51 protein-coding genes (1 of these 51 running past the window's edge) are annotated in these 57,671 nt (G+C 60.8%); 30 read left to right on the forward strand and 21 right to left on the reverse strand.

The window, feature by feature from the left end:
* From P3T25_RS34355 to P3T25_RS34395, 9 genes are all read left to right on the forward strand, one after another.
* The coding region (locus P3T25_RS34355) for an ABC transporter permease (protein ID WP_429361464.1) at positions 1–508 on the forward strand (508 nt) is incomplete at its 5' end.
* Between the two features lie 4 nt (positions 509–512).
* The gene (locus P3T25_RS34360; protein WP_154557860.1) at positions 513–1,559 is read left to right on the forward strand and encodes an ABC transporter ATP-binding protein; all 1,047 of its coding nucleotides are present in this window, start codon (positions 513–515) and stop codon (positions 1,557–1,559) included.
* Positions 1,560–1,585: 26 nt separating this feature from the next.
* Positions 1,586–2,686 (forward strand): extracellular solute-binding protein, encoded by a 1,101-nt coding sequence (locus P3T25_RS34365; RefSeq protein ID WP_154557859.1) that lies wholly within the window; start codon positions 1,586–1,588, stop codon positions 2,684–2,686.
* 10 nt (positions 2,687–2,696) lie between these two features.
* Entirely contained in the window at positions 2,697–3,527 is an 831-nt protein-coding gene (locus tag P3T25_RS34370) for an ABC transporter permease (RefSeq protein ID WP_429361467.1), read from the forward strand.
* Positions 3,528–3,585: 58 nt separating this feature from the next.
* Positions 3,586–4,074: a TIGR00725 family protein gene (locus P3T25_RS34375; protein WP_154558016.1), complete on the forward strand. Its 489-nt coding sequence runs from the start codon at positions 3,586–3,588 to the stop codon at positions 4,072–4,074.
* 106 nt (positions 4,075–4,180) lie between these two features.
* Positions 4,181–5,380 (forward strand): porin, encoded by a 1,200-nt coding sequence (locus tag P3T25_RS34380; protein ID WP_429361531.1) that lies wholly within the window; start codon positions 4,181–4,183, stop codon positions 5,378–5,380.
* Positions 5,381–5,659: 279 nt separating this feature from the next.
* A complete protein-coding gene (locus tag P3T25_RS34385) occupies positions 5,660–7,126 on the forward strand; it encodes a trypsin-like peptidase domain-containing protein (protein ID WP_168435510.1) in 1,467 nt (488 codons plus the stop codon).
* A gap of 168 nt (positions 7,127–7,294) precedes the next feature.
* Complete coding sequence (locus tag P3T25_RS34390; RefSeq protein WP_154557857.1) at positions 7,295–8,752, forward strand: NCS1 family nucleobase:cation symporter-1; 1,458 nt, start codon at positions 7,295–7,297, stop codon at positions 8,750–8,752.
* A gap of 129 nt (positions 8,753–8,881) precedes the next feature.
* Positions 8,882–9,265 carry a hypothetical protein gene (locus P3T25_RS34395; protein WP_154557856.1) on the forward strand — a complete coding sequence of 128 codons (384 nt, stop codon included), beginning with the start codon at positions 8,882–8,884 and terminating at the stop codon, positions 9,263–9,265.
* Positions 9,266–9,401: 136 nt separating this feature from the next.
* On the opposite strand, the gene P3T25_RS34400 is transcribed toward P3T25_RS34395, so the two are convergent.
* Both P3T25_RS34400 and P3T25_RS34405 read right to left on the reverse strand, forming a co-directional pair.
* Positions 9,402–9,860 (reverse strand): hypothetical protein, encoded by a 459-nt coding sequence (locus P3T25_RS34400; RefSeq protein WP_154557855.1) that lies wholly within the window; start codon positions 9,858–9,860, stop codon positions 9,402–9,404.
* 149 nt (positions 9,861–10,009) lie between these two features.
* Entirely contained in the window at positions 10,010–11,023 is a 1,014-nt protein-coding gene (locus P3T25_RS34405) for a questin oxidase family protein (protein ID WP_154557854.1), read from the reverse strand.
* An 83-nt stretch (positions 11,024–11,106) separates the two neighbouring features.
* Between P3T25_RS34405 and soxR the strand changes: the two genes are divergently transcribed.
* A complete protein-coding gene (soxR, locus tag P3T25_RS34410; protein WP_154557853.1) occupies positions 11,107–11,595 on the forward strand; it encodes a redox-sensitive transcriptional activator SoxR in 489 nt (162 codons plus the stop codon).
* 90 nt (positions 11,596–11,685) lie between these two features.
* Here soxR and P3T25_RS34415 read toward each other — a convergent pair whose 3' ends face one another.
* Complete coding sequence (locus P3T25_RS34415; RefSeq protein ID WP_429361471.1) at positions 11,686–12,162, reverse strand: MarR family winged helix-turn-helix transcriptional regulator; 477 nt, start codon at positions 12,160–12,162, stop codon at positions 11,686–11,688.
* Positions 12,163–12,257: 95 nt separating this feature from the next.
* Here P3T25_RS34415 and P3T25_RS34420 point away from each other — a divergent pair, with 95 nt between their 5' ends.
* From P3T25_RS34420 to P3T25_RS34430, 3 genes are all read left to right on the forward strand, one after another.
* Positions 12,258–12,626, forward strand: a complete 369-nt coding sequence (locus P3T25_RS34420) for an antibiotic biosynthesis monooxygenase family protein (protein WP_154557851.1) — start codon at positions 12,258–12,260, stop codon at positions 12,624–12,626.
* A gap of 132 nt (positions 12,627–12,758) precedes the next feature.
* A complete protein-coding gene (locus tag P3T25_RS34425; protein WP_154557850.1) occupies positions 12,759–13,190 on the forward strand; it encodes a hypothetical protein in 432 nt (143 codons plus the stop codon).
* 203 nt (positions 13,191–13,393) lie between these two features.
* Entirely contained in the window at positions 13,394–13,696 is a 303-nt protein-coding gene (locus P3T25_RS34430; RefSeq protein ID WP_154558014.1) for a VF_A0006 family four-cysteine protein, read from the forward strand.
* Positions 13,697–13,742: 46 nt separating this feature from the next.
* Here P3T25_RS34430 and P3T25_RS34435 read toward each other — a convergent pair whose 3' ends face one another.
* Positions 13,743–14,354: a TetR/AcrR family transcriptional regulator gene (locus P3T25_RS34435; RefSeq protein ID WP_154557849.1), complete on the reverse strand. Its 612-nt coding sequence runs from the start codon at positions 14,352–14,354 to the stop codon at positions 13,743–13,745.
* Positions 14,355–14,534: 180 nt separating this feature from the next.
* On the opposite strand from P3T25_RS34435, the gene P3T25_RS34440 reads away from it, so the two are divergent.
* Entirely contained in the window at positions 14,535–15,569 is a 1,035-nt protein-coding gene (locus tag P3T25_RS34440; RefSeq protein WP_154557848.1) for a saccharopine dehydrogenase family protein, read from the forward strand.
* 23 nt (positions 15,570–15,592) lie between these two features.
* Here the strand turns inward: P3T25_RS34440 and P3T25_RS34445 are convergent, their stop codons facing one another.
* The 5 genes from P3T25_RS34445 to mug form a co-directional block, all read right to left on the reverse strand.
* Positions 15,593–17,074: an efflux transporter outer membrane subunit gene (locus P3T25_RS34445; protein ID WP_154557847.1), complete on the reverse strand. Its 1,482-nt coding sequence runs from the start codon at positions 17,072–17,074 to the stop codon at positions 15,593–15,595.
* On the reverse strand, positions 17,071–20,382 hold the full coding sequence (locus tag P3T25_RS34450; RefSeq protein WP_154557846.1) for an efflux RND transporter permease subunit: 3,312 nt from the start codon (positions 20,380–20,382) through the stop codon (positions 17,071–17,073). Before P3T25_RS34450 ends, P3T25_RS34445 begins: the two co-directional genes overlap by 4 nt.
* Complete coding sequence (locus P3T25_RS34455; protein ID WP_154557845.1) at positions 20,379–23,510, reverse strand: efflux RND transporter permease subunit; 3,132 nt, start codon at positions 23,508–23,510, stop codon at positions 20,379–20,381. The genes P3T25_RS34450 and P3T25_RS34455 overlap by 4 nt, the downstream gene beginning before the upstream one ends.
* Positions 23,511–23,525: 15 nt before the next feature.
* The gene (locus P3T25_RS34460) at positions 23,526–24,779 is read right to left on the reverse strand and encodes an efflux RND transporter periplasmic adaptor subunit (RefSeq protein WP_154557844.1); all 1,254 of its coding nucleotides are present in this window, start codon (positions 24,777–24,779) and stop codon (positions 23,526–23,528) included.
* Between the two features lie 557 nt (positions 24,780–25,336).
* Positions 25,337–25,918: a G/U mismatch-specific DNA glycosylase gene (mug, locus tag P3T25_RS34465; protein WP_233464696.1), complete on the reverse strand. Its 582-nt coding sequence runs from the start codon at positions 25,916–25,918 to the stop codon at positions 25,337–25,339.
* Positions 25,919–26,774: 856 nt separating this feature from the next.
* Here mug and P3T25_RS34470 point away from each other — a divergent pair.
* Positions 26,775–28,262 carry a catalase gene (locus P3T25_RS34470; protein WP_154558012.1) on the forward strand — a complete coding sequence of 496 codons (1,488 nt, stop codon included), beginning with the start codon at positions 26,775–26,777 and terminating at the stop codon, positions 28,260–28,262.
* Positions 28,263–28,333: 71 nt separating this feature from the next.
* Entirely contained in the window at positions 28,334–28,948 is a 615-nt protein-coding gene (locus tag P3T25_RS34475; protein WP_154557843.1) for an ankyrin repeat domain-containing protein, read from the forward strand.
* A gap of 201 nt (positions 28,949–29,149) precedes the next feature.
* On the opposite strand, the gene P3T25_RS34480 is transcribed toward P3T25_RS34475, so the two are convergent.
* Positions 29,150–30,148 (reverse strand): aldo/keto reductase, encoded by a 999-nt coding sequence (locus P3T25_RS34480; protein WP_154557842.1) that lies wholly within the window; start codon positions 30,146–30,148, stop codon positions 29,150–29,152.
* 157 nt (positions 30,149–30,305) lie between these two features.
* On the opposite strand from P3T25_RS34480, the gene P3T25_RS34485 reads away from it, so the two are divergent.
* The 6 genes from P3T25_RS34485 (at position 30,306) to P3T25_RS34510 (ending at position 35,963) form a co-directional block, all read left to right on the forward strand.
* Positions 30,306–30,740 (forward strand): winged helix-turn-helix transcriptional regulator, encoded by a 435-nt coding sequence (locus P3T25_RS34485; RefSeq protein ID WP_154557841.1) that lies wholly within the window; start codon positions 30,306–30,308, stop codon positions 30,738–30,740.
* A 113-nt stretch (positions 30,741–30,853) separates the two neighbouring features.
* Positions 30,854–32,071 carry an MFS transporter gene (locus P3T25_RS34490; protein ID WP_154557840.1) on the forward strand — a complete coding sequence of 406 codons (1,218 nt, stop codon included), beginning with the start codon at positions 30,854–30,856 and terminating at the stop codon, positions 32,069–32,071.
* A gap of 74 nt (positions 32,072–32,145) precedes the next feature.
* Complete coding sequence (locus P3T25_RS34495; RefSeq protein WP_154557839.1) at positions 32,146–32,961, forward strand: helix-turn-helix transcriptional regulator; 816 nt, start codon at positions 32,146–32,148, stop codon at positions 32,959–32,961.
* A 153-nt stretch (positions 32,962–33,114) separates the two neighbouring features.
* Complete coding sequence (locus P3T25_RS34500; protein WP_429361479.1) at positions 33,115–34,197, forward strand: threonine aldolase family protein; 1,083 nt, start codon at positions 33,115–33,117, stop codon at positions 34,195–34,197.
* Positions 34,198–34,323: 126 nt separating this feature from the next.
* Positions 34,324–34,695, forward strand: coding sequence for a YciI family protein (locus P3T25_RS34505; RefSeq protein WP_154557837.1), 372 nt, complete (start codon positions 34,324–34,326; stop codon positions 34,693–34,695).
* A complete protein-coding gene (locus tag P3T25_RS34510; protein ID WP_429361481.1) occupies positions 34,692–35,963 on the forward strand; it encodes an RNA polymerase sigma factor in 1,272 nt (423 codons plus the stop codon). The genes P3T25_RS34505 and P3T25_RS34510 overlap by 4 nt, the downstream gene beginning before the upstream one ends.
* Before the next feature lie 56 nt (positions 35,964–36,019).
* Here P3T25_RS34510 and P3T25_RS34515 read toward each other — a convergent pair whose 3' ends face one another.
* The 5 genes from P3T25_RS34515 to P3T25_RS34535 all read right to left on the reverse strand — a co-directional run bounded on the left by P3T25_RS34515 (position 36,020) and on the right by P3T25_RS34535 (position 41,361).
* Complete coding sequence (locus P3T25_RS34515) at positions 36,020–36,874, reverse strand: urea carboxylase-associated family protein (RefSeq protein WP_054040108.1); 855 nt, start codon at positions 36,872–36,874, stop codon at positions 36,020–36,022.
* Between the two features lie 111 nt (positions 36,875–36,985).
* On the reverse strand, positions 36,986–37,660 hold the full coding sequence (locus P3T25_RS34520) for a GntR family transcriptional regulator (RefSeq protein ID WP_429361484.1): 675 nt from the start codon (positions 37,658–37,660) through the stop codon (positions 36,986–36,988).
* Between the two features lie 8 nt (positions 37,661–37,668).
* Positions 37,669–39,195 (reverse strand): amino acid ABC transporter permease/ATP-binding protein, encoded by a 1,527-nt coding sequence (locus P3T25_RS34525; RefSeq protein ID WP_171925842.1) that lies wholly within the window; start codon positions 39,193–39,195, stop codon positions 37,669–37,671.
* Positions 39,196–39,270: 75 nt separating this feature from the next.
* Positions 39,271–40,140 carry a transporter substrate-binding domain-containing protein gene (locus P3T25_RS34530; protein WP_093635087.1) on the reverse strand — a complete coding sequence of 290 codons (870 nt, stop codon included), beginning with the start codon at positions 40,138–40,140 and terminating at the stop codon, positions 39,271–39,273.
* Positions 40,141–40,431: 291 nt separating this feature from the next.
* On the reverse strand, positions 40,432–41,361 hold the full coding sequence (locus P3T25_RS34535) for a LysR family transcriptional regulator (protein WP_171925843.1): 930 nt from the start codon (positions 41,359–41,361) through the stop codon (positions 40,432–40,434).
* Positions 41,362–41,528: 167 nt separating this feature from the next.
* On the opposite strand from P3T25_RS34535, the gene P3T25_RS34540 reads away from it, so the two are divergent.
* Complete coding sequence (locus P3T25_RS34540; protein ID WP_171925844.1) at positions 41,529–42,131, forward strand: NADPH-dependent F420 reductase; 603 nt, start codon at positions 41,529–41,531, stop codon at positions 42,129–42,131.
* Between the two features lie 29 nt (positions 42,132–42,160).
* Here P3T25_RS34540 and P3T25_RS34545 read toward each other — a convergent pair whose 3' ends face one another.
* Positions 42,161–44,404, reverse strand: a complete 2,244-nt coding sequence (locus P3T25_RS34545; protein WP_233468751.1) for a N,N-dimethylformamidase beta subunit family domain-containing protein — start codon at positions 44,402–44,404, stop codon at positions 42,161–42,163.
* Between the two features lie 144 nt (positions 44,405–44,548).
* On the opposite strand from P3T25_RS34545, the gene P3T25_RS34550 reads away from it, so the two are divergent.
* From P3T25_RS34550 to P3T25_RS34565, 4 genes are all read left to right on the forward strand, one after another.
* Positions 44,549–45,670 carry a branched-chain amino acid ABC transporter substrate-binding protein gene (locus tag P3T25_RS34550; RefSeq protein WP_171925845.1) on the forward strand — a complete coding sequence of 374 codons (1,122 nt, stop codon included), beginning with the start codon at positions 44,549–44,551 and terminating at the stop codon, positions 45,668–45,670.
* A gap of 36 nt (positions 45,671–45,706) precedes the next feature.
* Complete coding sequence (gene lhpH, locus P3T25_RS34555) at positions 45,707–46,714, forward strand: trans-3-hydroxy-L-proline dehydratase (protein WP_154557828.1); 1,008 nt, start codon at positions 45,707–45,709, stop codon at positions 46,712–46,714.
* Between the two features lie 257 nt (positions 46,715–46,971).
* Positions 46,972–47,712 (forward strand): FadR/GntR family transcriptional regulator, encoded by a 741-nt coding sequence (locus P3T25_RS34560; RefSeq protein WP_154558010.1) that lies wholly within the window; start codon positions 46,972–46,974, stop codon positions 47,710–47,712.
* Between the two features lie 154 nt (positions 47,713–47,866).
* Positions 47,867–48,877: an Ldh family oxidoreductase gene (locus P3T25_RS34565; protein ID WP_171925846.1), complete on the forward strand. Its 1,011-nt coding sequence runs from the start codon at positions 47,867–47,869 to the stop codon at positions 48,875–48,877.
* Positions 48,878–49,289: 412 nt separating this feature from the next.
* Here the strand turns inward: P3T25_RS34565 and P3T25_RS34570 are convergent, their stop codons facing one another.
* The 5 genes from P3T25_RS34570 to P3T25_RS34590 all read right to left on the reverse strand — a co-directional run bounded on the left by P3T25_RS34570 (position 49,290) and on the right by P3T25_RS34590 (position 54,471).
* The gene (locus tag P3T25_RS34570) at positions 49,290–49,652 is read right to left on the reverse strand and encodes a cupin domain-containing protein (RefSeq protein ID WP_171925847.1); all 363 of its coding nucleotides are present in this window, start codon (positions 49,650–49,652) and stop codon (positions 49,290–49,292) included.
* A 127-nt stretch (positions 49,653–49,779) separates the two neighbouring features.
* Positions 49,780–50,856, reverse strand: coding sequence for a polyamine ABC transporter substrate-binding protein (locus P3T25_RS34575; RefSeq protein WP_233464703.1), 1,077 nt, complete (start codon positions 50,854–50,856; stop codon positions 49,780–49,782).
* A gap of 793 nt (positions 50,857–51,649) precedes the next feature.
* Complete coding sequence (locus tag P3T25_RS34580; protein ID WP_154557824.1) at positions 51,650–51,961, reverse strand: DUF4148 domain-containing protein; 312 nt, start codon at positions 51,959–51,961, stop codon at positions 51,650–51,652.
* Positions 51,962–52,134: 173 nt separating this feature from the next.
* A complete protein-coding gene (locus P3T25_RS34585) occupies positions 52,135–53,220 on the reverse strand; it encodes an aldose epimerase family protein (RefSeq protein ID WP_171925848.1) in 1,086 nt (361 codons plus the stop codon).
* Positions 53,221–53,253: 33 nt separating this feature from the next.
* On the reverse strand, positions 53,254–54,471 hold the full coding sequence (locus P3T25_RS34590) for a XylR family transcriptional regulator (RefSeq protein ID WP_171925885.1): 1,218 nt from the start codon (positions 54,469–54,471) through the stop codon (positions 53,254–53,256).
* 274 nt (positions 54,472–54,745) lie between these two features.
* Between P3T25_RS34590 and xylA the strand changes: the two genes are divergently transcribed.
* The 3 genes from xylA to xylG all read left to right on the forward strand — a co-directional run.
* Positions 54,746–56,068 (forward strand): xylose isomerase, encoded by a 1,323-nt coding sequence (gene xylA / locus P3T25_RS34595; RefSeq protein ID WP_429361490.1) that lies wholly within the window; start codon positions 54,746–54,748, stop codon positions 56,066–56,068.
* A gap of 175 nt (positions 56,069–56,243) precedes the next feature.
* Positions 56,244–57,272 carry a D-xylose ABC transporter substrate-binding protein gene (gene xylF / locus P3T25_RS34600; RefSeq protein WP_054040132.1) on the forward strand — a complete coding sequence of 343 codons (1,029 nt, stop codon included), beginning with the start codon at positions 56,244–56,246 and terminating at the stop codon, positions 57,270–57,272.
* An 88-nt stretch (positions 57,273–57,360) separates the two neighbouring features.
* Positions 57,361–57,671, forward strand: the start of a protein-coding gene (gene xylG, locus P3T25_RS34605; RefSeq protein ID WP_154557821.1) for a D-xylose ABC transporter ATP-binding protein. Its footprint extends 1,258 nt past the window's final position; only the first 311 of its 1,569 coding nucleotides appear in the window; its start codon is at positions 57,361–57,363; its stop codon lies off the right edge, out of view.

Raw genomic sequence — 57,671 nt, forward strand, 5'->3', positions numbered from 1 at the left:
CGGGCGCGGCATGACCGCGCGGCTGGTCGCGTTGCTGCCGGTCGGGGTGCCCGCGCTCACGCTGGGTTTCGGTTACATCGCCATCTTCAGCGGCGACACGCTGCCCTGGCTCGGATCGTTGCCGTTGCTGATTGCCGCCCATACGGTGCTGACCTTGCCCTACCTCACGCAAACGCTGCTTAGCGACTTGCGCCACCTCGGCATCGCGCGCCTCGAAGCGTGTGCTGCGACGCTTGGCGCCACGCCGCTTCGGCAGTTCTTCACGATCGTTTTGCCCAACCTCCGGCAGAGCCTGTTCTCGGGACTCGTCATGGTGGCCGCACTGTCGATCGGGGAATTTCAGGTGTCCAACCTGATCGCCGGCTTTCGCTACCGGAACTATCCGGTCGTGCTGTTGCAGGCGTTTTACGGCGCGACCGGCATGGCGTGTGCCGCCACCGTGGTCCTGCTTTGCCTCGCGGTGATCGCGACCCTGGTATCGATCAACACTGTTCAACGACTGAAGTAAAACGATGAGCCTCCAGTTCGACAACGTGAGCTTTACTTATCCCGGCGCGCAACACGGTATCGAAGCCGTCACGCTGTCGGTCACGCCGGGCGAACTGCTCGCCGTGATGGGCCGCAGCGGTTCCGGCAAGTCGACGATCCTGCGGCTGACTGCGGGTCTGCTGGACGGCTATCGAGGACGGATCGCGATCGACGGGCGCGACGTGGCGGGTGTTCCGGTGTGGCGCCGCGAGGTCGGCATGGTGTTCCAACAATACGCACTTTTTCCGCATCTGAACGTGCTGGACAACGTGGCCTACGGGCTGCGGATGCGCGGCATCGATGCCGCGAAACGCCGGGCTCGCGCGCTCGACATGCTCGAACGGGTCGGTCTTGCCGAGCATGCCGGGCGGCGTACGACCTTGCTGTCGGGCGGGCAACAGCAACGCGTCGCGCTGGCTCGCGCGCTGGCGTTCGAGCCGAAGGTGCTGCTGCTCGACGAACCGCTTGCCGCGCTCGACGCAGGCATTCGTCAGCAGCTACGCGACGAGATTCGCACGCTGCAGCGCGCATGCGGCGCCACTACCCTGCTGGTCACGCACGATCAGGACGAAGCGTTGAGTCTTGCGGACCGCGTGGCCGTGGTCGACGGCGGGCGTGTCTTGCAGGTGGATACGCCTGAACGTCTCTACGAGCAGCCGGTATCGACCCAGGTCGCGCGCTTCGTCGGTCATTCGAGCGTGATGCCGGGGCGCGTGATTGCGAACGGCACGGTCGACGTTTCCTTTGCGCTGCTGTCCGCCGATACCCGTGCTTTCCGCCCTGGCGATCAGGTGGAGGTCCTGCTTCGTCCCGAGCACGTGCAGCCCGATCCGCCGGCGAACGCGGTTAACCGGCTCGCCGGTCGCCGCGCCGAGGTGCGCTACTTCGGGGCGACGTGCCGCTATGACTTCGTTCCGGATTCCACGCAAAAACCGCTTCTGTGCGAAGGACGCCGTCTTGCCGAACACGCCATCGCCATCGACCCCGAACACTTGCGCGTGCTGCCCGCGCCGACCGGTCAATTTTGCTAATTCACCTTGTTTGACGGAGAACCAGAATGTTTGCAGGGCTTAGTCTTTTGTCGCGAGTCCGCCGTATCGCCGGAGTCGTTTGTGCATTGTCGATACTGACCGCCGCGTCTGGCGCACATGCCGCGCCGGCCGCGCCGCTTTACCCCGGAGAAGACGCGTTGTACGCGAAGGCCGCGGATGAAGGACTCGTCGTGTCGTTCGACACCGGTCCCGAATGGGCCAACTGGAAGGCGCTGTTCGCCGAGTTCAGAAAGCGCTATCCGAAGGTCGAGATTACGTACAACGATATCGGCTCGGCCGCGACGGTGGTGGCGCTCGACAAGTCGCGCCGACGTCCGCAGGCCGACACTGCGTACTACTTTGCAGCCTCCGCACTGGACGCCGTCAACAAGGACGTGGTGGCGCCGTTCAAGCCGCTCAATTTCGACAAGCTGCCGCCGGTGTTTCGCGAGCGCGACGGCCGCTGGTTTACGGTCCATTCGCTGAACATCGCCCTGCTGGTCAACCGGAAACTGATCAAGGACGTCCCGCAGGGTTGGGCCGATCTGCTCAAGCCCGAGTACCGTAACTCGGTGGTCTATCTGGATCCGCGTTCGACCGGACAGGGACAGGTCGCGGTCTTCGCTGCGGCTTATGCGTTCGGCGGCAGCGTCGACAATCCGAAGCCGGGTGCCGACTTTTTCGGCAAGTTGCGCGAAGCGGGCAACGTGATGCGCGTCGAAGGCACCACTCCGTACGCGAAGTTCGTCAAGGGCGAGATTCCGATCCTGATCGGCTACGAAAACGACGGCCTCAAGGCGAAGTACGCCGACGGCATGGGCGACGCCGTCGAGGTCGTGATCCCGAAGGAAGCGACGGTGTCCGCACCGTACGCCATCAGCCTCGTGAAGGACGGCCCGAATCCGAACGCGGCGCGTCTGTGGTTGAACCTGGTTATGAGCGACGTCGGCCAGGCGCTGTTCGCGCAAGGCTACGTGCGTCCCGCGGTGCCTGACGTGCAGCTCTCGGCGGACATCCGCGCGAAGATGCCCGACGTGCCGCAGATGCATCCGCTCGACGTGGTCAAGGCCGCGGCGAAGAAAGCGGAAGTCGACCAGTTGTGGGCGCAGGCAGCGCTCGCGAAATAAGGGGCGGCAGATGGGAACTTCCTCGATGAACGAAGGGCTCGCGCGGCGTTTCGGCGCGGTTCCGGCGGGCCTCCTTCTCGCCCTGTTCTTTGCGCTGCCGCTCGGCGCATTGCTGGTTTCGGCGGCTGAGGGGAACGGCGAGGCCTTCGTGCGCCTCGCTCATGATCCGCTGGTGGTCAGTGCGCTCGGTCACTCGCTCGCGCTGGCGCTCGCCGCCGGCACCGTGTCGCTGGCGGTGGGGCTGCCGCTTGCGATGGTGCTGGCCGGACAGCCGCCGCAGCGGCGCGGCTGGTTGCTCGCGTTGCTCGGCGTGCCGTTGGCGTTTTCCGGCCTGGTGATTGCGTACGGGTTCATTCTCACCTTCGGCCGCGCCGGCTTCGTGACGAGCGTCCTCGCCCGCCTCGGCGCCGACCCGGCCACGGTCGGGGCGCTGATCTATACGACCGCGGGTCTGGTCGCGGCCTACGCGTACTACCTGATTCCACGCGTGGCGCTGATGCTCTATCCGGCGATTGCCAACCTGGACCGCCGTCCGATCGAGGCCGCGCTGACACTGGGCGCGTCACCTCTGCGAGCGCTCTTTGACGTGGCGTTGCGGGAACTGTGGCCATCGGTCGCCGCGGCCTGGTGTCTCGTCACATCGATTGCACTGGGAACCTACGGTACCGCACTCGCGCTCGCCGGGACGCAGATCAATATCGTGCCGCTACTGATGTACCTGAAACTTTCAGACGGACAGACGGATTTTCCGCAGGCAGCCGCGCTTTCGCTGGTGTTGATGGCGGTCTGTACGTGCGTTCTGGCACTAGGAGAATGCCTTGCACGGCAACGACGACACTGAATGGTCCAACGCAGCGTACCTGGCGCTGCAGAGATTGGCAGTTCACCAGACGGGGCCAATGCGGCATGCGATGCCGGTCGGATTGATCGGTCCTAGGGAGGCCACACTGGAACAACTGCAGGCGGCGAGAAACCTGAGCTACGCGTTAGCGGGCACCGGCATGACGATTCTCTGCGGCGGCAAAGGCGGGGTGATGGAAGCGGCCGCGTTCGGCGCAAAACGCGCGGGCGGCATCGTGATCGGCCTGCTGCCCGAGGACGATGCGAACGAGGCTAACCCGTTTCTTACGGTGGCGCTGCCAACCGGATTGGGCATCACAAGAAATGCGTTGATTGCGCGCGCTTCGCTCTGCCTCATCGCGATAGGAGGCGGGTTGGGCACGTTGTCGGAGATGGCGCTTGGCCTGCAGTGGAACAAGCCCGTCTTCACGCTGCTAGGTGCACCTTTGGTACGGGGGGCCGAGGTGTTCGACGATGTTGATACGCTCGTCGTCAGCGTGGCGAACTGGCTTGTAACCGCGAGACAGACGCAAACAGCCAAAGAGTGAAACGGAATGCGGGCGCGAGTCACCGACTCGCGTCCGAGGCTCTGATGTAACAGGTATTCAAATCAGTTTAATCACTTCTCTCTAATAAATAGGCATCCTTATCATGATGAAAAAAACCGCCGTGACATTGCTCGCGATGAGCAGCCTGTCGCTCACCGCACACGCACAGAGCAGCGTGACCCTGTACGGGATTGTCGACGCAGGTCTTGGCTATACGAGCGGCCAACGCGTCTTGCAGATCAAGGGCGCGGCAGGCAAGCCGGCCGTCTACAGTAACGGATCGAGCTATGGGTTTGCGAGCGGCACCTGGTCAGGCGATCGCTGGGGGCTGAAGGGCAACGAAGACCTGGGTGACGGCCTGTCGGCGGTGTTCCAGTTGGAGAACGGCTTTAACATCGGTACGGGGCAGCTCGGTCAGGGCGGCCGCGAGTTCGGTCGTCAGGCATGGATGGGATTGTCGAGCACGAAACTCGGCAAGCTCACGCTGGGTCGCCAGTACGATCCGATCGTCGACTTCGTCGGCAGCATCAGCGCGGGGACCTTTCTGACGGGCATGGGCGCGCACCCCGGCGATCTGGATAACATCGACAATCAGGCGCGCGAGAGCAACTCGATCAAGTACACGAGCCCGGTATTTTCGGGGCTTCAGTTCGGCGCACTGTACGGTTTCGGCGGTCAGGCGGGCAGCGTCAAGAATCAGAGCACGTGGAGTTTGGGCGGCCAATATACCCGCGGTCCGTTCGCCATCGGCGCGGCCTACATGCAGGCGACCAACGCTTACGGGGCCAATGGCGGCGCCTGGACCAGCGCGTATGACGGCACATTCGCTTCGTCGATCAACGAAGGCTTTGCGTCGGCAAAGAACCAGCAGATCATTGCCGCTGCAAGCACGTATCAGATCGGCTCGGTGACGCTCGGTGTGTCGTACAGCAATACGCAATACCAGGCCGGCAGCTTCTCGTTGTTCTCCGGCAAAGAGACGTTCAACTCGGCGGGCGCGACGGTGTCCTGGCAGGCGACGTCGGCGCTGCGCATCGCCGCGGGTTACGACTACACGCAGGGCAGTTCTATCAAAGGCGAGTCGGCGCCGAAGTACAACCAGTTCAACCTCGCCTCGTATTATTTCCTGTCCAAGCGCACGGCACTTTACGGACTGGTCGGTTACCAGAAGGCGAGCGGCAAGACGCTCGACGCATTCGGCAATACGGTCAACGCGACGGCCTCGGTCGGCGACGTGGGGAACGGAATTTCGTCGGCGAACAATGTGCAAACACTCGTTCGAGTGGGTATCCGGCAGACGTTCTAAGGCGCGGGCGGCGCACCTCGCCGCCTCACCGATATCCGTCACGTGAACTGGATAGCCGACACGCGCAAAACGCTGGATCGCGGCGCTGCCGCGACTCGCTGTGCCGGCCGTGACCGTACCCCAGGATTAGCACTCCCTTTAATTTCCCCGCCTCTCCGCTATAAATCATAGTAGGGGAGGGCTGCGTATTGTCGTACCGGCACGGTCGATGCATTCATGTATCGACCGGCCTGTGATCGCGCGCCTGTCCCTGGCATCACACCGCCATGGAGGTGCACTGTGTTTGCCCCGACTCTTGCGCGCACGTTGCTCCAAGCTGCCCTGATAGCGGCGTTTCTCTCCGGCTATCTGTGCCTGCCTCCGGCGGCGAATGCCGCGACCGTCGCTCCGCCGCCTGCCAAGGAGAAGCGGGTTCCACCGGCCAGCGCTTCAGCATCGGTCGACTTCCCTACCATCGTGGAGCGATATGGGCCCGCCGTCGTGAATATCAGCGCGACGGCGTCTGAGCAGTCATCGTCGATACCCGCTCCCGCAGCAATCGATGCGGACGATCCCATTCTTGCCTTCGTCAAGCATGTGACGCCGAAATCGCAGGCGTCTCAGGACGGTTCAGCACGCGCCATGACGGGTATGGGCTCCGGTTTTATCGTCAGCCCCGACGGCCTCATTCTGACCACCGCCCACGTGGTGGATCAAGCCGACGAAGTGACGGTCAGACTCACCGATCGACGCGAGTTCAAGGCGAAGGTCTTGGCGGTCGACGCCCAGAGCGATGTCGCGTTGATTCAGATCGATGCCACGAAGCTTCCGACCGTCAAACTTGGCGACTCGTCACGGGTGCGCGTCGGCGAATCGGTCCTGGCGATCGGCTCGCCCGACAGCTTCGCGAATACCGTTGCAGCCGGCATTGTCAGTGCCACGTCTCGCACGCTCCAGGACGGGAGCAGTTTTCCCTTTTTCCAAACCGATATCGCTGCCAATCCGGACAATTCGGGCGGCCCACTGTTTAACCGTGCCGGCGAGGTGGTCGGCATCGATGTGCAGATTTACGCGGACTCGGACAGGTCCCCCAGCCTGGCCTTTGCCATTCCGATCAACATGGCGGCCAAGGTGCGATCGCAGGTGCAAGCCGCGAAAGCGACCTCTCCTGGCGGTCTTGGCGTGGAGGTGCAGGACGTCGGCCCTGGACTCGCCGTGGCCTTTGGCCTGCCGCGACCGGCAGGTGCGCTGGTCAATTCCGTCGCGCCCGGCACAACGGCCGCCGCGAGCGGCCTCAAGCCAGGCGACGTGATCGTCCGGATCGGCGACAAGCCGATTGATCGCTCGACCGAACTCGGCGAGGATGCAGCCGCTTTGCCGCCCGGGACGAAAACCACACTCAAGCTGATCCGCAATCGAAGGCCGATGACACTCACAGTCATGGTCGGCGCGTCCGCGGAAAGCCCCAAAGCTCGACCAGTCGAAGGCGGCTCAGGTTCAGGGGATCGCCTGGGTTTGAGCATGCATCCGCTGACTGAAGACGAGCGGCGCGCGAGCGACCTGGCCGTTGGTCTGATGGTGGACGGCGTTGATGGGCCGGCGGCAAGCGCCGGCATCCAGCCTGGCGATATCGTCCTGTCGCTCAATGACACGCTGGTCGAAACGCAGGCGGACGTGGCCGCGCTGGAAGCAAAGGCAGGGAAACAGGTCGCCGTGCTGATCCAGCGCAATCACGCCCGCAGTTTCGTTTCGGTCGCGGTTAGATGATCAGCAGGCTTGCGCCAGCACGCATCTCGACCAGGGTTAACCCATTCGAAACGAGGCGGCAAAGCACATACAGTTCTGACATACCAGCAGGCTTCAGACGCGGGTAGATCTCCGCCCGGCGTGTCCGGCGGTGTTTCCTTGGTTCCACGAGATCAAAGGAGATGACAGATGGAAATCCGCGATCCTTCCCCCGGCCTCTACAACGAAGATCTCGCACCCGCCAGGCAGCGCAACTGGGGTGCGTTCAGCATCTTCAACGTCTGGACTTCGGACGTGCACAGCCTCTGGGGCTACTACCTCGCCGCCAGCCTGTTCCTGCTGTGCGGCAGCTTTATCAACTTCGTGCTGGCGATCGGGCTCGGCTCGCTGGTGATCTTCGCGCTCATGAACCTGATCGGCTACGCCGGCGAGAAAACCGGCGTGCCTTATCCGGTGCTGGCGCGCGCCTCCTTTGGCGTGTGGGGCGCCAATCTGGCAGCCATGGTGCGCGCCGTGGTGGCCTGCTTCTGGTACGGCGCGCAGACGGCGGCCGCGTCGGGCGCGATGGTCGCGTTGCTGATTCGCAGCGACGGCCTGATGGCGTTCCACAAGGGCACGCAGGTACTGGGCCACTCAGGGCTGGAGGTGATCTGCTACGTGATCATCTGGGCGCTGCAGCTACTCATCATCCAGAAGGGCATGGAAACGGTGCGCAAGTTCCAGGACTGGGCCGGTCCGGCGGTGTGGGTCGCGATGCTGATTCTTGCGATCGGCCTGTGTGTGAAGGCCGGCGGCTTCTCGTTCACCCATGGCATTCCGATGGACGTACTGCTCCAGAAGACCGGCGACGCCGGCGTCAGCGGCGAGCCCGGCTCGTTCTGGGCGCTGATGGCCGTGGGCGCGACCTGGATCACCTACTTCGCAGCGCTCTACCTGAACTTTTGCGACTTCTCGCGCTACGCGAAAAATCGCGACGCAGTGAAAAAAGGGAATTTGTGGGGCCTGCCGGTCAACCTGATCGCGTTCTCGCTGGTCGCCGGCGTGACCACCATCGCCGCCTTCAAGGTGTACGGCGAGGTGCTGCTTCACCCCGAACAGATTTCGGCCAAGTTCGACAGTTGGGTGCTGGCGCTTATCGCGGCACTGACCTTCGCGGTCGCCACGCTGGGGATTAACGTGGTGGCCAATTTCGTCTCGGCGGCGTTCGACATCTCCAACACGTTCCCCAAACGGATCAGCTTCAAAAGGGGGGGCTACATCGCCGCGGCCATCGCGCTGGTGCTCTATCCTTTCGCGCCGTGGGAAGGCAACGCCGCGCATTTCGTCAATGCCATCGGCGCCACGATGGGCCCGCTGCTGGGGATCATTCTGGTGGACTACTACCTGGTGGCCAAAGGCAATATCAATGTTGCAGCGCTCTATCAGGAGCACGGCGAGTATCGCTACGAAGGTGGCTGGAACGTCAACGCACTGGTCTCCGCGGCGGTCGGCAGCGTGTTTTCGACCTTCCTGCCAAACTTCACCAATCTGCTGCCGGTCTGGTGGAATACCTATGGATGGTTCTTCGGCGTGGTGATCGGCGGCGGCATGTACCTGATCATGGCCACGCTGCGGCCGCGTGCAGCGATCGCGCCGACCCGTGCCTGAAGGTTTTCCTGGCGCGCCGGTGGGGGCGGCTCCCGGCCTCTGGCGCGCGGAACAGGCACGGCAACAATGCTTATGGTTGGCCGTCGCCGGTCATGCTAGGATTTCTCGCAAACAACTCCGGAGACTGCTATGCCGTTCATCTGCGAAAACGTTGAATGTCGCGCCGTGCTGGCCCGCGGGCAGGTTAGATCCATTCACGAGGACGCGGGGTGGTGCTTCTACTGCCCAGACTGCAAAACGAGGAACGCGTTAAAGGATATCGGTGAGCCGGGCGGTCACGTTGAGTTGGTTCAACCGGAGAGATCCGGTCTCCCGCACAAGGTGATTGCAACGGCTCGACCGCTGGAGGACGGCAAGTACGCGGCGCAATTGCGCGTGCAAAGGGCACTCGGTATGAAAGGGACTTACGCGGTCGAAGAACACTGGGAACAGCTCGGTGTATTCCCAGACCCGAACCAGGCTGTCGCGCATGCGAAGTCTATTGCGGCAGACTTGCTGGACCGAAAGGCCTAGTCCCGAGCGCAACGCTGGATTCAGCCGCGCACACCGTGCGCGGCTCCTGACGGCTGGCCCATGACCGTAGTTCCGCGCGACGCGACAACAGGGTGTTGATCAGCGCCGGTGCCGGCGCAGCGAAGGTCGACATCACTCACGGCGCATCGACGGGAGCGAGCTTGATAAATAGTTTCGCTGCTTCGTTGCCGTGCGACAAAGCGCGCAGTGCAAGGGTGAGCGCTAGCTGCGCATCGTGGGCGACCGCACTACGGTCCTGATCGAAGAGCTTGACGGCGTGGCGCATATGCTGGGCCGCCTGATCGTGAAGCTCGGCCGCCATTGCGTGCTGTTTTGCGGCGTTCGTGTTATCTGCGCCAGAGCCGGTCGATGCCGGTGCGACCGGCGGCGTGTTCGCGCTGTGTGCGCCGGCGTCGTGTGCCTGATCGATCGCGTGCAAGGTATGGCCATGGGCCATCATCGCCTGATGTGCGGCGTGGGCATAGTCTTTACCCGCCTCGAAATGCCGCGACGCCCCGCGGTGAAATCGCGCTGCCTGCTCGTGATGTGACGCGGCGGCTTCAAGATGATCTTTTTTGTTGTGCTTCGTGCTCATACCGGCTCCTGTAAGTCCATAAGACCAACGCCGATGACGACCGATTCGAAGACCAGTGGCGGGTCGAAAACCACTGGATTCGAATTTACACGCACTTGCACTCCCGGTGACGTTTTCGTCGCACGGAATAGTTCGACAACTGACTGCGTTCAGCCAGACAACCCTGTAACTATGCGCGCCGCTGACGCCAGGTAAAGAGGTGATGGATTGCGACGGTTCTCGCAAAGACACGTGTACGCCAACTTGATCACATGATCGTCGTTTGACGCCACGGCCATCCGGCACACGTCGTCCCAGCCAACGACAACGTCAGGCGACTCTATTTCAACGTTCGCGGGCCTGCGAACCGTTGCATACGCCGCGCACAGCGCAATCCACAAGCCGGGCAGCAATTGTTCCGCCAACGCGTCAGACAATTGTGCCAGGAGGATCCGAGCCGCGTGTGTCGCAGTAACCGTGTGAAGCACCGTGAAGTCCGGCGAGCGCCAGTAGGCGCTAATCGTCGCCCGCGCCAGGTCGTCGAGTAAGGACACAGTAACCGGAGGCGCAAGCACAGCCTGCCTGAACCGCACATCGCATGCAACGGCGCGCAAGCGTGACGTGATCGAGTCGCCCTGTACAACACTGTCGTCTATTGCACGTACGACGCTGTCAAACCCGGCATCGACGTTTTTTGCTGTGCGGGACCCGTCGAAACAGGCGTCAATCGGCAGATGCGACGAGATTAACGCGGCCAGGCCGGAGGCGATTTCGCCGGGATGCACCGCCTCGATGCCGTATGCCAAGCGGATAAGCGCGTGAAAGGCCTGCGTTGCCGGTGCGAACGGCACCTCTTCCAGCACTGCCGCGATGACCGGGACGGCGCCGGCTTCGACGATCCAGTCTAGAAAACACAGGCGCAAGGCGCCGAATGCGGGGGCATTGCCGAGTTGCCGCGACCATTCGTGACGGCTGACGATTGTGTCGACAGGCGCCGCGCTTAATGCATATTCGCGCTCCCACATATCGAAGAATTCCTGCAGTCGAGCAGGCGACGCCCCCATCCCGGCCAACGCGACAAGCGCCATCGGACAATGGTTGGTTGTACCTCTGGCCATCAGGTCGAAGCGAGCGTTTGCATCCAGAAGCTCGTTCAATTTGAGCTTAACGGGGTCCTTGCGCATATTGTCGTCTCTCGATCAAAGGAACGAATCCATTGTGAAAGTTCAAGTAAACTTGAAGTCAAGAGAGAATTCGTGGAAACGTCATGAACGAGACGACGATTACAATTGGTGAACTTGCCAGACGCTCGGGCGTAGCCGCGAGTGCGATCCGCTTCTATGAGGAACAGGGGCTGATCAGCAGTACCCGAACAGAAGGTGGTCATCGGCAGTATCGAAGGGAGGTCCTCCGTCGCGTAGGGTTCATCCGCGCCGCACAGGCTGTCGGATTGAACCTTTCGGAGATTCGTTCTGCCCTTGAGACGTTGCCCGGGCAACGCACGCCGACCAGGCAGGATTGGCAGCGTCTCTCTCGCGCCTGGCAGCCTCTGCTTCAGGAACGCATCGACGGTCTTATTGCATTGCGCGATCAGCTTGCATCCTGCGTAGGTTGCGGGTGCCTTTCGCTGAAGTCCTGTTCTCTCTACAATCCCGACGATGTTGCCCGACGGCGGGGAAGCGGTCCGCGATATCTGTTGGGCGACACCTCGCGCGCTGTGTTGGCGGACGATGTCGCGGATAAGCAGAAGACGTGATGCGGCGGCAGTGATAACTCGCTAGTGAAGCGCTCACGCCGGCCTCCGTCGTCACGGCTCGATGCGTCAGCCGCCAAGACCTCCGCGCAATCACTCCAGATTTTCTGGGTCCATACTGTCCTCCAGATTTTTTCGCAGTCTCATCATGACGCGGCTTGCTGCCTCGATGTCCTCGACAGATAACCCGTCAGAGAGGCGGTTGACCCAAGCGACCTGAAGGCCCATGGCAGCGTCAAATGCTTGCCTCCCCTTGTCCGTCAAAACGACAAGTTGCGCGCGGCGATGGTGGGGGTTGACCTCGAATCTAACTAACCCTTCCTCTTCCAGGTCATTGACTATTCGCTGCACGTTTTGGCGATTGGTGCCCAGGTCCCGAGCGATCCACGCGACTGGCTGAGGCTGCTGCGCCGCGGTGATTGCGCCAAGGATCTGCCAGCGGGCGCTCGTGAGCCCGAGTTCCGCAACCAGGCGATCGCCCGCGGTCAGAAGTCGGCTATTCAGCCTGAAAAAATCGAGTATGAAGCTCGTCAGGGTCTCGCCGGCTGGCGTTCTCTTTGTCTTACGCATCTGTCACCATTGAAGTAAGTTGACATCATAGTGTCAATGCACTATAAATCAATCATGTCAAGTTGACATTATGCAACCAAACTGATGGAGCTACTATGCCGCAATTGCGTCCACTCGACCCTTCTTTCCCGATCGAACGTCAACTCGCCACTGACGCCGCCCCTGTCGTTCTTGTCAACGTTTTCACCCTAGACAAGGCTGACGAGCAGATTTTTCTTCAGGTCTGGCAGGACGATGCGGCGTTTATGAAGCAGCAGCCCGGCTTCATTTCGACACAACTTCACCGCGCAGTCGGTGAAAGTCCGACGTACCTGAACTATGCAGTGTGGGAGTCCACCGCCCACTTCCGGGCGGCGTTCACTCATCCGGAATTCAAGGCGAAGCTCACCGCGTATCCCTCATCGGCGATCGCTTCTCCGCACCTGTTCCAGAAGGTCGCAGTACCAGGTATTTGCGTGGGTTAGGGGCGCCCCGTCGGACTGGGTTCGACCAGATGCGAGCGTTCGACATGTCGACCAAAATTGACGACAATGCTCCCAAGAAAAATTGCGGATTGTGCTCCGTTGTCGGAGACGCCGCCGAACCCAAAAGGAAGCATGAAACGACTATTCCTCGCTGCACTCGCAGCCACCTCTTTCGCGACTTGCGTTCATGCGCAAAGCAACGAATCCGGACCGCTCGTCACGCCCGCGGGCAAACTGCAGTTCGAGCGCGTCGACCGTGATTTCGTGGGGATGCTCGACAAAGAGATTTTCGATCGCTTCGGTGCGAACACGCTCGCGCACTTCGATGATATCGACAGTGCAAATGACACCGTCACGCGTATGCTCGTGCAAACTGATTCAGGCCCGGTGCTGTACGACTTTCGTCACCATCCGCCGCTTGTGCAGCGCCTGGGTGAGCGCATGACGGTCAAGCGCGTGTTCTGGCAAAGCGATGAAGTCGTAATGCAAAGCTCGCAAGGCTGGTTCCGATTCAAGCGCGGCGTGCTGACGAAGCTGCAGTCGTCTACGACGACCTACCATTGATTACGCGCGCACTTCGAACGCACGCTCGCCAGCGACGATATACATCGGCTCGCCGCACACGCGACTGAACTGCTGAACGACTTCCGAACGCGGCTCAGTACTACGTGAATTCGGAGGTCGATTTCGGCCGATCATTACGTCGAGAACATCGAAATGCGATGGTACGATTATTCGCCTTCATCTCTGCGGCTCGTCCAGAATCCATGCGCAACCTCGCCTATCTGCTTCTCTCGATCACGCTCGCCTCGCCGCTCTCGGCCCAGGCGTTCGGCATGAACAATCCAGACTACGATCAATGTATCTTGCAATCGCTGAGGAACAGCCAAAGCAGCGTGGCGGCAGACGCGATCAGACGCTCGTGCGACGCGCTTTACAGAAACGGCGAGTTGCTCTTACCTCGCGAAAAATCGTATCACGTGTGTGTCCTGCAGAATGTGCAGAGCGTGAGAGACGAATTTGCGGTTCAACAGATTCTGAGAGCATGCCAACGCCAGAATCAGATGTGAGCTATTTCGGATTGCTGATGCCCCTCTCCCAAGCCTCCCGCACGGATCAGCCACGATTGTCCGCGACCGAGATCAGAGCAAGCGCCGCCGGCACGAGCGGCTGCGCTGCCTCCTTGTTTGCCAACTGTCCGTAGACGTAGGCGCCGTCGATAAGAAGTGCGATCTGGTTAGCCAGATTGTCCGGCCGGGCAACGCCGATTTGCTTCGCTAGCGTACCAAGACGGCGGCGCAACTCGACCTTATGCCTGAGGGCCACCACTCGCGCGGGATGATCCGGCGCCGGAAACTCGGTTGCCACGTTGAGAAAAGGGCAGCCGCGGTATTTCGGTGCGGCGATATCACGAGCGATCCACTTGAGGTGAGCCGTGAGCTCATCTCTGGGGGCGTTCCGGTGGCGTGTCGCGGTCTTGTCCCAATCGGCCCAATAATTCGCGTCGTCCCGCTCGAGCACCGCAGCGACAAGATCGTCCTTGGTCGTGAAGTGACGATAGAGACTGGTCTTCGCAACCCCTGAGCGTTCGACGACGAGATCGACGCCGACTGCTCTGACGCCTTCCCGATAGAACAACTCAGCCGCCGTATCGAGTATGCGTTCCCGGACGCTGGCGGAACTGGTGGTCCCGGCCTCTTTTGCGGTGGTAGGTGTGCCTCTGCTCATGACAAGTCCTCTTGAGAGACGGAAACTTTCTGCTTACCGATTACTGTACCAACATATCTCTTGACACGCTACAGATCTGTACTCTACTCTTCAAAAAAAGATACAGATCTGTAGCGTTGTTGTCTTGCCAAACTGCTGTCTCCCCGTTCGAAGAAACACCATAACAACTGGAGGTCTGCAATGACGTCGAATCAAACCGTGGTCGTCTTCGGCGCCTATGGCCACACCGGCCGCTTCGTGGTGTCTGAACTGGTCAGGCGTGACTGGAGACCTATCCTTTCCGGGCGCGATGCCAGCAAGCTGAACGCCCTCGGCGCCGCTTACCCCGGGCTGGACATTCGGCCCGCGTCGGTAGATGACCCGGATTCTCTCGACCGGGCGCTTGCAGGTGCGGCCGCTGTGATCAATTGCGCCGGCCCTTTCGCCAGTACGTCCGCGCCGGTGATCGAAGCCGCGTTGCGTGCACGGATTCCGTATCTGGACGTCGCGGCGGAGTTAGAGGCCAATCTGGATACGTTCAAGCATTACGCTGAACGGGCGCGCGAGGCGGGCATCGTGATCGTGCCGGGGATGGCATTTTTCGGCGGCTTGGGCGATCTCCTTGCCACGGCGGCAATGGGCGATTGGACGGCAGCGGACGAAATCTGCATCGCCTATGGGCTCAGTAGCTGGAAGCCGACGCTCGGCACAAGGGCGGCAGGCCAGGTGTCGCGGCAGCGTAGAGAGGGGCGGCGCCTTGTCTTTACGAAAGGGCAGATGGCGTTCCGCACGGACGCAGCGCCGGTTGGCGAATGGCAGTTCCCTGCACCGCTCGGCACGCAGCCGGTCATTGGAGAATTCACGATGGCAGATACGGTGACGATCGCGCGCCATCTGGAGACACCCGAGATACGCTCGTACATGACGGCCGTGGCGGTTAAAGACCTGTTGGAGCCGGATGAGTCGCCACCTGTCGCGGTCGACGAAAACGGACGCTCCGCGCAAACCTTCCTGGTCGACGTTGTCGTACGGTCGGGGGGCAACGAACGCCGTGCATCGGCAAGCGGTCAGGATATCTACGCAATCAGCGCGCCTCTGGTGGTTGAGGCGGTCAGGCGTGTCGTCAGTGGGCGGGTCCACGGAGCAGGCGTCTTCACCGCCGGCGAAGCCTTCGGCGCGCGTGACTTTCTGGAGTCGCTGCGTCATCAGGAGCATCTGGCATTGGAGATGCCGTGAATGGTGGCCCTGCTGTCAGGTGCTCACTGCGACGCTGCCTGCCTATCCGGATGCCGCGGATCATGCAACTGGTCCGCCGACCAGCCGCCGCCCAGATCGCCGAATAGCGACGCCGAGTCCAGCAAGCGCGTCTCCTGAACACTCAGCGCGGTCTGCTGAGTGGCCAACTGTGTGGCCTGCGCGGTCGCCACGGTCGTGTAGTCCACCGTGCCGGCCTCGTACTCGTTGAAAGCGATCTCGGCGCCGCGGGTTGCATCTTGTACAGCCGTATCCAGAACGACCGATTGCTCGGCCAAGATTCGCAATCCGGACAAGTCGTCTTCAACGTTCTGGAACGCCGTCAACACCGTGCCCCGGTAGTTGGCGACGGCCGCGTCGTAGGCTGCCTTTGCCGCGTCGACGTCGGCGCTGCGCAAGCCGCCGTCGAAAAGCGTTTCGGTGGCGCTGCCGCCCAGCGACCAGACGTAGTTGCCCACATTGAACAGACCGGACAACGGCGACTGCGTGAGCCCGGCCAACCCGGAAAGGGAAATCGCCGGGTAGTACGCCGACACCGCCACGCCGATTGCCGCGTTTTGCGCAGCCATCTTGCGCTCGGCGGCGGCGATATCGGGCCGGCGTTCGAGCAGCGTCGACGGCACGCCGACGGGCACACCCGGCAGCGTCGGCATCGTGGTGCTGTGCGTAATCGAAAGCTCTTCCGGATTCTTGCCCACCAGCACGGCGATCGCGTGCGCGTCTTGGGCGCGCGCCACGCCAAGAGCGATCAGATTGGACTGCGCCGTCTCGAGCTGGGCACGGGCACTAATCACGTTGGACGGCGGGATGGTGCCCGCCTGATCCTGGTCGGACACGACGTCCAGAAAGTGCTGGTAGGCCACGACCGTCCTTTGCAGAAGGTCGATATTGGCGTCGCTGGTGCGCAGTTGGATGATTGCCGTGGCCAGCGCCACCTGCTCGGAGAGCGTCGCATTGGCGAGCGTCGCTTCGCTCGATTGCGCCGTCGCGGCGTTTTCTTCGATCGTGCGCCGCACCTGGCCCCACAGATCCGGCGCCCAGCTGACGTTGCCTTCCAGCGAGGCCGAGTTGACCACTCTGGCGGCATTGCCGACCGAGCTACGCGCCTTGGTGCCCGAACCGGTTGCATCGATGGTCGGGAACAGGCCGGCACGCGCCGCCCGCACTTCTGCCAGCGCTTGCTGATAGTTCGCGTAGTCCGCGCGCACGGTCTGGTTCGACACCGACACCAGCGGTTCGAGCTGGTCCATCAGCGGATCGTTGAAGGCTGTCCACCAGTCGCCCTTCGGTTTGTCCGCCGCGGGCTCGGCTTGCGTCCAGCCCGGCAACTCCGAGTAGGTGGCGGCCACATTGACTTGCGGCCGGTGGTAGTCCGGGCCGACCATGCAACCGCTGGCCAGCAGGGCCAGCGCCGCGACGGCCAGCGGCCGAAGGGGGCCAAAGCGACCAAAGCGACCAAAGCGGTTACGGGAAATCTTCATCGTCATGCCCTCGTATCCGGTTGTCCGGGTTGCTGCGCGTCGCGATTCCATGGCAGGTTGGCGGACCATCTGACCAGCTTGAAACGCAAGCGGTCGAGGTAGAGGTAGATCACCGGCGTCGTGTACAAGGTAAAGACCTGACTCAGGATCAGGCCGCCCATCACCGTGATACCGAGCGGTTGCCGCAGCGACGCGCCCTGGCCAATGCCGATGGCCAACGGTACCGCGCCGAGCACGGCCGCGAAGGTGGTCATCATGATCGGCCGCAGACGGACCACGGCGGCCGAGTGAATCGCGTCCCTCGCTGGCATGCCTTCGGCGCGCTGCAAATGGATCGCGACGTCGACCATCATGATGCCGTTCTTCTTGACGATACCGATCAGCAGGATGATGCCGATCAACGCGATCACCGAGAACGGTGTGCCGAAAATCAGCAAGGCCAGTGTCGCGCCGATTCCCGCGGACGGCAGCGTCGACAGGATGGTCAGCGGGTGGATCGAGCTTTCATACAACACGCCGAGCACGATATACACCACGCCGAGCGCCGCCAGGATTAGCAGCGGCACCGTCCCCATGGACTGCGAGTAGGCCGCCGCCGCGCCGGCGAACGAGCCGTGGATGCTGGCGGGCATGCCGATCTCGCGGATCGTGTTGTTGATCGCCACGCCCGCCTTGCTCAACGAACCGCCCGCCGGCAGGTTGAACGAAATCGTCGCGGCCACGAGGCCGCTCTGGTGGTTCACCTGTGTCGACGTATGGCTGTTCGAGAACGAAGCCAGCGCCGCCAGCGGCACCATGGTTTCGGCTGCCGTGCTGTCCGCGCTGCCGGTCGAACTGCCGCCCTTGCTATTGGCAATGCTGTTGGTGGTCGCGTTGGCTTGCGCGTTCGAGTTGAGTGCGTTCGTGGTCGCACTGGCTTCGGTCGCCACAGTCACGCCCGACACCGTGGCACCCGGCATCTGCGTGCCCGCCGTGCCGGTGGGGTTGCCCGACGCCCTGCTCAGGTAAATCTGGTTGAGCGCTTGCGGGTACTGCCAGTAATCAGGCGCTACCTCCATCACCACGAAATACTGGTTGAGCGGGTTGTAGATGGTCGATACCGTCCGTTGGCCAAACGCGTCATACAGCACGTTGTCGACCTGGTTCGGCGCAAAGCCGTAGCGCGCCGCCGTCGAGCGATTGACGGTGACGTAGGTCTGCAGACCGTTTTGCTGCAAGTCCGAGTTCACGTCGAGCAACTGCGCGTGCTCCTTGGCGAGCGCGGCAACGAGTAGCGGTGTCCATTTGAACAGCGCGGCGGAATCGTCGCTGGTGAGCGTGTACTGATACTCGGCGGCGGATTGCCGTCCGCCGATTCGCAGATCCTGCTGTGCCTGGATAAAGAGCCGGGCGCCCGAGACCGCATTGAGCTTGGGCCGCAGGCGGTTCACGACCTCGGTGGCCGAGGCGTGGCGTTCCGCCAGCGGCTTGAGTTCGATGAACACGTTGGCGGTATTGAGCGCGCGGCCGCCCGTAAAGCCCGCTACCGAGGCCACTGCCGGATCCTTCTGCACGATCTCCTGCAATTGCGTGAGCTTCTTTTGCATCGCCGGAAAGGAGATGCTCTGGTCGGCGATGATCTGTCCAATCAGGATGCCCGTGTCCTGCTCGGGAAAGAAGGTGGCCGGCACCAGCTTGAACAGAAACACGTTGGCCACCAGCAGACCGATCAACAGCAGGATGACCAGCAGCGCATGGTCCAGTACGGCCGTGAGCGAGCGCGCGTAGGCATTCTTGAAGCGATCGAACTGCTTTTCGACCCATATCGCCCAACGGGCTTTCGAATGCCCGGCGTTGTCGCGGCTCAGCACGTAGGCGCACATGGCCGGCGTGACCGTCAGCGAAATCACCAGCGAGATCAGGATGGCGACGGAGAGCGTGACCGCGAACTCATGGAACAGCAGGCCGACGACGCCCGGCATCAGCATGATGGGGAGGAACACCGCGATCAGCGACAGGCTCATCGAGATCACCGTGAAGCCCACTTCGCCGCTGCCTTTCAAGGCGGCCTCTTTCGGGCTGAGCCCCAACTCCATGTGACGCACGATGTTTTCCAGCACCACCACCGCATCGTCGACCACGAAGCCGGTGCCGATTGTCAGCGCCATCAGCGAAAGGTTGTCGATGCTGTAGCCGAGCAGGTACATCGGCCCGAAGCTGCCCACGATCGACAGCGGCAGCGCGACGGCCGGCACCAGCGTGGCGCGCGGCGATTGCAGGAAAATGAACACGACGCCCACTACGAGCAGCACGGCGATGAACAGCGTGCGCTCGGTGTCGCCCACCGACGATCTGACTGACTCCGAGCGGTCGATGGCGATGCCCACGTGCACGCTGCTTGGCAGCGTCGCCTCGATTGACGGCAGGACTTTGCGAATCTGCGCGACGGTGCTCACAATATTGCTGCCCGGCATTGGATACACGATCACGAGGATGGCGGACTTGCCATTGAAGAGCCCGGCGTTGCGGATATTTTCGTTCGAATCCCTAACCTGGGCCACGTCGCGCAACTGGACCGGCGCGCCGTTGCGGTAGGCGACCACCAGGTCGCGATACGGCGCAGCATGCGTGATCTGGTCGTTGGACGTGACCACGTAGCGCTGGTCGCCCTCGTCGAGATGGCCCTTCGCGCTGTCGGCGTTGGCGGCGCTGATCGCCGCGCGCACGTCTTCCAGACCGATGCCGTAGCTGTTCAGTTTGCCCGGTTGCAATTCCACGCGTACCGAGGGCAACGCGCCGCCGCCAAGCGTGATCTGGCCCACCCCCTGGACTTGCGAGAGTTGCTGCTGGATCACCGAGTCCGCCGAGTCGTAGAGCTGTGCCTTGGTGAGCGTGTCCGACGTCAGCGAGAGCACCATGATCGGCGCATCCGCCGGGTTGTACTGGCGATAGCTCGGGTTGCTGCGCAGCGTGGTCGGCAAGTCGGCGCGCGCCGCCTGGATAGCCGCTTCGACGTCGCGCGCGGCGCCGTTGATGTCGCGCTTCAGGCCGAACTCGACTACGATCACCGACGAGCCGACGGAGCTGATCGAAGTCAGTTCTTCAACGTCGGCAATCGTGGCGAGCCGCCGCTCGAGTGGCTCGGCCACTGTGGTCCCCATGATGTCCGGGCTCGCGCCCGCCATGTTCGCCTGCACCACGATGACCGGAAAGGCGATGTTCGGCAACGGCGCAACCGGCAGCCGGAAGTAGGCGAGCGCCCCGGAGATCAGGATCGCTACGGCCAGAAGCGTGGTCGCGACAGGCCGCCGGATGAATAGCGCCGAGATGTTCAAGGCGTTTCCTCCGCACCGCCGCCAGGCGAACTCTCCGGTTTATTGCGGTTGCGCCAGCGTCTCGTACGCTCGGCCATTCTGTCGAAGAACAGATAGATCACGGGCGTGGTGAAGAGCGTCAGGATCTGGCTCAGCGTCAGACCGCCGATGATCGCGAGACCTAGCGGCCGGCGCAATTCCGAACCCGTGCCGCTGCCGAGCAGCATCGGCAGGGCGCCGAGCATGGCGGCGAGCGTGGTCATCAGGATCGGGCGGAAACGCAGCAGCGAAGCCTCGAAGATCGCCTCGCGCGGCGGCTTGCCGTGATTGCGTTCGGCATCCAGCGCGAAGTCCACCATCATGATGGCGTTCTTCTTGACGATACCAATGAGCAGCACGATACCGATAATGCCGATCACATCCAGGTCGCTGCCGGCGATCATCAGCGCGAGCAGCGCGCCGATACCCGCCGAGGGCAGCGTGGACAGAATCGTGACCGGATGGATGAAGCTCTCGTACAGCACGCCAAGCACGATATACACCGCGACCAGCGCCGCGATCAGCAGATAGACTTCGCTCGACAGCGAATCTTCGAATGCCTGGGCCGCGCCCTGCAGCGACGAGGTGATCGAAGGCGGCAGGTTCACCGACTGTTCGGCTTGATGGATGGCCGTGACGGCGGTGCTCAACGACGCATCTTTCGCGAGGTTGAACGAGATGGTGACCGATGGGAACTGCGCCAGATGGCTGATCACGAGCGGCGACTTCGTGATCTGGATCTTCGCGATGCCCGACAGCGGCACCTGGCCCGTGCTGCTGGTCTGACTTGGCAGGTACAGGTTGCCGATCGACTGCACGTTCGGCAGCGATTCCGGTTTGGCGACGAGAATCACGCGGTACTGGTTCGACTGCTCGAAGATTGTCGAGACGATCCGCTGGCCGAGCGCGTCGTACAGCGCGTTGTCGATCGTCGCGGGCGTAATGCCGAAGCGCGCCGCCAGTTGCCGGTTAACCTCGACGTTCACGCTGAGGCCGTCGGTATTCATGTCGCTTTGCACGTCGGCAAGCGAAGGAATCTGCTTCAGCTTCGCTATCAGTTCCGGCACGTACTTCTGGAACGCCTGCTGGCTCGGTCCGCGCAGCACGAAGCTGTACTGGTTCGGCGAGACTGTCGTGTCGAGCGTCAGATCCTGCTCGGGCTGCATGTAGAGCCTGACGCCCGGCACGTTGGCGACTTCCTGTTGCAGACGCCGGGCCACTTCTTGCGCCGTGTCGGAACGCTTGTCGCGGTCGCGAAGATTGATCAGGAAGCGGCCATTGTTCAGCGTCGAGTTCGTGCCGTCGATACCCACGTAGGAGGTCAGCGAGGTGACCTCCGGGTCTTTCAGGATCGCATCGGCGAGCGCGCCCTGGCGTTTCACCATCGCGGCGTACGACACCGAGTTGTCGGCCACGCTAATACCCTCGATCACGCCGACGTCCTGCACCGGAAAGAGGCCCTTCGGAATCACCACGTACAGGATGCCGGTCAGCACGACGGTACCGACGGCCACCACGAGCGTCAGCACCTGGTGATCCAGCACCCAGCGCAGCCCGCGCTCATAGGCGCCGAGCGTTTTGTCGAACAGGCCCTCGCTGATCCGCTCAAAGCGGCTCGGATGACGGTCGGCCTGTGCGCGCAACATGCGCGCACAGAGCATCGGCACCACGGTCAGCGACACGATTGCCGAGATCACGATGGTGACGGCAAGCGTCACCGCGAACTCGCTGAACAGACGCCCGATCACGCCGCCCATGAAGAGCAGCGGAATTAGCACGGCAATCAGCGAGATGGTCAGCGACAGGATCGTGAAGCCGATCTGACCCGCGCCTTCCAGTGCGGCTTCGAGCGGTGTCTTGCCTTCCTCCAGATAACGCACGATGTTCTCGATCATCACGATCGAGTCGTCGACCACGAAGCCGGTGGCGATGATGAGCGCCATCAGCGAGAGGTTGTCGATCGAGTAGTTCAACTGGTACATCACCGCCAGCGTGCCGATCAGCGACACCGGCACCGATATGCTCGGAATGAGCGTGGCGGGCACGTTGCGCAGGAATACGAAGATCACCGCGACCACCAGCGCGATGGCGAGAATCAGTTCGAATGCCGCTTCGGAGACCGACGAGCGGATCACGCCCGTGGTGTCCGACACCACCGTCACTTTCATGCCGGCCGGCAGCGTGGACTCGAGCTGCGGCAGTTGCTTCATGATCTGGTTGACGGTCGCGATCACGTTCGCGCCCGGTTGCCGTTGCACGTTGAGCACGATCGCCGGCGAGCCGTTGTACCAGGCGCCGCGCTCGACGTCCTGAGCGGCCTGACTGACCCGCGCGACGTCGCGCATGAATACCGGGGCGCCATTCTGGTAGGCGATCACCGTGTCCAGATAGTCCTTCGGATCGGTGATCTGATCGTTGCCGTTGATCGTGTAATCGAGGTCAGGGCCGTCGAAATTGCCCTTCGGCTGACTGACGTTGACATAGCTGAGCAGCGTGCGCAGATCGTCGATGTTCAGGCCGTAGGCAGCCAGCTTGTGCGGGTCCGCTTCGACGCGGATGGCCGGCACATTGCCGCCGCTCGTCGTGACCACGCCCACGCCCGACACTTCGGAAATCTTGGTGCCGAGACGGTTGTTGGCGATGTCTTCAAGCTGGGTCAGCGACATCGATTTCGACGTGACCGCGAGCGTCAGGATCGGCTGGTCGGCCGGATTGACCTTGGCATACGTCGGCGGCGCCGGCAGACCGGAGGGCAGATAGCTGTTGGAGGCGTTGATGGCCTGCTGGACGTTCTGCTCGGCGATGTCGAGGTTCAGCGACAGATCGAACTGCAGCGTGATGACCGACGCGCCGTCCGAGCTATACGAGGTCATCTGTTGCAAGCCGGGGATCTCGCCCAACTGCACTTCGAGCGGCGCCGTGACCGTGGTGGCCATCACGTCCGGGCTCGCGCCCGGATAGAACGTCTGCACCTGGATGGTCGGATAGTCGACGTTGGGCAGCGATGAAACCGGCAGCACGCGCATGGCGACGAGGCCCACCAGCACGAGGGCGATCATCAGCAGCAGCGTGGCTACCGGTCGAAGAATAAACAGACGGGAAATGTTCATCGGCGCGTGAGCCTGCTACGACGAAGCAGCATTGGCCGACGCCGCTGCTGGCGCGGACGCCGCAGCGGGTTCGGAGGCGGCAGGCTCCGCGGCGGCGCCGCTGGCCGATGGACCAGCCGCCGCAGGCTTTGACTTGGCCGGCTGGATTTTGGCGCCGTCGTTCAGACGGTCTGTGCCGTCCGTGACCACCTGGTTGCCCTGCGAAAGGCCGGACAGGATGACCGTGTTCTTGCCGTCGCTCGGACCGAGCTTGACCTTGTGCACGGAGACGGTGTTGTTGGCGTTGACCAGATAGACGAAGTCACCCGGCGCGCCGGTTTGCACGGCGGGGGTCGGCACCAGCACGGCATTCTGCATCGTATCGACCAGCAGCTTGACGTTGACGAACTCGTTGGGGAACAGCGCTTCGTCCTCGTTGGCGAAAGTAGCGCGTAAGGTGACGGTGCCGGTCGACGTGGCCATCTGGTTGCTGACGGCGTAAAGCGCGCCTGTGGCAACCTCGCGCGCGTTGTCGCTGGAATACGCGGTGACCGGCAAGGTCGCGCCGCCATTCAGGCGCTGCACGATGGAGGCCAGCGCGTCTTGCGGCACCGTGAACTGCACGGTAGTCGGCTTGATGGTGGTGATGACGACAATCCCCGTCGACGATGACGCCGTCACGTAGTTGCCAGGGTCGACGAGGCGCAGACCGACCTTGCCGGCGACCGGCGCGGTGATCCGGCAATAGATCAGGTCGAGGTCGAACTGGGCGATGTTGGCGAGATCGACCTGGACTGCGGCCTCGTCCTGCTGCACCAGGAATTGCTGATCCGCAAAGGTCTGCTGGGCGATCGACTTGCGCTCGTTCAACTGCGTGAAGCGGACCAGATCGGCACGCGCCTGGGCCAGCGTCGCGCGGTCTTTGGCGAGTGTTGCCTGAGCCTGCTGCTTGCTGATCTGATACTGGCGCGGATCGATCTGGGCGAGGAACTGGCCTTTCTGTACTTCCTGGCCTTCGTGATAACCGACGGCCGTGAGGTAGCCGCTTAGCTGTGGCAGCACGGTCACGGTGGCGGTCGGCGTGACCGTGCCGAGTTCGCTCAACGTGACTGGCATTGAACCGAGTGTAGCGCTCGCTACAGTGACGACGATGGGTGCGACGTCGCGCGTGGGTTTCTTCTGGGTCAACAAATGGACAACGACAAGCGCAACTAGCGCCAGCACGACAACCGCAAACAGAATGAGCCCGCGTCGGGAGCGCTTGGGTTGCTTGGACACGGCTTCGCTCATAGGTATCTCCGAAAACAGATGCTGCCGTTGATAGTCGGATGGGGAGTTATTCTCTGCCGGGATGTTGGGACCATGCCATGGTTCTCGTGCCTTGTCACAACCCAACAACCGTTTGGCATGCTGTTAGCTAATTGCAAGCAAAGCGGACTGCGCAAAATGTATAGCGTCGTGATTGGCACAGGGCGATGTTATGGCCTGGTGACTGGATCCGTGACGATGAATGCGCTTCGTAATTGGCGGTAATGTTTTATCAAGGTGGGCCGGAGGAATAGCGCGTGCGGCGAATCGCCGACGGCCACGAGGGCCTTGCTGACAGACCGTGTGTTGCTCATGTTCGCCTTGGTGGAAGCCGGTGGACAACCATTGAGACCAAGCATGGCGTCAATCTACCCGGGGCGCGCAAGGCTTGAGTTACCGGAGTGATACATGTTGGGATATGAAACACTCCGTCGGGTGTGTTTCGGCCCGTAGCTTGCGCCAACGAACGGTTGATCGTGGGGGTTTTCTTTGGGCCGCGGTCGCAGCGAGCGGGAGTGCGCGATGAAAGCTTGTTGAAATTATTCGAGTCGCGATGAGGGAACGGGGCCACGCGTTGAAGGAGGAAGCGCGCCCCCGGCAGGCGCGACGGCAAGACGAAGTTCCCGGTAGGCGGACACTAGCGCGTCGAGGCTGAATGTGCGATTCAGTCCGCTGGGATTCGGCAACACCCATGTGTGGGCGCCGCCGAACGTTGTCGGTTGTGGACCCCAATGGATGTCGCGTGTGCCCGACATGGCGGAGAGCGCCATCTTCCCCAGGAAGGCAACACATTGCGGCGCATAGCGTTCAATCTTCTGCTCGAATTCCGTCGCAGCCGCTTTGAACTCCCCGGGTGATAGTTCGTCCGCTCGTGCGGTTGGACGCGAGACCACGGTTGTGAGGCCACAACCATACTGCAGGAGCGTGTGATCGTCGTCAGGAGAAATCTGTTCAGGCGTGAAGCCCGCCAGATGAACGACCCGCCAGAACCGATTGCCTCTGCCGGCAAAGTGGCGGCCGGTCGATGCCGCAAGAACGCCCGGATTGATTCCGCAAAATACCACCGACAAACCTGGTTCAAGGATGTCAGGAAGACCTTGAAGTGGATCGGAGCGAGTCACGGACGGTGCAATCCTTTATTGGGGAGAGGCTCTCACGAGAGCAGCAGTTTGGGCTACACCGTCACGGCGGACAAGCCACAAGAGGGTCGATTTGAGGTCAAACGGGCCCCGATTCTGGCCAGGGGCGGTCTATACCACTGGCAATGGGAGCCGACACAATCGGCAAGCAGGAACTCGATACTCTGCATCCCCCTCTATCGAAAACGACTCGGCCAGAGCTTTGTTGCAGGAATGATTATCGATAACGCCTCAATTCACATTCGAGGCAAGTGGCGAAATCAGGAAAGGCATCTCCAACTATTGGTGCGCATGCCTGCGTTCCTGATTTAATTATCGCTATTCCGTGCAATGATAAGGTTAAGTTAAGGTCATTTATAAAACAATTAAATGTCTTGTAGATATGCTGGATAAAAACATATCAATCATAAGGGTATGCGTAAAAATAATAAATGCAGTTGAAATTACTCGAGATGAATAAAGCGTACACAGCACCACCACGCACGGCGCCTACGCGGGCCACCACACGCGCGATGCGGAGTCATTGTTGAGAAAACGGCAATGCAGCAAGGCCCATGGCGGATTCTCTCTTCAAAATTTCGAATAATTTTTTATTTCATTTTTTCGTCATGGGGTTTGCAATCGCTCCGCAGAACAATTCGTGTTTTCTGTCAATTTTATTTTTGTAATTTTTATTTTCATAAGGAATTCAGTGGCTATTGAAATGATAGGAAAAAGAGATTGGATAATCGAATGTCTGAGTAATAGGATTACTCCGGTTTCCCCCCTGAACCAGGAATACAACGTGAAAATACTGAAGACACAGATTGCAGCAAGCATTTTCTCGATCGTCTCGGCAATGGCGATCGCTCAACCGGCGTATGCCGTAGATATGACCCAGGATAGCGGGTCGCCTGTCGGCGACAACCAGAACTCCCAGACGGCGGGCCCCGAAGGTCCGGTGCTTTTGCAGGACTCTCATCTCATCGAGAAACTGCAGCGCTTCGACCGCGAGCGCATACCCGAGCGCGTCGTGCATGCGCGTGGCACAGGTATCTATGGCGAGTTCGTGCCGACTACAGACATCAGCTCCCTCACCTCTGCCCAGGTGTTCACGCCTGGATCGAAGACTCCGGTCTTCGTTCGATTCTCGACGGTGATGGGCTATCGCGGCTCGCCCGAGCAGGCACGAGACCCGCGCGGTTTCGCTATCAAGTTCTACACGCAGCAAGGCAACTGGGACATGGTCGGCATCAACTGGCCGATCTTCTTCATTCGGGACGCCATCAAGTTTCCTGACTTCGTGCATGCGAACAAACCATCGGCGGTGACTGGCGTGCAGGATCCGAATCTGGCGTTCGACTTTTTCGCCCATTCGCCCGAAGCGACGAACATGCTGACGCACCTCTACACGGACGAGGGCATGCCGGATTCGTATCGCCACATGGACGGCTACGGCGTGCACGCCTTCAAGTTCGTCAATTCAAAAGGCGAAGTTCACTACGTGAAGTTTCACTGGAAGAGCCGTCAGGGTGTCGAAGGCATTCGTCCCCAGGATATCCCGCATTCGATCGGCGCGGACTGGAATCTGATGACCAATGACCTGTACAACTCGGTCAAGGCGCGTTCGTATCCACAGTGGGACCTATACATTCAGGTGCTCTCGCCGAAGGACCTGGACAAATTCGATTTCGATGCGCTGGATGACACGAAGGTGTGGCCGTCCTCCATCCCAGAGCAGAAGGTGGGCACGATGACGCTCAACCGCGTTCCGGACAACTATTTCGAGTCCACGGAAGAATCGGCTTTCGCGCCGTCGCGGCTCGTGCCGGGGATCGAGCCTTCCGAGGACCGGATGTTGCAGGGTCGCCTGTTCTCCTATGCCGATACGCAGATGTATCGCCTCGGCCCGAACTACAACCAGTTGCCGATCAATCGCCCGATCGTCCCGGTCTACAACAACAACCAGGACGGCTTCATGAATGAGGGGGAGCGAAAGGGCGAAGTGAACTACGAGCCATCCGGAGTCGCCGAAATCTCACAGCAGGACAAGTACAAGTCCGTGCAGACGCCGCTGAAGGGGACAACCCAGCAAAGAGCGATCCACAAGACGCTCGACTTCCGTCAGGCCGGCGAGTATTACCGGACGCTGTCCGAGACCGGCAAGACCGATCTGATCACGGCGCTGTCTGGCGACCTTGGGCGCGTGACCAACGACGCGAACAAGTACGCAATGCTCTCGTACTTCTATAAGGCTGATGCCGACTACGGTACCCGTCTCGCGCGTGCGACCAACGCGGATGTCACCCGTGTGAAGGATGCGGCCGCACACCTGAGCGATAACTGATGCATGTACGGGAGCCTGCGCAAGCAGGCTTCCCAACAAATGACTAGACACGCTTTCTTACGGAGAACGTAATGCAATGCTCTTTCACTGCCCGGCGCCTTGTTCGGACCGTGGCGGTCGCCACCCTGGCCGCACTGTTGACGGCGAGTTGCGCACAGCATGTGTATCAGCCGGGAACGTATTCGGCCGTGACGGACACGCCGCGTTACACCGAAGACTGGTTTGCCGCGGCGCGTGCGGGACGCACGGATATCGTTCAGGCGTTGATAGACGCGCATTTCCCGCTCGAGACAACAACGCCCGAAGGCTATACCGCGCTGATCCTTAGCGCGTATGACAACCACCCTGAGACATTGAAGGCGCTTCTTTCTGCCGACGCCAACGCTTGCGCCGCCGACCGGCATGGCAACACGGCACTGATGGGGGCGCTCTTCAAAGGCGAGACGAATATCGCAACGATGTTGCTCGACACGCATTGCGACATCGATCAAACCAACAACGCGGGGGAAACGGCATTGTCGTTTGCCGCGCTATTCGGCCGACTAGATATGATTCCGGTGCTTGTCGCGCACGGCGCCAACGCGAATCATGTCGATGCGCGCGGCGGGACCGCGTTGCAAATGGCGATCGCACAGCACAACCCGGCTGCGGAGGATGCATTGCGGCACGCCGGCGCGACACAATGAGACGTGGCGGATAAAGCGCCGATCACGCCCGCTTCAACAACGCACTATCCACCGTCGGCGCTGCCTGGCATCGCCTACCTGCGCACGCCGTTCATGCTCTTGCCTGCCCAGACGGGGCGCCCCGTAATCGCGAGCGCCGCCGCGCCGATTGAATGGAGCATGAAGGTGCGTCGATGGGTTCGCATGTTCGATGGCTCCCTGTCACGCTACGAGCACACGTTCCGGGGGCGCCATGAATTCCGGCCCAACGGGATCCTTGACGAACTGCGCGACAATCGCGTCAATTTGCTCGAACGCCTTCTCGTCGAGGCGCCAGCCGAACACATCTTCGATCCCGTCCAACTGCGCCGGACGACGTGCGCCCCACAGCGCGATCGTCGGGCCGCGATCGAGCACCCAGCGCACCGCCAGTGCGAGCACCGACTTGTCGAAGTTATCGCGCGCGAACACGTTCAGCGCTTTCACGGCCGCGACATACTGCTCGCGACGCGGCTCGCGAAACTTCGGGTCGCGCTGGCGCAGATCGTCGCCCTCGAAACGCGTCTCGACACCGATGCGCCCCGCCAGCAGCCCGCGGCATAATGCCCCATAGGCAAGCGCGACGAGCCCATGCTGTTTTGCGTACGGCAGCACATCACGATCGATATCGCGCTCGAACAGGTTGTACGGCGGTTGCGTGGTCGACAGCGGCGCCACGCGCCGGAACGCATCCATTTGCGCAGGCGAGAAGTTGCTGACGCCCAGCGCCCGTACCTTGCCTTCCTTGCGCAGATCGTCGAGTACCGCGGCGGTTTCTTCGATCGGCACCAGCGGATCGGGCCAGTGGACCTGATACAGATCGATGTAATCTGTCCGCAAGCGCCGAAGCGTATCCTCTACTTCTTGACGAATGCGCTCTGGCGACGAATTGCGGAACACCGCACCGTCGTGCCATTCCAATGCGACCTTGGTCGCGATGACCGCCTTGTGCCGATATCCATCGGCCAACGCCTTGCCGACAATCTCCTCCGATGCGCCGAAGCCGTACACCGGCGCTGTGTCGATCAGATTGACCCCGCTGTCGAGCGCCCGGCGGATCACCGCGATCGAGTCTTTCTCATCGGTGCCGCCCCACATCCATCCGCCGATCGCCCAAGTGCCAAGGCCGATGCGTGAGACGGGGGTCGTTAAACCTTCAATTGCGATTGTTTCAATAGTCATGTGAAGCTCTCTAATCAAAGCACTACGTAAAGCACCGCATCCGGGTCGAATGCGATCTGACTAACGGCGACATGCCCATCGGACGGGCAGGTGAGCCGATTATTTCAGCGGCATCCGGCGATCACAAGAAGGCACCTGACGGTTTCATACTTTCCCCATGGAAACTAATTGCTGCGACGGCGCTTACGCGCACGACAATCCGCAAAAAAAAACTGATGACCTGGCGCGGAACATCATCGAGCAGATCGCGGACAAGTGGACGATCCTCGTCATCGACGCGCTCGGTACGCACGGCGAGATGCGTTTTTCGCGGCTGCGCGAAGTGGTGGAGGGCGTGAGCCAGAAAATGCTCACCAAGACATTGCGACAGCTTGAGCGTGACGGCCTCGTCACGCGCTACGTGCATCCGGTGATCCCGCCGCGGGTCGACTATCAGCTGACGCCGCTGGGGCGGAGCCTGCTCGACAAGATCTGCGGGATATGGGATTGGGTCGAAGTCCATATGAGCGAAATGGAATTGGCGCGGCGCGAGTTCGACCACGGCGAAAAGCGGGTCGATCACCTGCGCCCGCGTGATGTGCCGATCGCTTAGCGCCGCCGTCGTAATGCGAGGTCGAAGCTGACCGCCACTGTCGAGCCGCCAGCAAGGCCGTGAGAAATTGCCCATAATTGCGCGCAGTCTTCGAGCAACCGTTGGGACGTTTCATGAAAGCAGCTTCTGTCACACCGCGATCCCCGATCGCATTTCTGGCTGTCGCGTTGGCGTTCGCGATCAACATGATGGGCACAACGCTACCGACGGCAATCTATCGGTACTACCAACTGCAGTATGGTTTTACCCCGACCATCATCACGGTGATCTATGCCTCGTATGCAATCGGGGTGCTGGGTGCACTGCTACTGGTCGGCAACTGGTCCGATCAGCTCGGCCGTCGTCGCATGCTACTGGCCGGACTGTTTGCGTCGGCCGCGTCAGCGCTGATGTTTCTGCTCAGCGACGGGTTGGCGCTTCTGATGCTCGGCCGCCTGCTGTCGGGAATCTCCGCCGGCATCTTCACAGGAACCGCCACCGTAGCTGTGATCGAACTCGCGCCGCCTGCGTGGCGCGGCAAAGCCATGCTCGCGGCTACGGCGTCCAATATGCTCGGGCTGGGTTGTGGTCCTTTGCTAAGCGGCATCCTCGTCGAATTATTCCCCTGGCCGATGCGCTTGCCCTATGCCGCGCATCTCGCGTTGGTGGGTGTCGCCGCGCTGGTCGTTCTTGGCGTGCCGGAGACCGCTACGATTCCTGCGCGCGTGAAGCTCGGCATCCAGAAAATTTCGCTTCCTGCCGAAGTACGCCGTGCGTTTATGCCTGCCGCGTTGGCGGGGTTTGCCGGTTTCGTCGTGGTGGGCTTCTTTGCGGCTGTCGCCCCGCAACTGATTCGGGTCGTACTCGGCTTTCACAGCGGTATCGTGACTGGCGCGATCGTGTTCCTGCTGTTCGCGTGCTCCGCACTCGGGCAAATCGTGCAGACGGTCATTGCTGCCCGATGGAGGCAAGCGGCCGGCTGCGTTGGACTCGTCGTGGGACTGATATGTGTTGGTCTGTGCGTGCCGGAGCGCTCGCTCGGCGCGCTTTTGCTCGGCACCGCCCTGGCTGGGATCGGGCAGGGCATCAGCTTCCGTGCGGGGTTGGGCGAGATCGCGTCCGCGGCGCCGGCGCACAGGCGAGCGGAAGTAACGTCCAGCTTTTTCGTCGTGCTTTATGTGGCGATCTCACTACCTGTGATCGGCCTTGGTATCGCCGTGCAGCTCGCCGACATTCAACGCGCGACGTTGCTCTTCGTTGGCTTGACGATAGTGCTTGTGCTTATCGCGCTGCTCCTGCTGATGCGTGAGCAGGCGGATACGGGGCAAGATTCGCGAGCGATCGGTGATTGAACACGAAGCCGCTCGATTTCGGCAGCGCTATACTTTGCTGACGTCCGCCAACACGTGCCATCACCCCCTGTTCCATGACTGAAAATGTCCAGTTCCAGCAAGTGTCCGAGATACCCGGCCTGGTGCTGAGTACCGCACACTTTGCGGATTTCAGTTTCGACCGCCATTTTCACCTCGATTTCCACGTCGGGTTGGTGACGGACGGGGTGCAGCGCCAGAGAGTTAACGGAAAGACCGTACTGCACGCACCCGGGACTGTCGTTCTGATGCCGCCAGGCGAGATTCACGATGGAACCGTGGTGGATGGAAACCAATCCACGCTCAAGACTTTCCGCCTGTCGCGAGAACTCGTCGCAAGCGTGGCGGAGGAGATCAGCGGCCTTCATCGCGAGCCGGAATTCGCCGGAGCCTTGCTTGAGGACCCGTTGCTCGCGGGCCATCTTCTTCGACTGCACGATGCGATGCGGCGCTGCGACGCCGTGAGCAGTCTTGAGATGCAGACGGAATGGCTCACGTTGCTGGAGTGCCTGCTGAGTCAATCGCGTGCGATCGTGCCTGAAACGGTTCAGGGCTCGCTTTCGCGCATTCAGTGGGAACGCGTCAGAGACTACTGCTTCAGTCATCTCAGCGACAAGATCACGTTGGACGAATTGGCCGCGTTGTGCTCACTCGGCAGGTTCCAGTTCCTCAAGCAATTCAAGCAGACCGTGGGGATGACGCCTCACGCGTGGTTGCTCCGTCTTCGTCTCGAGCGGGCTTGTGCGCTTTTGTCGCGAAGCTCGCAAGCGATTGCAACAGTCGCTCAGGAAGTCGGGTTCTACGATCAAAGTCACTTCAACCGCGCTTTCCGGCAGGCATACGGCGTCGCGCCGTCGTGCTACAGGGCGTAAGCCGCGCAGTTGGCGGCAGAGCACGAGGTTCAGCGCCATCTCGCCCTGTGGCTGCGCGACTGATCAATTTTTTACAAGTCCGGCGGCTTCACTCGACATAGGATGCGTCAATCCGGGGGGAAGTGCTCCTCCCGTCGAGTTGAGGATAGGACAATGGACAGCAGTAATCGATCACACGTTGCCAGGGCGCCGGCTCTGGGTTTTACGAGCGATAACATCGCGGGCGCGTCGCCAGAGGTAATTGAAGCCATCGCGGCGAGCAGCGTCGGGCAGGCGAGCCCATATGGAGGAGATGAGTTCACTGCCCGCGTCGAACGCAAACTGAGCGAAATCTTCGAGCGCGAAGTCGACGTGTTTCTCGTGCCGACCGGCACCGCCGCCAACTCCTTGTGCCTGAGCGCGATGACGCCGCCCTGGGGCAACATCTATTGCCATCCGTCGAGCCATATCAACAACGACGAATGCGGCGCGCCCGCGTGGTACACGAATGGCGCGAAGCTGGTCACCGTGGACGGGCAATCAGCGAAGATAGACCCCGCGAAACTTCATAGCGCGGCTCGCGTGAAGGTGGGCGACGTACATTCGACGCAGCCCTCGTGCGCGAGCATCACGCAGGCGACGGAAGAGGGTGGCGTGTACACACTGGCCGAGATCGAAGCGCTGGGGGACGTCTGCAAGGCATCCTCCATCAAACTTCATATGGATGGCTCACGATTTGCCAATGCGCTGGTGTCTCTCGGCTGCTCGCCTGCAGAGATGACATGGAAGGCCGGGGTCGATGCCTTGTCGTTCGGCGCGACCAAGAATGGTGTGTTCGCAGCGGAAGCGATCGTGCTGTTCGATGCATCCCTTGCACCCGAAATGGGCTACCGTCGCAAGCGTGCGGGCCATCTGTTCTCGAAGATGCGCTTTCTTTCGGCGCAGATCGACGCGTACTTGACCGACGATCTCTGGTTGCGCAACGCACGCCAGGCCAACGACGCCGCGCAGCACCTGAGCCGAGGACTCGCGGGGTTGAGCGGCGTTGAGGTGCTCGGCGCGACTGGGGCCAACATTATCTTCTGTCGATTGCCTTCCGTGGCCATCCAATCGCTGCTTCAGGCGGGATTCGGGTTCTATCACGATCGTTGGGAACAAAACGTTGTGCGGTTCGTGACTTCCTTCTCCACCACGATTGAGGATGTCGACAATTTGCTGGCGCATGTGACGCGCGCGGTGCCGGCGCACGGCGTTTGACAGGAGCAGATCGCGCGTGCCACTCTGAATTTTTCGCCACCACCTGTCCGTTAGCATGCCGCCCGAGCGTCATTGTCATGGCGGCCCGATATGTTCACCCGCCCTAACCCCATGACGGAGGCTCATATGCAATACCTATTGATGATCTATTCGGAAGAAAACGGCTGGAACCAGATGACCGACAGCGAGCGGCAGCAAGGCGTCGCCGCGTATCACGCGTACACCGAATCGTTGAAAAAAGCGGAGGTGCTGGTGGGCGCCAACCGGCTGCAGAACACCAACACGGCCACCACGGTGCGGCTCGTCGACGGCAAGCCGCAGGTGCTTGACGGGCCGTATTCCGATTCGAAGGAGCAGCTCGCCGGCTACTACCTGATCGACGTGCCCAACCTGGACGCGGCGATCGCGTGGGCGTCGCGTTGTCCCGGCGCGGCGCACGGCCTCATGGAAGTGCGCCCGGTCTGGACTGCCCCCTACGACGCGCCATCTGCTGCATGAGTCCGTCCGGCGGCGGCGGGCGTGACGCCGACGGCGCTGCGCATTCGATTGCCGAGGCGGTCGCTCGCCGCAGTTACGGCAAGCTCGTCGCGCTGCTGGCGATGCGCACGCGCGACGTCGCCGCCGCCGAGGACGCGCTCGCCGACGCGTTTGCAGCCGCGCTCGCGGACTGGCCCGAGCGCGGCTGCCCCGCGAATCCCGAAGCGTGGCTGATGACGGTTGCGCGCCGCCGGGCGATCGATGGCGCGCGCCATCGACATGTCGGCGACGAAGTGGTGAACCAGCTCACGATCCTCGCCGACGAGATCGACGAGCATGAAGCAGGCGTGTTGCCTGACCGGCGGCTTGCGCTGCTGTTCGCGTGCACGCACCCTGCGCTCGAGGCCGCGATTCGCACGCCGCTGATGCTGCAGGTGGTGCTGGGGCTCGAAGCGAAGACGATTGCGTCCGCGTTCCTGATGTCGCCCGCCGCGATGAGCAAGCGCCTCGCGCGGGCGAAGAACAAGATCCGCGAAGCGGGCATTCCGTTCAGCGTACCGGAGCGCGAGGAGTTGCCCGGCCGGCTCGCTGCCGTGCTGGAAGCGGTCTATGCGGCGTACGCGGAAGGATGGACCGATCCGGTCGGCGGCGATACCGAGCGGCGCGATCTTGTCGGCGAGGCGCTGTTTCTTGCACAACTGCTCATCGAGCTGCTGCCCGAGGAGCCCGAGGCACTGGGTCTGCTCGCGCTAATGCTGTATGCGCAGGCGAGGCGCGATGCGCGACGCGATGCGGCCGGCGACTACGTGCCGCTTTCGGCTCAGGATCCGGCGACATGGAACACGCCGATGATCGACGCAGCCAACGCATTGCTGCGGCGCGCAAGCACATTCAACGCAATCGGACGCTTTCAGCTCGAGGCCGCGCTGCAGTCAGCGCACATTTACCGCTGTCAAACGCATCGACCGAACTGGGACGAGATCGTGCAGCTCTACGATGCGCTGCTCGCGATTGCGGCGTCGCCGGTGGTTGCGGTGAACCGTGCACTCGCCATGGCGGAACGGGACGGCCCGCAGGCGGCGCTCGACGCGCTCGCGCCGTATGCGAACGATCCGCGGCTGGCCGACTACCAGCCGTACTGGGCCGCGCGCGCCGATCTGCTCGCGCGTGCCGGCGCGACGGCCGAAGCGCTCGGCGCGTACGATCTCGCGATCGGACTCGAGCGTGATCCGGCCGTGCGCCGGTTCCTGCAGGGCAAGCGCATCGCGCTGTCATCGGCGCGAAGTTAGATCGGCGCTTTGCGTTTGCCACGCGAGCTTGCAAGCCTCGCGCTGATGCGGAATCCTCAACACCCACACTTCCACTGCGGCTGCTGCAGCGTCATCCCGTGCTGCCCCTTGTACGCGGCGACCGCGGGCGAGGTCCATCCCTCCAGCATCTGCGGAGCGAGCCGGTAGATCTCGATGCCAAGCGGACGGCATACCTCCAGCGGATCGCGCGCGTCCGGCCCCCACATCGGCAACGAGAGATCGCCGCCTGGGCAGGTCGACAACGCGCAAAGCAGGTCGATTTCCGCGAAGAACTCGAGGTAATCCCCCTTCTTCGCGGGACAGGCTTTCATGAAGTACTTGTCTTCGAGATTCAGCCCGGTGCACTGGAACACGTTCAGCACGTCGTGCACGTCGTATTCGGTCAAGCCATACGGAGCGATTGCGCGCGTCAGGTTCGAGTGGCAGTGGAAATGGAAATCCTCACCCGTCAACATGCGGTTCACGTACGGATCACAACGCGTGCCGAGCAGGTCGTGAACGCGGCCGCCATGCTCGTCGACGCCGTAGTCGGCGAGGCTGTCATCGGTGATCGTCACCATGGGGCGCAGGAAGGGTAGCGTCGACCACAAACGGTCGAAGGTGCTCACATGCGCCTGCTGCAACTGGCGCGTGCGCGAGGCCCACATGCGCTCGCGCGGGTTGTGCAGATTCCACATGTTCAGGTCGGCCACTTGCGGACCTTCAATCGTGACGATCCGAAACACATGACCAGCCGGTACGGTCCATGCCTGACCCGAGCGGATGGGCACGACGATCGATTCGACCAGCGTGCGCGTATCGTGTTCGGAGGCGATGCGACCATAAAACGCCTTGTCGGGGTCGAGCGCGGACCCCTTGGTGGATTGATAGGCGGCGGGGTAATTCAACATGATGGAGACTCCTTGATAAAGCACACGGACAGGCTGCGCTTGTCACGCACTGTCGCCTGTTTGAGCTGTAGCCGTGAATCGGTGGACTAAGCCGGAATGAGAGGCAACGAATCAAAGGTAATCGAGCAGGGCGTGCTCCGATTGCTTCAGGTAACCGGCGAGCGCGGCGCTCGCCTCGGCGGTGCGCCCACTCGCGATCAGTTCGAGAATCTCCTGATCCTTCGCAATCCAGGGACGCTGGAAGCGCCGCTCGTCGGGGGCCGAGGCAAACACGAGGCGCAGTTGTGCCAGTATCGTCGTGAAGAATGTGTCGAACAGCGGGCTGCCGAGCAACTGCACGATGCGCCGGTGAAATAGCAGACTGTAGGTGCCGACGCTGCGCCAGTCGCCTTCGTCCGCCGCCGCTTGCGCGTGCACGACTGCGTCGCGCATCGCCGCGATTTCATCTTCCTCAATCGGGTCCTCGCGCATCAGGGCCTGCAGTTCGAGCGTGCGCCGCACCCGATAGATGTCGCGCACATCGTGGCGCGTCAGGGTGCGCACGATCACGCCGCGATGCCGGTAATGCACCGCGAGCCCTTCACGGCACAAGAGACGCAGCGCTTCACGCAGCGTGTTGCGCGAGACGTCGTGCGCCTGGGTGAGGTCGTTCTCGACGAGTGCGGTGCCCGGCGGCAATTTGCCTTCAATGATCTCGTTGCGGATCGTCGACAGAATCCGGTCCGTGACCGATTGCTCGGGCTCCTGCCCAGCGAGGGGGGTAACAGTTGATTGCGAGGTGGCCATACGGTGTTTTATGCAAGGTGGACGTCTTTGAGGAAGCTGGCGATACGCGAAGTCTTGTCGAGCGTCGCCAGTTCGCGCGGCGGCGCATCGCTCACGATCGTGCCCGCTTCCATGAACACGATACGGTCTGAAATACGGAACGCAAAGTTGATTTCGTGTGTGACGATGATCATGGTCATGCCTTCCTGGGCAAGTCCCTCGATGACCTTCAGTACTTCGTTGACCAGTTCCGGATCGAGCGCCGACGTCGGTTCGTCGAACAGAACAATCGAGGGCTGCATCGCCAGTGCCCGCGCAATCGCGACGCGCTGCTGCTGACCGCCGGACAACTGATGCGGATACTTGTGCGCATGCGCAGCCATGCCTACCTTTGCCAGCAGGCGCATGCCGGATTCGTCGAGCGGGGCCCCGTTCAGACGCCCGTGGTAGCGAGGCGCAAGCGTCACATTCTGCAGCACCGTTTTATGCGGAAACAGGTTGAAGCTCTGAAACACCATGCCGATATCGAGGATGCCGCGCATGTACTTCGCATGCGGCACCTTGCCATGCCTCGCACGCGGCGGCCACAGGAACGCCTTGTCATGCAGGCGCACTTCGCCGCCGTCGAGCGTCTCGAGGCCATTCAGCGTGCGGATCAGCGAAGTCTTGCCCGAACCCGACGGGCCGATGATCGACACCACTTCTCCTGCGCGCACGGTCAAGTCGATCCCCTTGAGCACTTCATGATCGCCGTAGCGCTTGCGGATGCCGATGGCTTCCAGCGAACGCGTCGCGTTGCTTGTTCGCGCGGTACGAACGTCCTTTGCTGCCTGCACGGGCCGCGGTGTTTCCACAGGAATGACGGCATTCGCAGCTCGCGTGCGGAGCGTGACATCAAGGTGCTTTTCGAGCATCTTCAGCGCCTGGCCGAACACCGTGACGATCAGCACATAGTAGAACGAGACGGCCAGCATCGTCTCCAGCACCTTGAAGTTCTGCGTATACAGGCGTTCGCCAACCAGCAGGATTTCCGCGAGCGAAATGACGGACACGAGCGACGTCAGTTTGACGATCGTAACGTACTCGTTAATGAGCGAGGGCAGCGCGACGCGAAACGCCTGCGGCAGCACGATCAGCCGTTGCAGGCCGACGAAGCGGATACCGAGCGCCTTGCCCGCTTCGAGCTGGCCCTTGTGGAGCGACAGCAGGCCGCCCCGATGGATCTCGGCGATGTAGGCCGCTTCGCTGATCGAAAGCGCCAGCAGGCCGGCCCAGAACGGGTCGGACAACAGGCCGCCCGTCCAGGGCAGCACCTGCGGCAGGTTATAGACAAAGATCAGCAGCACGAGCAGCGGCAGGCTGCGAAAGAGCCAGATGTAGGTGCTGCATGCCACGCGTAGCGGCATGAACGCAGACTGTTTGCCGAGCGCGAGTGCGAAGCCCGCGACAATGCCGATCAGCCAGGTCGCGGCGCTCAGTTCGACGACGAGCCAGGTGGCTTTCCAGAAGGCGGCGTCGAACAACAGCGAAGCCGTGTAGTGCCAGTCGAATACCATGTGCTTCCCCTTACGACGCGCAGCCACGAGGGCGCGGGCGAGTGCCCGGCCTCAGGCTGAGCGCGCAACGTGCAGTTAGTTCGATGCCGTACCGAGCGCCTGGGCAATGTCATTGCCGGTCGGCTCGGCGACGTTGTACTGCTTGAGGAGCGCCTGGTATTCGCCCAACTGCTTCATCGACGCAAACGCGCTCTTCAATTGGGCGAGCAGCGCGTCATTGCCTTTCTTGACGCCGAGCCCGATGACGACCGGATAGAGCGGGGTCGTCGACGTAATCGCCACGCGTCCGCCGAGCTTGTTGACGGTCATCTGCGCGACGGCCGAGTCTTCGAATTGCGCGTCGACGGCGTGCGAGAGGACGGCCTGGGCCGCTTCCGGCGAAGTCTCGAACTCGCGCACGTCGATTGCGCCGCGGCCGGCAGGCGTACAGACCTGCTTCGACACGTCGTTGAGTTTCGGAATCCACGACGCACCCTTGATCGAGCTCACGCGCTTGCCACACAGATCTTCGGGCTTCTTCGGCTCAAAGCCGGTGTGGCTCAAGGCGAGCAGCGAGCCGCCGGTTTTCAGGTAGGGCACGAAGTCGATCTGTTTCGCGCGCTCCGGCGTGACATAGAGCGCCGACGCGATTACGTCGAAGCGATTGGCGTTCACGCCGAGGATCAGATTCGCGAAACGGGTGTCGACGAAGCCGGGCTGGAGCTTCAGGTGCCCGGCGAGCTTCGTCATGAACGCGGGATCGAAGCCGGCGGGATCAGCGTCCTGCACGTAGTCGTAGGGCGGATACGTCAGATCCGCGCCGATCGTCAGCTTGCCGGGCGCCACGGTCGGCGCGCCGCTCGAGGCGAACGCGTGAGACGCGGCGAACAGCGCGAGCGCGGCGGCGCACTTCGCGACCCGCGGCAGGGAGGGCATGACAGTTTTCAGATCAGGTTGGGCTTTCATGGAGTTCTCGCTCGTCGGGGTGGAGGTAATATACATTGTTGAACAATAGAAAAAATATTGTTCAACAATAAATCCTGCATAAGCAGGATCCGAGCCAAGGAAACGAGGAGGTGGGTGAGCGCGCCGTGATGTAGGTCTGGTGCGGCTGTGAGGGAGACGCGGGCTGGTCTTTAACGGAGGCGCGGCCGTCGTCGGCGCACCGCTTCCGTGCGCCTGCGCGTGTTACCGGCGAACGCGTTCAGGAACGGTGCATTTCGTGGGGAAGAAGGGAGCGTGCCTGCGCGGCGCGACTCACCCGATGCTGCCCGCAAACCTCTCAGCCAACCGCTCCCGCTCGAACGCCTCGACAACGAAATCGACAAACACCCGTGTTTTCGCCGGCAGCAGCGCTCGCGTCGCGTAGTAGATCGAGATCGCCCCGGCGTCCGCGTACCAGCGCGGTAACAATCGCACGAGTGCCCCCCGTTCAATCGACGACAGTACGTCCGACACGGCCAGCAGCGTCACGCCCAGTCCGAGAATTGCTGCCTCGCGCATCGCTGCCGGGTCATTGACCATGATGGTCTCGCCAAGCTGTGCGGGCATCTCATTGCCCACTGCGTCGCGCATCGTCCGGTGGCGCACGCGGCCCGTGCGGCTCGAGCGCATCACGATGCCGTCGAGGTCCGCAAGATCGCCGGGATCGGCCGGTGTGATGCGGCCGGCCATGTATGCCGGAGACGCGACCGCCACGAGATGCGCAGGCGCCAATGCGCGCGACACGACGCCCGGGGCGAGATCGAAGCCACCACCCAGCGCGGCATCGTATCCCTCTTCAATCAGGTCAACCGGCCGGTTCTCGAAGTGCCAATCCGGACGAATCATTGGATAGCGTGCGAGGAACGCCGGCAGCAGCGGCATGACGTACGTGATGCCGAACGTTGGCGCCATGCTGACTTTCAGCACGCCGGCCGGCTCGCTGCGATCGTTCGACACGGACGCGATTGCCGCCTGCAGCGCATCCAGATTGCCGCCGATTTCCACGAGAAAGCGCTCGCCTGCCTCGGTCAGCGTGAGCTTGCGCGTCGAGCGCTGGAACAGCCGCACGCCAAGATTGCGTTCGAGCAGCGCAACGTTCCGGCTGACCGCGGCGGGCGTCAGCGCAAGACGCCGCGCGGCCGCGGAGAAGCTGCCCGTTTCGGCGCTGCGGACAAACGACTCGAGGTTGGCGAGGGTTTCCATCCAGGAATCTTAAAGCATTGCTTGAAAATAATTCAAGCGATTCCCGGCTAATCATCAAGCAATAAAGGCGGCAACATTCAGTCACCTAGCCCCGGGAGTGAACCTCAGATGTCCCTCTCCTTGCCGGCTTATCACTTGATTGATCACTCTTCACCAGGAGCATCATTATGAGCACCATCGGTATCATCGGAGCAGGCGCCATCGGGTCCGCGTTCGCGAGAGCGCTGGCGGGCAAAGGCCTCAAAGCCGTCATCGCGAACAGCCGAGGCCCGGCCTCACTCGCCGACCTCGCACGCGAGCTCGGCCCCTCGATCACGCCGGGAACGCGCGAACAGGCGGCCGCGCAGGACATCGTCCTTGTCGCAGTCAACTGGACGAAGCTGCCGACCGCCTTGGCTGGGCTGCCGGACTTCGGCGGACGCATCGTGATCGACGCGAACAACCCGATCGAGCCGCCGCTGTTCAAACCGGCCGAATTGCATGGCCGGACGTCGAGCGGAATCTTCGCGGAATTCGTGCCGGGCGCACGCGTCGTGAAGGCGTTCAACCATCTTCCGGCGCATCTCCTTTCGAAGGATCCGCAGGCCGAAGGCGGACGCCGCGTGCTGTTCTTCGCGGGAGACGACGCGCAGGCGAAAGCGGCGGTGAGCGGATTGATCGAGCAGTTCGGTTTCTTCGGCATTGACCTGGGGTCGCTCGAAGCCGGGGGCAAGTTAGTTCAAATCCCGGGTGGCCCGCTGCCGGTGCACAATTTCGTCAAGTTTGGATAAGCAAACCAGGGCGCGGAAAACCGCGCCTTTCAAACTTGCTTTAAGGGCAACTTGCGGGAGCTGTGGGAGACGGCCAGAAAGCGGCGCAAACAGTTCTCGACGATTTGCGAGACGTCGTTGTCATAACCGGCGCAGTAGAGACTTCCGAGAAACGAGATTGAGCCGACTGCGAATAGTCCGCCGCCGCTCGGGCTGAAGCCGCAGATCATGTGGGCTCGAATGCCGCTATGCACTCTAGGTTTGCCGACCATTCGATTGAAGAGAAGCTCCTCGGGAACGGTCACGAAACTGGCGTCGTGATTGTCGGAGTACGCGACCACTGTCACGTAGGCGGGCGTGCCGAGGTCGGCCGCAGTTTGATCAATTTCAAAGCCCGCAGCGCCGCCGCCAGACAAACCGAAGTTGCCAAGTGGTTCTCCTGCTCCTGCTTTAACTCCCGCGAACAGCCAGGAATGTTCGGTGGCAAACGAGGCCGGCGTGCGGCGATAGAATGTGCCCCGAAAATCTCCCTCCGCCGTAAACCCGACTCCCGCAACTTTTTGCGGCGGCAATCCGTTTCGACGCCACATCCCCCCATACTCGCCATCCAACTGGTTGTAGTACTCACCGGGCTGACTTTCCCATACCCGCATGCCCGCCTCGGCTCGACGAATTTCGAGCAGATGCGGTGCAGACGCTGCGCGCCCGATTTTCCAGTAGAACCCGTTTCCGCCAAGGTACATCAGGCTTCCACCCGCAGACCGATAGGCGAGGAGCGCATCGAGCATTCGGCGGGTATGGTATTCGGGGTGAGAGCCGGTCAGAACGACGTCATAGTGCTTCAACGCGTCGACGCCTCGCTCATCGAGATCCTCGTCCGTAACGACATCAAATTCGAATCCTTTTTCCCTTAACCAGTTGGTCAGATGGGAGTCCGCGGAGAAGTGGCGCAGACCTGAGCCATGCTCGTCAAGGAACGTCAGATAACCTGGACGCATTGTGAGAATCGGGCGCAGGCGGGAGGAGAGGCTTATACCTGAGCCATCACTGTGGGAGTTGTATGTTGATGTACCAAATGCAGTTACGACGTCCGGGTTGTGAGGATAGCCGCCCCATTTGTCCACGCGATCGGCAAGCGCGCCCGAAAAATTTCCGCGAGCGTTGTTGGCGTAGGCCAAGTAAGTCAGCGTGGGTGCAAGAAACGCGATGCGCGCATGCTTCCCCTCCGGCGCAACCGTGACGTAAAACGGAATCGTGTCGACCCCTTCTCCATTGTCCACGCGCAGTCCATAGACACCAGATGCCATGTCGGCCGGAATTTTCAGATGTACCGACGTTTGCCAGCCACAGTCCGACAGGTCGTCAGCGTGGAACCGGATCGCGGCGTATTCATTCGGTGCATGCTTCCAGTCCAGCTCGCGTCCGGTCCACCCCGACGACCGAACTGCCCTCATTGGTGCGTTCACAAGCGTCAACGGGGCTCCGCTATCAAGGCAGTTCGGTACGCTCGTGTGAGCAAGCGTTGGCGTGAAGTCCCAATGTGCCAACAGGATGTCCTCGCGCTGATCGCCGCGTGCATCATTGCTGGGCGCGCGCAACTCCGGGCTTTCGATGAAGCCGTTGAAGGCGTGCTCCGGGTGTCCTGTCCAGACAGCCGCAAAGCACACGGAAGTAGCGTCGAACGAGGCGGCAGAGAACGGCACTTCAAAGTCCGCCACGTTCCTGAATGCCTCTTCGCGTGCGTTTGTACCGGAGCTAATCGCCCGGATGTGCCCGTCACGGTCGATCGATATCTGCAGATTTGTCCACAGATCGGCGGCGACAGGTACGCCTGTTGTGATCAGCTCCCCGTTCGCGAGGCTCTGGAAAACAAGTTCGCCGCGAGTGAGAGCGATCGTTACACCATGCGTTCCATCGTGGTTCTGAAGAGCGACCAATGTCTGGAGGGAAGCGTCTTCAAGCGTGGGTTGAACCGTCAGGTAGAGCTTGATGTGCTGAATGTTCTCCAGAGCCGGCATCGGGCCGTAAGCGCAGGAGCCGGGAAATACTGGCTGCTCCTGTCCTGGGTAGGTGCTTTGCAGCCGGACATCGATCGGGACCAGTTTCATCCCAGGCCCATCGGGGTTTGGGTCACAACAATCTATGCGCTCAACAGTCGCCGTAAAGGCGCGAGCGCCGCGCGAACTGATTTTGAACGCCAGTTCCTGACCAGCGTGTGCGCTCCACGGGGTTGCATAGCCGATGATCGCGGGAGTTTGGGAGTCTGAAGTAGTCATAGTCAAATGATCAATCATTCTAGGTCGTGGTCCCAGGCGCTGCTCTGCGACCGCCTACGGCCAGGGGAAACCCCCTGTGAGATTTTATTTTGCAATGGTTGCAAATAGAACCAAAATTGGTCACTATCGAGTCCAGTGTACTTTAACCACTTGGGGTGTGCGATGAAAAAATTGGTCTATTCGGCAATGACGGTCGCTGCAGTTCTCGTCTTCGGTAGCGCAAGCGCCCAAGAGGTTGTTCTTGTTGGAGTTTCCGGGCCTTTGACCGGCCCCCAGGCGTCGGAGGGGAAAGACAACGAGAATGGCGCGCGCATGGCGGTTGACGAGCTGAACAGCGCCGGAACAACGATTTCCGGCAAAAGCGTAACATTCAAATTGGTATCGCAAGATGACCAGGCTGATCCCCGGATCGGGGTGCAGGTCGCGCAGAAGCTGGTCGACGCCAAGGTGGCCGCAGTTCTGGGCCCATACAATTCCGGAGTCGCGATTCCGGCCTCCAGGCTCTACCAGAACGCTGGCATCCCGATGCTTTCGGTTGCGTCAAACCCGGCGTTGACTCTCCAAGGCTTTAACGAAGTCTTTCGTATCGGAGCTAGTGACGGGCAACTCGGCGGTGCGATGGCGAATTTCGCCGTCGATACGCTTCAAGCGAAAACAGCGGCAGTCATGGATGACCGGTCGGCCTACGGGCAAGGCGTGGCCGAAGAGTTCATGAGCGTGGCCAAGGCACGCGGGCTGAAGATTATCGACCAGCAATACACGAATGGTCAGGCCGTCGATTTCAAGGGTGTCCTCTCTCAGATCAAGGCGACGAATCCCGACGTCATCTTCTATGGTGGCTACGCGTCGCAAAGCGGCCCGCTTGTCAAACAGATGCGTCAGCTCGGCTTGCGGGCGAAGCTGTTGGGTGGCGACGGAATCTGTACGTCTGATATGGCCAAAATCGCAGGTCCCGCAGCGACGAATGCGTATTGCTCCCAAGGCGGGGTCTCGCTGGACAAGACGCCAGCAGGTAGCGCGTTCCTGAAAAAGTACAAGACAACCTTCAACGTCGATACGCAGGTGTATGGCGTGAGCTATTACGACGGCATGAAGCTGTTGGCTGACGCGATGGTGAAGGCTGGCACGACATCCGACCGCGCCAAAATTGGTGCGCAACTCGCCAAGTCCGCCTACACCGGCGTGGCCGGCGAGTACTCGTTCGACGTACATCATGATCTGAAAAGCTCGGCGACGACCGTGTACACATTCAAGGATGGCGCCGTCGTAACGTACGGCAACTAAGGTCTCAACGAAAATAGTAAGCAAGACGGAGTATCTATGCGAATTACCAGAACACTTAACACGATCGAAATGCACACCGGTGGTGAGCCGTTTCGCATCATCACCAATGGTTTCCCGCGTCTCGCGGGGAAAACCATCGTGGAGCGGCGGGAGTGGATCCAGAAGCATGCGGATGAGTTGCGGAGCGCCATGATGCTGGAGCCTCGAGGCCATGCCGATATGTACGGAGGCTTCCTCACTGAGCCGGTGACCGAAGGCGCGGATTTCGGCATCATCTTTACGCAGAATAAGGACTACAGCCCCCATTGCGGCCACGGGACCATTGCGCTGGCCACCGCAGCGGTTGAACTGGGGTGGATTGAGCGCACGTCGCCAGAAACGCGCGTGGGTATCGATGCGCCTTGCGGATTCCTCGAAGCTTTCGTCCAGTGGGACGGCGAAAATGCAGGGAATGTGCGTTTTGTGAATGTGCCGTCATTCGTCTGGAAAAAGGACGTCACCGTCAATACGCCAACGTTCGGCCCCGTGTCCGGAGACATCGCTTACGGAGGCGCGTTCTATTTCTACGTCGATGGCGCACAGTACGATATGGCGGTAGGCGAAAACAACGTTGATCGACTGAAGCAGTTCGGCGACGAGATCACCCAGGCAACTAACGCAGCGTTTGACATCGTTCATCCGGAGATTCCAGAAATCAGAGGGCTCTACGGCACGATCATTTCGAATACGCCCCGCCATCCGGGATCGACTCAGGCGAACTGCTGCATCTTCGCCGATCGCGAGGTTGACCGATCGCCAACAGGGTCCGGCACCGCAGGACGCGTTGCCCAGCTCTACCAGCGTGGCAAGCTACCCCCGGATGGGACGCTCGTGAACGAGTCGATCATCGGAACGATCTTCAAGGGCCGCGTGCTGAGTGAGACGACATGCGGTGAATTCGATGCAGTGATTCCTGAGATCGAAGGGAATGCGTTTATCTGCGGCTACGGAACGTGGTTGATCGACGAGCGCGATCCTCTGACCTACGGGTTCCTGGTGCGGTAGAGAGGGCAGATTACAGGCGCTGCTTCGACGGCAACTGCCGCACTGGCGTGACACCTTTTGGCCCATCTCCTTGGTGCCTTCGCGGCGCATTCTGAAATGGGATGCCGCCGCGCTTTTTGCCTTGTGCGAGCCACGGGGAACACTTCATGCGTGGTCGCATCAGGAGATGGCATCATGTCGCCACGACGTATGATAATTATCCGTCAATGACAGGTGAACTCCCGCGCATCGGGCGTCAGGAAATGAAAGGAAGTGAGATGGGTACGACACGGCAGGATCTCGAATCGAATTTCAGACCACTGCAGATTTATGAGCAGGTCGAGGAGAAGATCAAGGAAGAAATCCGCACGGGACGGTTCGCGGCCGAGTCCCGGCTGCCATCGGAACGCGAACTTGCAGCGCTCTATGGCGTCGGCCGACCTGCGGTTCGAGAGGCAATAGGGGCTCTTCAGAATGAAGGCCTCGTTGTGACGAAACGGAATTCCGGTACCTACGTCTCCTCGGCAGCTTCTGAGCGTTTGCTTAACGTCGACGGCAATCATGGAACTCAGAACGCGGAGCCAGATTTCAGTCCAACGGGAACGCTCGAAACGCGATTCATCCTCGAACCTGCAATCGCACGTCGAGCCGCCGCACGAGGCAAGCGCGATCGCCTGGCTGAGCAATATCTTGCAGAGATGGAGACAATTCACGATATCACCAATCTCGAAGAGCGTGCGCTGTGGAATAACAGCGATAGATTGTTCCACCGGCAATTGGCGGTCATGACGGGTGACGCTCTGCTCGTCAAGATCGCAGACGAGGTAGCGAAAACAATGGATCAACCATTGTGGAAGCGGCTAAAGGACGACGCGATTTACGATCCGCTACGGATACGCCTGTATGCGTCCGAGCATCGGCTTATTTACGAGTCAATCGTGAGCGGCGATGGTGACGCAGCAGGGTTTTACGTGGAGCAGCATATCAAGCGGGTGCGACGGGATATTGCGCCCAAGTAAAGCCGGCCTGATCAATTAGCTGGCCGCGAACACTCCACCATCGTCGACAAAGAGATCGCAGTAGCGATGTCCCCGATGATCATCACCAGACGCTGGATACAAATCGAATGCGCGTGGCCGCGCGGCCACTAATAAAAGACGGACTTCAGAAGACATGGCAGAAATAGTTCTTTCACTTGATCACCTGCACAAGTTGGCCTTTGACGTATTGGCATCCAATGGACTCAGCGCGCGTCAATCGGACGCGATGGCGAAGGTACTCGTTGCGGGTCAACGGGACGATTGCCACTCACACGGTGTATGGCGCCTTATTGGATGCGTAAAAACGCTGAAGATGGGCAAAATCAATGCTGATGCCGAACCGCAGATAAACGATGTCTCGCCTTCGCTTGTTAAAGTCGATGCTCGGTTCGGATTCTCTCCGCTTGCTTTTGAACTGGGGAGTCGAGTACTCGTTGAAAAGGCGAAGAGATCTGGTATCGCGGCCCTGGCAATCAACAACTGCTTTCACTTCAGCGCTTTGTGGCCGGAGGTCGAGGCAATTGCTGCTGAAGGCGTAGCCGCACTGGCCATGACACCGACCCATAGCTGTGTAGCACCTGCTGGCGGAAACAAGCCGCTATTTGGAACCAACCCGATCGCGTTCGCCTGGCCACGTCCAGGCCCCTTTCCGTTTGTGTTCGACATGGCTACGAGCAGAATCGCCCGTGGCGACATCGAGCTGCATAAGCGGTCTGGCTCGAAGATCCCGAGTGACTGGGCGATCGACGAAAACGGTCAAGCTACCGATGATCCCGATAAAGCATTGAGGGGTGCCATGCTTACATTCGGAGGCTATAAGGGTTCCGCGCTCTCAGCGATGGTTGAGTTGCTGGCTGGTCCGTTAATTGGCGATATGCTCAGCCCGGAATCGCTGGCTTTTGACGAAGACGTAGGCGCGGCCCCCTGTCATGGTGAAATCGTCATCGCTTTCGACCCTGCAGTCTTCGCCGGCGCTGCCCCTACGGACAACCTGCAGCGCGCCGAGACTCTGTTTGAAGGAATCGTGGGTCAGGGCGCGCGTCTGCCCTCTCAGCGACGATTCGATGCGCGACAGCGCAGCGTTGAGCACGGCGTGTCGCTTTCAAAGGAGCTTCACGACGAACTTACCCGTTTGATTTCGTGAGATCTGTCGGGGATAGGGTCGCATCCTGGCTCAACATCTCAAGTGTTGCACGAGGCGTGGATCGACGAACACTCCTGACCTTGCCGCCGTCAATCGGTACGCACGTGACCAGCTCGCGACCGTCGCGGGTAGAGCTGCGAGATCGCAAGCAAGGCAATAATCAGGAAAATCGGCAAGCAGTTGAACAACACGATTCGCTGCGGCGAAAACCCAAGCGTTAGTAGAATGCCGCCGATTGCGCTCGCCGCGGAGCCCAACGCCGCGCTCGCTGGCGAAAATCCGTACGACACGAGCAAAGTCGGTATCCAGAACATGAATTGATAGGTCACCAGAAAAGCGAGGAATGCGATCGACCAGACTCCACCCGTGATGCGCGATCAACAGCGAAGCCTGAAAGCAGCACCACCGCAACCTACGCCTTAAACTCCACCGAAACAAAAATCTTCTTACACGGCTCAACCACTTCCCACGTCCCCTTAAACCCGGCCGGAATCAAAAACCGATCCCCAGCCCGCACAGTCTTGCTTGTCCCATGCGCATCCCGAATCACGGACACGCCCTCGAGTATTTCGCAATACTCACTCTCGGTGAAGTTCACCGTCCATTGCCCGCAAGCTCCCTCCCAAACGCCAGCCGCGAGCTGCCCACAGGGACTGGAAAAATGCGTGTGAACAAGCTGCGAAGGATTGCCGGAAAGCACTGCTTCCGCCTTCGGCATGTACTCAACGCTTTCCTTGGCAGGCTGCGCAAAATCTACGATATTCATAATGCTCATAATGGTTCGATGCAAACAGAGTTAAAAAAGCAGAGCTTCAAAAAGGGCGTAGCGCACACACCCACTGCATGCGCCACGCGCAAAAGGTGACACCTATCGTCAGCAGACTACACCAGCTAAACCGAACTCAACTCCCCGACTTCAACTGCGCCCACAGCCGGTTTTCAAGCCGCATGATCGGCGCAGGCTGCGGCCGCATCAACGTCATCTTGTTCAGCACAGCTTCAGGCGGATACACATTCGCATCCTGCTCGATCGCCGGCGTCACAAACTGCCTCGCCGCGCGATTCGCAGTCGGATAAAACACTTCATTCGTAATCGCCGCGCTTACCTTCGGATCTTCGATGTAGTTCATCCACTTCATCGCCGCTTCCGGATGCGGGGCATCTTTCGGAATCACCATCACGTCCATCCAGAGCAGGCCGGCGTCCTTGATATTCGAGAACCGCACGTCGTACGAACGCTTCGCTTCCGACGCACGTCGCCGGGCAATTCCCACATCGCCCGAATAGCCCAACGCCACACAGATATCGTTGTTCGCCAGATCGTTGATGTAGCCGGACGAATTGAACTGCGTGATATACGGTCGCACTTTCTTCAGCACTTCGTATGCGGCCTGGTAATCGCCGGGATTGGTGCTGTTCGGGTCCTTATGCATGTACTGAAGCACGGCCGGGAAAACATCCGCCGCTGCGTCGAGGAAAGACACGCCACAACTCTTCAGCTTCGAAAGATTCTGCGGGTCGAACAACAGCGACCAACTATCAACCGGCGCATCGGCGCCGAGTGCTTTTTTCACGGCCTGAACGTTATAGCCGACACCGTCCGTGCCCCACGCCCAAGGTACGCCGTATTGATTGCCGGGGTCCGCATCGGCAATCAGTTTCATCAAACCCGGATCGAGGTTCGCGAGGTTCGGCATCTTCGATTTGTCGATCTTCTGATACACGCCGGCTTCGATCTGACGCGCCATATAACTCGATGTGGGCACAACGATGTCATACCCGGAGCTGCCTGCCAGCAGTTTCGCCTGCAACGTGTCGTCGCTATCGTAGCTGTCGTATTTCACCGTGATGCCGGATTGCTTTTCGAAGCCGGTAATCGTGTCTTTGGCGATGTAGTCTGACCAGTTGTAGACGTTGATCGTCGTATCCGCGGCGTGTGCAGCGTTCATCGGGGTTAAAGCGGTCAACGAGCACAGCATCGTGCCGGTGAGCGAGAGAAGCTTGGCATGACGGATCTTCATTCGACTATCTCCTTGGTTTCGATCTCAGTTTTCGCCGCAGCGCAGGTACCGATGCACGAGCGTGACGATCCACACGTCCATACGTTCCGCACGAATGCGGACGAGTAAAGGACGTGACGCCGCCTGCCGCAGCGCAAGCGCACAGCAGAGCTAAAAGGGACGCAGAGAGGCGAGCGCTATAAGCCGGCCAACGCTAGCAAGACAAATGCAAAGCGCGGACAGACAAACGCATTGCAGACGTTCGACCGCTAGATAAAGCGGCCTGATCGCATGCAACACTTGCTCGCGAAAAGAGAAGGGGGCTAAGGCAGAAGCGACGCGATTTCGTCGGTGCGCACCCCGATAGCTGCGGGTGCTGCAATGACGTTGTGTCGACGGACGGATCGACGCGACAACACGGTATCGATGGACAGGGGGCGGGATGGCGAAGCGCAGTTGCTCCCCTGATGAGCGATCGAACAGCCGGACAGGAAGGTTCTTTCCCGACCAGGCTGATATCTCACCAATGGACCACGGACTTTCACGATGGAACCCGAAGCGACGTTGAGTAGAAGTCCTCGCTGATGCAAATAGACCGCGCTGCGAGAACCACCAAACTGCCGCCCTAGGATATATGAGCCATTATTTTCGTCAAAGGATTTTCTGACACTGCGCTGTCATCGTCATGCGCAGTGGAACGCGTTCATGCGAGCGCATGCTTCAACAAGCATGGCTCGCATCGAACTACGCAACAACAGACAACGTTAGCGTTTTACTGGCCGCCCATCGGTTCGGGCTGAACCGCAGGCGCAGCGGGTACGGGTGTGCCGGTTTGCGATGAGCCGTTTGCCGAAGAACCATAACCGGTGGCGTCATGCTGTGCGGCTACGCGTGCTTCGGCTGCCTGAATGTCCGCGGGGTAGGTCGAGTCGGTTGCAGCGGCGGGGTTGTAGCCGGCCTGTTCAATCTGGATCAGTTGCGCCTTGACCTCCGCGCGGGTCAGCGGTTGCTCGGACTGTGCGAACGAAGCGACCGGGGCTGCGAGTACAACGACCAGTGCGACTGCTTTGATCAGCGATTTCATGATGCGTCCCTCCGAGGATGTTTTATTCGGCGCCGCAACATGTGTTCGGCGGCCTATGGAGGGATTCTAGGAAGCGGGCGATCTAGGGCAAACCCCTAAACCCGTAATTCAGTCTTGCAGCAAATGATAAGTCGGCGTTATGTAATGCTCTTCCTAAGATTTGAAGAATTGCTTCAGACTCCAGAACGTACACCTACGCGGTACGCCGTCACCTGCCGGTATGCGCTGCCAGGTCGCACGATGACCTGATCCTGCTCGGCCATATTGACTTCATTCGGAAAGCCGCCCGCTTCGAGACACAGTCCGGAGTACGCCTGATAGGCGATGCCGCCGCGTCCCTTGTCGCCCTTCAGGAAATTGCCGGTGTAGAACTGTAAGCCGCGCTGATCGGTCGAGACGGTCAGTTCGCGTCCGCTGCCGGGGTCATAGGCACATGCAACCTGGCGTACCTGCGGCTCGCGTCCGGTCATCGTGGCATCAGGCGCGTCACGCAGCATATAGCAATGATCGAAGCCACCGGCCCGCGCAAGCTGCGCATGCGGCCAATCGAGCCGTGCGCCGATCGGCGCGCTCTGCCGGAAGTCGAACGCATTGCCTGCCACTTCGGCGAGCTCGCAAGGAATCATCGACGCATCGACTTCGAAGAACCGGTCGGCATCGATCGACAATACATGTCCGCGAATGTCGGCATCCCGCCGACCCGTCAGGTTGAAATACGGATGGCTCGTCAGATTGAGCGGCGTAGGGGCGTCCGTGATCGCTTCATAGGCGATCGTCAAGGTGCCGTCGTCGTCGAGCGTGTAGCGCACCTGCACCGTGACGTTGCCCGGAAAGCCGGCGTCGCCTTCGGGCGATTCCAGACGCATAACCAGCGCACCGTTGTCTTCGCTCACGTCCCACAGTGTGCGATGAAAACCCTGCGTGCCACCATGCAGCAGATTCGCGCCTTCGTTGCGATCGAGCGTGTACTCGATGCCGCCGAGCATGAAACGCGCATCGGCAATGCGGTTCGCCCAACGGCCGATCAATCCGCCCATGTAGGTTGTGGCCGCAACGTATTCTGCGGGCGTGTCGTGGCCGAGCAGGATGTCGCCGAGACGACCCGCGCGGTCCGGCGCATGCCACGAGACCAGCGTCGCGCCCAGGTCGCTGATGGCGACTTTCATGCCGTGCGCATTGCGCAGCGTAAAGAGCCGCACAGGATCGCCGCCGGGCAGCGTGCCCCATGGCTCAGAGGAAAGTGGTGCGATGCTGATCATGTCGTCGGTAGAAAGAGAAGGTGAAAAGCATGCTCAGCCGGGCTCTGCCGTCGAATTCACACGGTCCTGGTATTCGCGCGGCGTACAGCCGAGTTCGCGGCGAAACACCGCGTACATGTATTGCAGTGACGTGAAGCCGCAACGGATCGCCACTTCGGCACTCGACGCATCGCGCTTGGCAAGCAGCGCTTTCGCGACGTCGAGTTTATGGCGCAGGATTTCCTGATGCACGGTGCACTGCCGTTCGCGCCGAAAGTACTCTTCGAGCGACGAACGCGACACGCCCACGTAATCGGCAACCTGTTCGGTGCGAATGCCCTGGCACGCGTACTGGCGGATGAAATGACGTGCGCGCATCACATACGGACTCGCGAGCGGCTGGTGTTTTGTCGATTCGAGCACATTGATGCCCACCGGCGGTACGAGAATGCGCCGCCCCGGAAAACGCGCGCCGTGCAGCATTTGATGCAGCAAGTGAGCGGCGGTGCGGCCCATTTCCTCGGTGCCTTGAATCACGGAGGAAAGCGGAATGCGGGTCAACGTTCGCGTAAGCGGATCGTTGTCGATGCCGATGATCGCCACTTCTTCAGGCACGGGAATACCCGCGATCAAACAGGCCTGCAACAGGTGCCGAGCGCGGGCGTCGGTGACGGCGATGATGCCGACCGGCTTCGGCAACTGGGCGAGCCAAGCGGTGAGCTGCTCGGTTGCCTGATTCCACGACGGCGCGCTGGTCGACAGGCCACGATAGATCTCGGTGCCGATCTGCTCGGCGCTATGGCCGTCCGTGCTGCGCAGGTGAGCGAATGCCAACTCACGTTGTTGCGCCCAGCGATTCTCCTGCGCTTGCGGCAGGCTATACAGGGCGAAGTGCTCGAGTCCCGCGCCGATCAGATGCGTGTAGGCGAGCGAAACGAGCTTGGCGTTATCGGTCGCGATATAGGGTAAGTCCGGGGGGTAGTGCGCCGGATCTTCGAACGATGAACCGACTGCCACCACCGGCAACGGACAGTCTCTCAGCGCTTCACCCACAGCGGGATCGTCGAAATCCGCGATGATGCCGTCGCCGTCGAAACGCTCGATACCCGTCAACCGGCAGCGGAAATCTTCTTCAAGGAAGAGATCCCACGCCACGCGCGTCGACAGCAGGTAATTGCCGATGCCGGTGATGATCTCGCGGTCATACACCTTGTTCGCGTTGAACAGCAGCGCGATCCGATGGGTCGTCTGTGGTGTTTGCGGACGGGTCATGGCAGTGGGTGGCGTGCGGATCGTCAAGATTCGCAGCGCCTTCGTCTCCTGTTGGATGCGCTCTGAAGGCAGCACCGTTTTTAAGCGTCTGGTTATTCTAGGCCGCGAACATCGCGCCAGTGTGAAACAAACGCATGGGCGGTAAGAAACATCAAGCACGCTGCGCAATTTCGCAATTGCCGATGCACCTTGCAAGCGGCAGCATGGCGTCACCTTGTCGACCGGCGCGGCGATACCGCACGGGTTGCAGTGCAGCATAAAACAGGAGACGCTGATGTCCTACTTCGAACACATTCCCGAGATCCGCTACGAGGGCCCGCAATCGGATAACCCGCTTGCTTATCGTCATTACGACAAGAGTAAGCGGGTGCTCGGCAAGACACTCGAAGAACATCTTCGCATTGCTGTGTGCTACTGGCATACGTTTGTCTGGCCGGGCGTCGATATTTTCGGGCAAGGGACGTTTCGGCGTCCCTGGCAGCAGGCCGGCGACGCCATGGAACGTGCGCAGCAAAAGGCGGATTCCGCGTTTGAGTTCTTCTCGAAGCTCGGCACGCCGTATTACACGTTTCACGATACCGACGTTGCACCGGAAGGCGACAGCCTGAAGGCCTATAGCGAGAACTTCACGCGCATCGCCGACTATCTGGCGCGCAAGCAGCAGGATACCGGCGTCAAACTGCTGTGGGGCACGGCCAATCTGTTCTCGCATCCGCGTTATGCAGCAGGTGCGGCGACCAGTCCCGATCCTGAGATTTTTGCGTTCGCTGCGACGCAGGTTCGTCATGCTCTTGATGCGACCCAAATGCTGGGAGGCGAAAATTATGTGTTGTGGGGCGGCCGTGAGGGCTACGACACGTTGCTCAATACCGATCTCGTGCGCGAACGTGATCAGCTTGCCCGCTTCCTGAACATGGTCGTTGAGCACAAGCACAAGATCGGCTTCAAAGGCGCATTGCTGATCGAGCCGAAGCCGCAGGAGCCGACCAAGCATCAATTCGACTATGACGTGGCGACCGTACACGGTTTCCTGCTGCAATTCGGACTCGAAAAAGAAATTCGCGTGAACATCGAAGCCAATCACGCCACGCTTGCTGGCCACTCGTTTCATCACGAAATCGCCACGGCCTACGCGCTGGGTATTTTCGGCAGCGTCGACGCGAATCGCGGCGATCAACAAAACGGCTGGGACACGGACCAGTTTCCGAACAGCGTCGAAGAATTGACTCTCGCTTTCTACGAAATCCTCAAGCACGGCGGCTTCACCACCGGCGGTATGAACTTCGACGCTAAAGTGCGGCGGCAGAGCGTCGATGCGGAAGATCTGTTCTTCGGTCATATCGGTGCAATCGATAACCTGGCGCTCGCTGTCGAGCGTGCGGCGACACTGATCGAAAACGACCGGCTCGAAGCGTTCAAACGTCAACGCTACGCGGGCTGGGAGTCGGAGTTCGGCCGCAAGATTCTGAAGGGCGACTATTCGCTCTCGACGCTGGCTGCGGATGCATTGACGCGCGGCCTGAATCCGCAGCATGTGAGTGGCAGACAGGAGCAACTGGAAAACGTTATAAATCAGGCGATATACAGCCGACGCTAAAAAGGCAGTCATGAAGTAACCGCCCGAAAAAGGGCACGCAGTAAGACATAAAAACCGCGCGGCCACGTTGACCGCGCGAATAAAAGAAGCTTTGGGTTGTCGCTTGTCCGGTTCTGCGGCTCGCAGCGCAGACCGTCCAATCCGGTATTCCGGCTATCAGAACAAGGAGTGAGACATGAAATTCGCAACGCGTCGTACCGTACTGAGTTCGCTCGTGTGTGGAGCGATGCTCGCCAGCCTGTCGCTTGTCGCGCCGCTCGCGCACGCAAGCAAGGACCACCCGGAAATTGGCTTCTGTATTGACGATCTGCGTGTCGAGCGTTGGTCGCGCGATCGTGACTATTTCGTTGCAGCGGCAGAAAAACTCGGCGCCAAAGTATCGGTGCAATCCGCCGATGCGAGCGAAGAGCGACAGATTTCGCAGATTGAAAACCTGATCTCGCGCGGCGTCGACGTAATCGTGATCGTGCCGTTTAATTCGAAGACGCTCGGCAATGTGGTCGCCGAAGCCAAGAAAGCAGGCATCAAGGTCGTCTCGTACGACCGCCTGATTCTCGACGCCGACGTGGATGCCTATATCTCGTTCGACAACGAGAAGGTTGGCGAGCTGCAGGCACAAGGTGTCTTCAACGCGCAACCGAAGGGCAACTACTTCATGCTCGGCGGCGCGCCGACCGACAACAATGCCAAGATGCTGCGTGAAGGCCAGCTCAAAGTGTTGAAGCCCGCGATAGACAAGGGCGACATCAAGATCGTCGGTCAGCAATGGGTACCGGAATGGAGCGCATCGACGGCGCTGCGCATTGTTGAAGATGCGCTCACGGCGAACAACAACAAGATCGACGCAATCGTCGCTTCGAACGACGGCACCGCAGGCGGCGCGATCCAGGCGCTTGCCGCACAGCACATGGCAGGCAAGGTGCCGGTGTCAGGACAAGACGCTGATCTGGCTGCTGTGAAACGCGTAATCGCCGGCACGCAGACGATGACCGTGTACAAACCGTTGAAGCTGATCGCAGGCGAAGCGGCGAAACTCTCCGTCGCGCTTGCGAAGGGCGAGAAGCCGGCCTTTAATGCACAGTACGACAACGGCAAGAAGAAGGTCGACACGGTGCTTCTGCAACCCACGTTGCTCACCAAGAGCAATGTTGATGTGGTCGTCAAGGACGGCTTCTACACCCAGGCCCAGCTCGCGAGCCAATGAGCGTAACGTGTGCGTAGTTCAAGCCGATGTGCCTGGTATGCGTCAGGCACATCGGCGCGACCGCGCGCCCTGCAGCGAGGCATAGCGAATGAGTGAACCATTACTGACGATGCGCGGCATCGTCAAAGCGTTTTCCGGCGTGAAGGCGCTCGACGGCATCGACCTGACGGTGGCGCCTGGCGAGTGCGTCGGCTTGTGCGGCGAAAACGGCGCGGGCAAATCGACGCTGATGAAAGTGTTGTCCGGCGTCTATCCTCACGGTACGTGGGACGGCGAAATCATCTGGGAAGGCGAGCCGCTGAAGGCCGCGAGCATAAGAGACACGGAACGCGCGGGCATCATCATCATCCATCAGGAGTTGATGCTGGTGCCGGAGCTCTCGGTTGCGGAGAACATCTT

The organism is Paraburkholderia sp. GAS32, assembly GCF_050434225.1.
In the GTDB taxonomy this organism is placed as follows: domain Bacteria; phylum Pseudomonadota; class Gammaproteobacteria; order Burkholderiales; family Burkholderiaceae; genus Paraburkholderia; species Paraburkholderia madseniana.

Excerpts from the sequence above, each read along its gene's own strand:
- P3T25_RS34400 (WP_154557855.1), bottom strand. The coding sequence starts at position 9,860 with ATGAGCACGAAGCACAACAAAAAAGATCATCTTGAAGCCGCCGCGTCA.
- P3T25_RS34585 (WP_171925848.1), bottom strand. The coding sequence starts at position 53,220 with ATGATCAGCATCGCACCACTTTCCTCTGAGCCATGGGGCACGCTGCCC.
- P3T25_RS34530 (WP_093635087.1), bottom strand. The coding sequence starts at position 40,140 with ATGAAAGCCCAACCTGATCTGAAAACTGTCATGCCCTCCCTGCCGCGG.
- P3T25_RS34420 (WP_154557851.1), top strand. The coding sequence starts at position 12,258 with ATGCCGCAATTGCGTCCACTCGACCCTTCTTTCCCGATCGAACGTCAA.
- xylF (WP_054040132.1), top strand. The coding sequence starts at position 56,244 with ATGAAATTCGCAACGCGTCGTACCGTACTGAGTTCGCTCGTGTGTGGA.
- P3T25_RS34505 (WP_154557837.1), top strand. The coding sequence starts at position 34,324 with ATGCAATACCTATTGATGATCTATTCGGAAGAAAACGGCTGGAACCAG.
- P3T25_RS34485 (WP_154557841.1), top strand. The coding sequence starts at position 30,306 with ATGGAAACTAATTGCTGCGACGGCGCTTACGCGCACGACAATCCGCAA.
- P3T25_RS34415 (WP_429361471.1), bottom strand. The coding sequence starts at position 12,162 with ATGCGTAAGACAAAGAGAACGCCAGCCGGCGAGACCCTGACGAGCTTC.
- P3T25_RS34365 (WP_154557859.1), top strand. The coding sequence starts at position 1,586 with ATGTTTGCAGGGCTTAGTCTTTTGTCGCGAGTCCGCCGTATCGCCGGA.
- xylA (WP_429361490.1), top strand. The coding sequence starts at position 54,746 with ATGTCCTACTTCGAACACATTCCCGAGATCCGCTACGAGGGCCCGCAA.
- P3T25_RS34565 (WP_171925846.1), top strand. The coding sequence starts at position 47,867 with ATGGCAGAAATAGTTCTTTCACTTGATCACCTGCACAAGTTGGCCTTT.
- P3T25_RS34495 (WP_154557839.1), top strand. The coding sequence starts at position 32,146 with ATGACTGAAAATGTCCAGTTCCAGCAAGTGTCCGAGATACCCGGCCTG.
- P3T25_RS34380 (WP_429361531.1), top strand. The coding sequence starts at position 4,181 with ATGAAAAAAACCGCCGTGACATTGCTCGCGATGAGCAGCCTGTCGCTC.
- P3T25_RS34515 (WP_054040108.1), bottom strand. The coding sequence starts at position 36,874 with ATGTTGAATTACCCCGCCGCCTATCAATCCACCAAGGGGTCCGCGCTC.
- P3T25_RS34560 (WP_154558010.1), top strand. The coding sequence starts at position 46,972 with ATGGGTACGACACGGCAGGATCTCGAATCGAATTTCAGACCACTGCAG.
- P3T25_RS34535 (WP_171925843.1), bottom strand. The coding sequence starts at position 41,361 with ATGGAAACCCTCGCCAACCTCGAGTCGTTTGTCCGCAGCGCCGAAACG.
- P3T25_RS34580 (WP_154557824.1), bottom strand. The coding sequence starts at position 51,961 with ATGAAATCGCTGATCAAAGCAGTCGCACTGGTCGTTGTACTCGCAGCC.
- soxR (WP_154557853.1), top strand. The coding sequence starts at position 11,107 with ATGAACGAGACGACGATTACAATTGGTGAACTTGCCAGACGCTCGGGC.
- P3T25_RS34545 (WP_233468751.1), bottom strand. The coding sequence starts at position 44,404 with ATGATTGATCATTTGACTATGACTACTTCAGACTCCCAAACTCCCGCG.
- P3T25_RS34570 (WP_171925847.1), bottom strand. The coding sequence starts at position 49,652 with ATGAGCATTATGAATATCGTAGATTTTGCGCAGCCTGCCAAGGAAAGC.
- P3T25_RS34455 (WP_154557845.1), bottom strand. The coding sequence starts at position 23,510 with ATGAACATTTCCCGTCTGTTTATTCTTCGACCGGTAGCCACGCTGCTG.
- P3T25_RS34390 (WP_154557857.1), top strand. The coding sequence starts at position 7,295 with ATGGAAATCCGCGATCCTTCCCCCGGCCTCTACAACGAAGATCTCGCA.
- P3T25_RS34405 (WP_154557854.1), bottom strand. The coding sequence starts at position 11,023 with ATGCGCAAGGACCCCGTTAAGCTCAAATTGAACGAGCTTCTGGATGCA.
- P3T25_RS34590 (WP_171925885.1), bottom strand. The coding sequence starts at position 54,471 with ATGACCCGTCCGCAAACACCACAGACGACCCATCGGATCGCGCTGCTG.
- P3T25_RS34445 (WP_154557847.1), bottom strand. The coding sequence starts at position 17,074 with ATGACGATGAAGATTTCCCGTAACCGCTTTGGTCGCTTTGGTCGCTTT.
- P3T25_RS34430 (WP_154558014.1), top strand. The coding sequence starts at position 13,394 with ATGCGCAACCTCGCCTATCTGCTTCTCTCGATCACGCTCGCCTCGCCG.
- P3T25_RS34375 (WP_154558016.1), top strand. The coding sequence starts at position 3,586 with ATGCGGCATGCGATGCCGGTCGGATTGATCGGTCCTAGGGAGGCCACA.
- P3T25_RS34480 (WP_154557842.1), bottom strand. The coding sequence starts at position 30,148 with ATGACTATTGAAACAATCGCAATTGAAGGTTTAACGACCCCCGTCTCA.
- P3T25_RS34460 (WP_154557844.1), bottom strand. The coding sequence starts at position 24,779 with ATGAGCGAAGCCGTGTCCAAGCAACCCAAGCGCTCCCGACGCGGGCTC.
- P3T25_RS34510 (WP_429361481.1), top strand. The coding sequence starts at position 34,692 with ATGAGTCCGTCCGGCGGCGGCGGGCGTGACGCCGACGGCGCTGCGCAT.
- P3T25_RS34520 (WP_429361484.1), bottom strand. The coding sequence starts at position 37,660 with ATGGCCACCTCGCAATCAACTGTTACCCCCCTCGCTGGGCAGGAGCCC.
- P3T25_RS34395 (WP_154557856.1), top strand. The coding sequence starts at position 8,882 with ATGCCGTTCATCTGCGAAAACGTTGAATGTCGCGCCGTGCTGGCCCGC.
- P3T25_RS34370 (WP_429361467.1), top strand. The coding sequence starts at position 2,697 with ATGGGAACTTCCTCGATGAACGAAGGGCTCGCGCGGCGTTTCGGCGCG.
- P3T25_RS34360 (WP_154557860.1), top strand. The coding sequence starts at position 513 with ATGAGCCTCCAGTTCGACAACGTGAGCTTTACTTATCCCGGCGCGCAA.
- P3T25_RS34500 (WP_429361479.1), top strand. The coding sequence starts at position 33,115 with ATGGACAGCAGTAATCGATCACACGTTGCCAGGGCGCCGGCTCTGGGT.
- P3T25_RS34435 (WP_154557849.1), bottom strand. The coding sequence starts at position 14,354 with ATGAGCAGAGGCACACCTACCACCGCAAAAGAGGCCGGGACCACCAGT.
- P3T25_RS34525 (WP_171925842.1), bottom strand. The coding sequence starts at position 39,195 with ATGGTATTCGACTGGCACTACACGGCTTCGCTGTTGTTCGACGCCGCC.
- P3T25_RS34425 (WP_154557850.1), top strand. The coding sequence starts at position 12,759 with ATGAAACGACTATTCCTCGCTGCACTCGCAGCCACCTCTTTCGCGACT.
- P3T25_RS34440 (WP_154557848.1), top strand. The coding sequence starts at position 14,535 with ATGACGTCGAATCAAACCGTGGTCGTCTTCGGCGCCTATGGCCACACC.
- P3T25_RS34540 (WP_171925844.1), top strand. The coding sequence starts at position 41,529 with ATGAGCACCATCGGTATCATCGGAGCAGGCGCCATCGGGTCCGCGTTC.
- P3T25_RS34575 (WP_233464703.1), bottom strand. The coding sequence starts at position 50,856 with ATGCTGTGCTCGTTGACCGCTTTAACCCCGATGAACGCTGCACACGCC.
- P3T25_RS34470 (WP_154558012.1), top strand. The coding sequence starts at position 26,775 with ATGGCGATCGCTCAACCGGCGTATGCCGTAGATATGACCCAGGATAGC.
- P3T25_RS34550 (WP_171925845.1), top strand. The coding sequence starts at position 44,549 with ATGAAAAAATTGGTCTATTCGGCAATGACGGTCGCTGCAGTTCTCGTC.
- P3T25_RS34490 (WP_154557840.1), top strand. The coding sequence starts at position 30,854 with ATGAAAGCAGCTTCTGTCACACCGCGATCCCCGATCGCATTTCTGGCT.
- lhpH (WP_154557828.1), top strand. The coding sequence starts at position 45,707 with ATGCGAATTACCAGAACACTTAACACGATCGAAATGCACACCGGTGGT.
- P3T25_RS34475 (WP_154557843.1), top strand. The coding sequence starts at position 28,334 with ATGCAATGCTCTTTCACTGCCCGGCGCCTTGTTCGGACCGTGGCGGTC.